The 54874-nt window shown below is 64.3% G+C and carries 57 protein-coding genes, 2 tRNA genes and 1 CRISPR repeat array (1 of these 60 only partly in view); of the genes, 25 read left to right on the plus strand and 34 right to left on the minus strand.

What is annotated here, in order from left to right; all coding sequences use genetic code 11:
* Positions 1 to 387: 387 nt before the first annotated feature.
* From CHB97_RS09255 to CHB97_RS09265, 3 genes are all read left to right on the plus strand, one after another.
* Entirely contained in the window at positions 388 to 1008 is a 621-nt protein-coding gene (locus CHB97_RS09255) for a response regulator transcription factor (RefSeq protein ID WP_160105718.1), read from the plus strand.
* Positions 998 to 1519, plus strand: coding sequence for a hypothetical protein (locus CHB97_RS09260; RefSeq protein WP_089287669.1), 522 nt, complete (start codon positions 998 to 1000; stop codon positions 1517 to 1519). The genes CHB97_RS09255 and CHB97_RS09260 overlap by 11 nt, the downstream gene beginning before the upstream one ends.
* Before the next feature lie 168 nt (positions 1520 to 1687).
* Positions 1688 to 2032: a hypothetical protein gene (locus CHB97_RS09265; RefSeq protein WP_089287670.1), complete on the plus strand. Its 345-nt coding sequence runs from the start codon at positions 1688 to 1690 to the stop codon at positions 2030 to 2032.
* 61 nt (positions 2033 to 2093) lie between these two features.
* Here CHB97_RS09265 and CHB97_RS09270 read toward each other — a convergent pair whose 3' ends face one another.
* Positions 2094 to 2396, minus strand: coding sequence for a DUF1244 domain-containing protein (locus CHB97_RS09270; RefSeq protein ID WP_089287671.1), 303 nt, complete (start codon positions 2394 to 2396; stop codon positions 2094 to 2096).
* Positions 2397 to 2584: 188 nt separating this feature from the next.
* On the opposite strand from CHB97_RS09270, the gene CHB97_RS26345 reads away from it, so the two are divergent.
* Complete coding sequence (locus CHB97_RS26345) at positions 2585 to 2761, plus strand: hypothetical protein (RefSeq protein ID WP_160105720.1); 177 nt, start codon at positions 2585 to 2587, stop codon at positions 2759 to 2761.
* Here CHB97_RS26345 and CHB97_RS09275 read toward each other — a convergent pair.
* Positions 2724 to 3545, minus strand: a complete 822-nt coding sequence (locus CHB97_RS09275; RefSeq protein WP_089287672.1) for an N-formylglutamate amidohydrolase — start codon at positions 3543 to 3545, stop codon at positions 2724 to 2726. The genes CHB97_RS26345 and CHB97_RS09275 overlap by 38 nt on opposite strands.
* Positions 3546 to 3680: 135 nt before the next feature.
* Here CHB97_RS09275 and CHB97_RS09280 point away from each other — a divergent pair, with 135 nt between their 5' ends.
* The gene (locus CHB97_RS09280) at positions 3681 to 4253 is read left to right on the plus strand and encodes an MOFRL family protein (RefSeq protein ID WP_200819873.1); all 573 of its coding nucleotides are present in this window, start codon (positions 3681 to 3683) and stop codon (positions 4251 to 4253) included.
* Here the strand turns inward: CHB97_RS09280 and CHB97_RS09285 are convergent, their stop codons facing one another.
* A complete protein-coding gene (locus tag CHB97_RS09285; RefSeq protein WP_089287673.1) occupies positions 4254 to 5375 on the minus strand; it encodes an alkaline phosphatase D family protein in 1122 nt (373 codons plus the stop codon).
* A gap of 69 nt (positions 5376 to 5444) precedes the next feature.
* Positions 5445 to 7709, minus strand: a complete 2265-nt coding sequence (locus CHB97_RS09290) for a TonB-dependent receptor (protein ID WP_089287674.1) — start codon at positions 7707 to 7709, stop codon at positions 5445 to 5447.
* A 254-nt stretch (positions 7710 to 7963) separates the two neighbouring features.
* Between CHB97_RS09290 and CHB97_RS09295 the strand changes: the two genes are divergently transcribed.
* Complete coding sequence (locus CHB97_RS09295) at positions 7964 to 8833, plus strand: 50S ribosomal protein L11 methyltransferase (protein WP_089287675.1); 870 nt, start codon at positions 7964 to 7966, stop codon at positions 8831 to 8833.
* 162 nt (positions 8834 to 8995) lie between these two features.
* Here CHB97_RS09295 and CHB97_RS09300 read toward each other — a convergent pair whose 3' ends face one another.
* Entirely contained in the window at positions 8996 to 9619 is a 624-nt protein-coding gene (locus CHB97_RS09300; RefSeq protein WP_089287676.1) for a LysE/ArgO family amino acid transporter, read from the minus strand.
* 92 nt (positions 9620 to 9711) lie between these two features.
* Between CHB97_RS09300 and CHB97_RS09305 the strand changes: the two genes are divergently transcribed.
* Both CHB97_RS09305 and CHB97_RS09310 read left to right on the plus strand, forming a co-directional pair.
* On the plus strand, positions 9712 to 10185 hold the full coding sequence (locus CHB97_RS09305; RefSeq protein WP_089287677.1) for an Lrp/AsnC family transcriptional regulator: 474 nt from the start codon (positions 9712 to 9714) through the stop codon (positions 10183 to 10185).
* Positions 10182 to 11075, plus strand: coding sequence for a DMT family transporter (locus tag CHB97_RS09310; protein ID WP_089287678.1), 894 nt, complete (start codon positions 10182 to 10184; stop codon positions 11073 to 11075). The genes CHB97_RS09305 and CHB97_RS09310 overlap by 4 nt, the downstream gene beginning before the upstream one ends.
* Positions 11076 to 11231: 156 nt before the next feature.
* Here the strand turns inward: CHB97_RS09310 and CHB97_RS09315 are convergent, their stop codons facing one another.
* The 3 genes from CHB97_RS09315 to fsa all read right to left on the minus strand — a co-directional run bounded on the left by CHB97_RS09315 (position 11232) and on the right by fsa (position 13681).
* Complete coding sequence (locus CHB97_RS09315; RefSeq protein WP_089287679.1) at positions 11232 to 12194, minus strand: tyrosine recombinase XerC; 963 nt, start codon at positions 12192 to 12194, stop codon at positions 11232 to 11234.
* Positions 12195 to 12198: 4 nt separating this feature from the next.
* Positions 12199 to 12930 carry a DUF484 family protein gene (locus tag CHB97_RS09320; RefSeq protein WP_244559472.1) on the minus strand — a complete coding sequence of 244 codons (732 nt, stop codon included), beginning with the start codon at positions 12928 to 12930 and terminating at the stop codon, positions 12199 to 12201.
* Positions 12931 to 13000: 70 nt separating this feature from the next.
* A complete protein-coding gene (gene fsa / locus CHB97_RS09325) occupies positions 13001 to 13681 on the minus strand; it encodes a fructose-6-phosphate aldolase (protein WP_089287766.1) in 681 nt (226 codons plus the stop codon).
* A 264-nt stretch (positions 13682 to 13945) separates the two neighbouring features.
* On the opposite strand from fsa, the gene CHB97_RS09330 reads away from it, so the two are divergent.
* Together CHB97_RS09330 and CHB97_RS09335 are read left to right on the plus strand one after the other, a co-directional pair.
* On the plus strand, positions 13946 to 15190 hold the full coding sequence (locus CHB97_RS09330) for a Bcr/CflA family multidrug efflux MFS transporter (protein WP_244559473.1): 1245 nt from the start codon (positions 13946 to 13948) through the stop codon (positions 15188 to 15190).
* 49 nt (positions 15191 to 15239) lie between these two features.
* Positions 15240 to 17483 carry a primosomal protein N' gene (locus tag CHB97_RS09335; RefSeq protein WP_089287680.1) on the plus strand — a complete coding sequence of 748 codons (2244 nt, stop codon included), beginning with the start codon at positions 15240 to 15242 and terminating at the stop codon, positions 17481 to 17483.
* 20 nt (positions 17484 to 17503) lie between these two features.
* Here the strand turns inward: CHB97_RS09335 and CHB97_RS09340 are convergent, their stop codons facing one another.
* From CHB97_RS09340 to CHB97_RS26350, 7 genes are all read right to left on the minus strand, one after another.
* Entirely contained in the window at positions 17504 to 17986 is a 483-nt protein-coding gene (locus CHB97_RS09340; RefSeq protein WP_244559477.1) for a GNAT family N-acetyltransferase, read from the minus strand.
* Between the two features lie 29 nt (positions 17987 to 18015).
* Entirely contained in the window at positions 18016 to 18306 is a 291-nt protein-coding gene (locus CHB97_RS09345) for a DUF1778 domain-containing protein (RefSeq protein WP_089287682.1), read from the minus strand.
* 90 nt (positions 18307 to 18396) lie between these two features.
* The gene (locus CHB97_RS25870) at positions 18397 to 19104 is read right to left on the minus strand and encodes a hypothetical protein (protein WP_143270808.1); all 708 of its coding nucleotides are present in this window, start codon (positions 19102 to 19104) and stop codon (positions 18397 to 18399) included.
* Positions 19105 to 19170: 66 nt separating this feature from the next.
* Positions 19171 to 20595, minus strand: a complete 1425-nt coding sequence (locus CHB97_RS09350) for a homospermidine synthase (protein WP_089287683.1) — start codon at positions 20593 to 20595, stop codon at positions 19171 to 19173.
* Between the two features lie 151 nt (positions 20596 to 20746).
* Positions 20747 to 21997: a type III PLP-dependent enzyme gene (locus tag CHB97_RS09355; protein ID WP_089287684.1), complete on the minus strand. Its 1251-nt coding sequence runs from the start codon at positions 21995 to 21997 to the stop codon at positions 20747 to 20749.
* 497 nt (positions 21998 to 22494) lie between these two features.
* Entirely contained in the window at positions 22495 to 22656 is a 162-nt protein-coding gene (locus CHB97_RS09360) for a YqaE/Pmp3 family membrane protein (RefSeq protein ID WP_089287685.1), read from the minus strand.
* Positions 22657 to 22723: 67 nt separating this feature from the next.
* Positions 22724 to 23068 (minus strand): ChaB family protein, encoded by a 345-nt coding sequence (locus CHB97_RS26350; protein ID WP_160105722.1) that lies wholly within the window; start codon positions 23066 to 23068, stop codon positions 22724 to 22726.
* Between CHB97_RS26350 and CHB97_RS26355 the strand changes: the two genes are divergently transcribed.
* From CHB97_RS26355 to CHB97_RS09390, 6 genes are all read left to right on the plus strand, one after another.
* Positions 23067 to 23528 (plus strand): hypothetical protein, encoded by a 462-nt coding sequence (locus CHB97_RS26355; protein ID WP_160105724.1) that lies wholly within the window; start codon positions 23067 to 23069, stop codon positions 23526 to 23528. The two genes, CHB97_RS26350 and CHB97_RS26355, sit on opposite strands and share 2 nt — an antisense overlap.
* 267 nt (positions 23529 to 23795) lie before the next feature.
* Positions 23796 to 23969, plus strand: a complete 174-nt coding sequence (locus tag CHB97_RS09370) for a hypothetical protein (RefSeq protein ID WP_200819875.1) — start codon at positions 23796 to 23798, stop codon at positions 23967 to 23969.
* 557 nt (positions 23970 to 24526) lie between these two features.
* Positions 24527 to 24946 (plus strand): alternative ribosome rescue aminoacyl-tRNA hydrolase ArfB, encoded by a 420-nt coding sequence (gene arfB / locus CHB97_RS09375; protein WP_089287687.1) that lies wholly within the window; start codon positions 24527 to 24529, stop codon positions 24944 to 24946.
* 4 nt (positions 24947 to 24950) lie between these two features.
* A complete protein-coding gene (locus CHB97_RS09380) occupies positions 24951 to 26150 on the plus strand; it encodes an NAD(P)/FAD-dependent oxidoreductase (protein WP_089287768.1) in 1200 nt (399 codons plus the stop codon).
* Between the two features lie 251 nt (positions 26151 to 26401).
* The gene (locus CHB97_RS09385; RefSeq protein ID WP_089287688.1) at positions 26402 to 26608 is read left to right on the plus strand and encodes a type II toxin-antitoxin system VapB family antitoxin; all 207 of its coding nucleotides are present in this window, start codon (positions 26402 to 26404) and stop codon (positions 26606 to 26608) included.
* Positions 26605 to 26985, plus strand: coding sequence for a type II toxin-antitoxin system VapC family toxin (locus CHB97_RS09390; protein WP_089287689.1), 381 nt, complete (start codon positions 26605 to 26607; stop codon positions 26983 to 26985). The genes CHB97_RS09385 and CHB97_RS09390 overlap by 4 nt, the downstream gene beginning before the upstream one ends.
* Before the next feature lie 331 nt (positions 26986 to 27316).
* Here the strand turns inward: CHB97_RS09390 and CHB97_RS09395 are convergent, their stop codons facing one another.
* The 5 genes from CHB97_RS09395 to CHB97_RS09415 all read right to left on the minus strand — a co-directional run bounded on the left by CHB97_RS09395 (position 27317) and on the right by CHB97_RS09415 (position 31367).
* Entirely contained in the window at positions 27317 to 27841 is a 525-nt protein-coding gene (locus tag CHB97_RS09395; protein WP_089287690.1) for a hypothetical protein, read from the minus strand.
* Positions 27842 to 27855: 14 nt separating this feature from the next.
* The gene (locus CHB97_RS09400) at positions 27856 to 28392 is read right to left on the minus strand and encodes a hypothetical protein (RefSeq protein WP_089287691.1); all 537 of its coding nucleotides are present in this window, start codon (positions 28390 to 28392) and stop codon (positions 27856 to 27858) included.
* Between the two features lie 101 nt (positions 28393 to 28493).
* Positions 28494 to 29357, minus strand: a complete 864-nt coding sequence (locus CHB97_RS09405; protein WP_089287692.1) for a ChbG/HpnK family deacetylase — start codon at positions 29355 to 29357, stop codon at positions 28494 to 28496.
* Positions 29354 to 30382, minus strand: coding sequence for an alpha/beta fold hydrolase (locus CHB97_RS09410; protein WP_089287693.1), 1029 nt, complete (start codon positions 30380 to 30382; stop codon positions 29354 to 29356). The genes CHB97_RS09405 and CHB97_RS09410 overlap by 4 nt, the downstream gene beginning before the upstream one ends.
* Positions 30366 to 31367, minus strand: coding sequence for an ABC transporter ATP-binding protein (locus CHB97_RS09415; protein ID WP_089287769.1), 1002 nt, complete (start codon positions 31365 to 31367; stop codon positions 30366 to 30368). The genes CHB97_RS09410 and CHB97_RS09415 overlap by 17 nt, the downstream gene beginning before the upstream one ends.
* A 213-nt stretch (positions 31368 to 31580) precedes the next feature.
* Between CHB97_RS09415 and CHB97_RS09420 the strand changes: the two genes are divergently transcribed.
* The 4 genes from CHB97_RS09420 to CHB97_RS09435 all read left to right on the plus strand — a co-directional run bounded on the left by CHB97_RS09420 (position 31581) and on the right by CHB97_RS09435 (position 37138).
* On the plus strand, positions 31581 to 31766 hold the full coding sequence (locus CHB97_RS09420) for a zinc-finger domain-containing protein (RefSeq protein ID WP_089287694.1): 186 nt from the start codon (positions 31581 to 31583) through the stop codon (positions 31764 to 31766).
* A 456-nt stretch (positions 31767 to 32222) separates the two neighbouring features.
* Entirely contained in the window at positions 32223 to 32522 is a 300-nt protein-coding gene (locus tag CHB97_RS09425) for a hypothetical protein (RefSeq protein ID WP_143270812.1), read from the plus strand.
* A gap of 294 nt (positions 32523 to 32816) precedes the next feature.
* Positions 32817 to 33908, plus strand: coding sequence for an efflux RND transporter periplasmic adaptor subunit (locus tag CHB97_RS09430; RefSeq protein WP_089287696.1), 1092 nt, complete (start codon positions 32817 to 32819; stop codon positions 33906 to 33908).
* Positions 33909 to 33991: 83 nt separating this feature from the next.
* Positions 33992 to 37138, plus strand: coding sequence for an efflux RND transporter permease subunit (locus CHB97_RS09435; RefSeq protein WP_089287697.1), 3147 nt, complete (start codon positions 33992 to 33994; stop codon positions 37136 to 37138).
* Positions 37139 to 37214: 76 nt separating this feature from the next.
* Here CHB97_RS09435 and CHB97_RS09440 read toward each other — a convergent pair whose 3' ends face one another.
* The 5 genes from CHB97_RS09440 to leuD form a co-directional block, all read right to left on the minus strand.
* Positions 37215 to 37454: a hypothetical protein gene (locus CHB97_RS09440; protein WP_089287698.1), complete on the minus strand. Its 240-nt coding sequence runs from the start codon at positions 37452 to 37454 to the stop codon at positions 37215 to 37217.
* 176 nt (positions 37455 to 37630) lie between these two features.
* Positions 37631 to 37873, minus strand: coding sequence for a hypothetical protein (locus tag CHB97_RS09445; RefSeq protein WP_089287699.1), 243 nt, complete (start codon positions 37871 to 37873; stop codon positions 37631 to 37633).
* Positions 37874 to 37933: 60 nt separating this feature from the next.
* Positions 37934 to 38413, minus strand: coding sequence for a GNAT family N-acetyltransferase (locus CHB97_RS09450; RefSeq protein WP_089287700.1), 480 nt, complete (start codon positions 38411 to 38413; stop codon positions 37934 to 37936).
* A 20-nt stretch (positions 38414 to 38433) separates the two neighbouring features.
* Entirely contained in the window at positions 38434 to 39546 is a 1113-nt protein-coding gene (gene leuB / locus CHB97_RS09455; RefSeq protein WP_089287701.1) for a 3-isopropylmalate dehydrogenase, read from the minus strand.
* 130 nt (positions 39547 to 39676) lie between these two features.
* Positions 39677 to 40294: a 3-isopropylmalate dehydratase small subunit gene (gene leuD, locus CHB97_RS09460; RefSeq protein ID WP_089287702.1), complete on the minus strand. Its 618-nt coding sequence runs from the start codon at positions 40292 to 40294 to the stop codon at positions 39677 to 39679.
* A gap of 232 nt (positions 40295 to 40526) precedes the next feature.
* On the opposite strand from leuD, the gene CHB97_RS09465 reads away from it, so the two are divergent.
* On the plus strand, positions 40527 to 40883 hold the full coding sequence (locus CHB97_RS09465) for a VOC family protein (RefSeq protein WP_089287703.1): 357 nt from the start codon (positions 40527 to 40529) through the stop codon (positions 40881 to 40883).
* A gap of 6 nt (positions 40884 to 40889) precedes the next feature.
* Here the strand turns inward: CHB97_RS09465 and CHB97_RS09470 are convergent, their stop codons facing one another.
* Positions 40890 to 41744 (minus strand): class I SAM-dependent methyltransferase, encoded by an 855-nt coding sequence (locus CHB97_RS09470; RefSeq protein WP_089287704.1) that lies wholly within the window; start codon positions 41742 to 41744, stop codon positions 40890 to 40892.
* Positions 41745 to 41826: 82 nt separating this feature from the next.
* On the opposite strand from CHB97_RS09470, the gene CHB97_RS09475 reads away from it, so the two are divergent.
* The 4 genes from CHB97_RS09475 (at position 41827) to CHB97_RS09490 (ending at position 45592) form a co-directional block, all read left to right on the plus strand.
* A complete protein-coding gene (locus tag CHB97_RS09475; RefSeq protein ID WP_089287705.1) occupies positions 41827 to 42252 on the plus strand; it encodes a helix-turn-helix domain-containing protein in 426 nt (141 codons plus the stop codon).
* A 196-nt stretch (positions 42253 to 42448) separates the two neighbouring features.
* Entirely contained in the window at positions 42449 to 42895 is a 447-nt protein-coding gene (locus tag CHB97_RS09480) for a tripartite tricarboxylate transporter TctB family protein (protein ID WP_160105726.1), read from the plus strand.
* 4 nt (positions 42896 to 42899) lie between these two features.
* Entirely contained in the window at positions 42900 to 44408 is a 1509-nt protein-coding gene (locus CHB97_RS09485; protein ID WP_089287707.1) for a tripartite tricarboxylate transporter permease, read from the plus strand.
* Between the two features lie 209 nt (positions 44409 to 44617).
* Positions 44618 to 45592: a tripartite tricarboxylate transporter substrate binding protein BugD gene (locus CHB97_RS09490; RefSeq protein ID WP_089287708.1), complete on the plus strand. Its 975-nt coding sequence runs from the start codon at positions 44618 to 44620 to the stop codon at positions 45590 to 45592.
* Between the two features lie 59 nt (positions 45593 to 45651).
* Here CHB97_RS09490 and CHB97_RS09495 read toward each other — a convergent pair.
* The 8 genes from CHB97_RS09495 to nusA form a co-directional block, all read right to left on the minus strand.
* A tRNA-Ala gene (locus tag CHB97_RS09495) sits at positions 45652 to 45727 on the minus strand.
* A 154-nt stretch (positions 45728 to 45881) separates the two neighbouring features.
* Positions 45882 to 45957 (minus strand) — tRNA-Ala (locus CHB97_RS09500).
* Positions 45958 to 46083: 126 nt separating this feature from the next.
* Entirely contained in the window at positions 46084 to 46488 is a 405-nt protein-coding gene (locus CHB97_RS09505; protein WP_089287709.1) for a TIGR02300 family protein, read from the minus strand.
* Positions 46489 to 46955: 467 nt separating this feature from the next.
* A CRISPR array of direct repeats spans positions 46956 to 47593; the repeat unit is 34 nt; unit sequence TTCCCCGGCCGAAAGGCCGGGGCCTCATTGAAGC.
* A gap of 39 nt (positions 47594 to 47632) precedes the next feature.
* Positions 47633 to 48349 (minus strand): monofunctional biosynthetic peptidoglycan transglycosylase, encoded by a 717-nt coding sequence (gene mtgA, locus CHB97_RS09510; protein ID WP_089287710.1) that lies wholly within the window; start codon positions 48347 to 48349, stop codon positions 47633 to 47635.
* A gap of 84 nt (positions 48350 to 48433) precedes the next feature.
* A complete protein-coding gene (locus CHB97_RS09515; RefSeq protein ID WP_089287711.1) occupies positions 48434 to 49705 on the minus strand; it encodes an SEL1-like repeat protein in 1272 nt (423 codons plus the stop codon).
* 204 nt (positions 49706 to 49909) lie between these two features.
* Positions 49910 to 52705 (minus strand): translation initiation factor IF-2, encoded by a 2796-nt coding sequence (infB, locus tag CHB97_RS09520; RefSeq protein ID WP_089287712.1) that lies wholly within the window; start codon positions 52703 to 52705, stop codon positions 49910 to 49912.
* 47 nt (positions 52706 to 52752) lie between these two features.
* Positions 52753 to 53496 (minus strand): RNA-binding protein, encoded by a 744-nt coding sequence (locus tag CHB97_RS09525; protein WP_244559474.1) that lies wholly within the window; start codon positions 53494 to 53496, stop codon positions 52753 to 52755.
* A 41-nt stretch (positions 53497 to 53537) separates the two neighbouring features.
* Positions 53538 to 54874: the 3' portion of a transcription termination factor NusA gene (gene nusA / locus CHB97_RS09530; protein ID WP_089287713.1), read on the minus strand. The gene runs 160 nt beyond the window's last position; 1337 of the gene's 1497 nt are visible here — the last part of the coding sequence; the start codon falls outside the window, past its right edge; its stop codon occupies positions 53538 to 53540.

Below are 54874 nucleotides of genomic sequence, written 5' to 3' on the forward strand. Positions count from 1 at the left end.
ACGTCCCAGCCGAGGGTCAATCGGCCGAAGGGCAAACCGGTCGGATCAGAACAGGCGACCACCACATTCCCTGGCGGGAATGTCTCCCCTTGCACGGCACGACAGCGATGAAACCATCGCCAGACATGACGGCAGGCGGGTACGAAGATAAAACCCGCAGGGAACGGCTGCGCCAGCAGCTTTCTGAACAGATGGTTAGCCCAGCGTGCGGTTCAAGTCAAAGCAAAAGCGCCCGGTTGTGGCAAAAGGTGCCAATCCGTTGCCCAGCGGACTCACCGTCAGGACGAAAGCTGTATAAAAATGCGCAACCGGCAAATGCGGGCTATGCTTAAACGGTTGTTCCTGTAATATATGCACAAGGATAGGTCAGGGCTGGACGGTATGTCGATGCGTCTATTAATTGCCGATGATCATGAGCTGGTCCGTGATGCCTTACGCTCGCATTTCGAGCGGGAAGCACCGGGCACCATTGTCAGGGGTGTGGGCACCGTCAGTGAGGCGCTGAAGGCGCTGGATGATGGTATCGCCTTCGATATCCTGCTGCTGGATCTGCGGATGCCCGGGATGAACGGGCTGAATGGCTTGGTCCGCCTGCGGGAACGCTACCCCTCCCTGAAGATCGCCCTGATGTCGGGCGAAGCCAAGAATGAAGATGTGCGCCTGGCGCTGGCCCATGGTGCTGTCGGCTTCCTGCCCAAGACCCTGCCCGGCACAATGCTGCTGCAGGCCTTGCAGCGGATGCTGGCCGGTGAAGTCTTCGTGCCGGACAATATGGCGGAGACGGCCACCCAGGCCGACGGCAACGCGCTGAACGGCACCTTCACCCGCCGGGAGCGGGAGGTGCTGGATTTCCTGCTGAAGGGTCAGTCCAACAAGGAGATCGCCCGCGCGCTGGAGCTGGAGGAGGTGACGGTGAAGCTGCATATCCGGGGCCTCTGCCGCAAGCTGGGGGCGAAGAACCGCACCCAGGCGGCCATGCGCGCGGTGGAGCTGGGTCTTGCCCGCTGAAACGGGGAAGGCCGCCGTACCGGCCGATCTGCCCCGCGACCCCAACGGGTTGCCGCGCGGCTTCCGCCACGATCTGATCAACGCACTGAACGCCATCCAGGGCTTCGCCACCTTGCTGGAAGCGGATTTGCCGGAAGGCGACAGCCGCTCCTTTGCCAGCCGCATTCGGCAGGCCGGGGCGGAAGCGATGCGGCTGGCCGACATGATCCCGTCCAGCCCGAAGGAGACGGTGCGGGTGCTGATGGTGTCCAGCGCCAGTGATGCCGACATGCTGGTACTGGCGCTGGATGGTTTTGGTTGCGACATCACCCTGGTGGACAGCGTCAGCCGGGCCAATCAGGCCCTGGCGCGGGCGCCCAAGGCCTGGGATCTGGTGCTGGTGGAACCGGTTCTGGCCGTGCATGTGGAAGAGGCTGCCACAACAGCCGGGCTGCCACTGCTGACCCGTGATCCCGCCATGCCCGCCGCCTCCCTGGCCATCCTGCTGCGGGAGTCGGTCCAGCGGGGTTAACGTTCCGGATGGATGACGGCGTGCACAGATTGTGCTCCGCTGTCATCCCCCGGACACGGCGCTGCAATGCGCCAGCCCGTTACCGCGCCGCAATAAGTCGCTGTCCCCCGCCCCTGGATCGTGCCACAGTTGCCCTTGCTACCTTCGGGTTGACAAGAGAGGTGTCGCATGAAGACACACATCAAGGCACTGGGCGCCGGGATTTTCGCCGCTTCCATGATTCTGCTGGGCAGCATGGCGGCTGCGGCCGCCCCTTCCACCTGCACCATGCCGCAACTGAATGGCGGCACCGGCACGGATGCCGTCGCCGCCATCGACCGCGACCGCCAGGCACTCCTGCGATATGAAGCCTGCCTGGAGGAGGAGGAGCTTTATCAATCCTTGAGCGCCGGCTCGACGGAAACCACTGCCCGCCAGCGCCAAGCTGCCGCCAATCTCCGCCGCACGCTGGAGGCCTGGCAACAGACCCGCCGCGCTGCGGAAGAAGCCCGGTTGCAGCGCAAAGGGTCTTAAAAGACCCTTATCGACAGGGGGGAAGAGGTAGCACCAACCTCCCCCTTCCCCGATATGATGATCAATGCCCCCCGCCCTGCTGGCTGCTGTCAAAGGCACGCCGCTGTTCAGCCGTCGCCTCGCGCTGGTGCAGGCGCTTCCAGTCTTCATAGGGCATCCCATAGACGACTTCGCGCGCCTCATCATAGCTGAGGCTGTGCCCGTGTTCCTCCGCCGCTGACCGATACCATTTGGCCAGACAGTTGCGGCAGAACCCGGCGAGGTTCATCAGGTCGATATTCTGCACATCCGTGCGTTGCTGGAGATGCGCCACCAGCCGGCGAAAAGCGGCAGCCTCCAGTTCCGTCTGTGTCTGCTTGTCCATATTGCCTCCTGTATTGTCAAACTGGTCAAGATTTCATCACCTTTTCAAAACAAGGCGACGCGTCATCACAAAGTTTGGAATTTTCTTCCATTAACCACTTAATTTTGTTGTCGTCGGACACATCTTGGGGAAGTATCGATATTATATATGGTTTCGCTATGTCGAGTTCACCCGCCAGCGGAGGCCCCATGATCATCGATATGCGTACCCGCTTGCCCCAGGGGCATCTGGCCAATCACCTGGCCAATATCAACTTCCATGCTGAACAGTTGCGCCGTTCCAGCAATGAATTTTCAAACCTGGTGCAACAGCTCCAGGCGCTGGACTTTAATGGCCTGCTGCGGGCATTTGAGGCGGCGCGCTGACGGTCGAGGCCGCCAGCAGCGGCCCCAGCAGCCGGGCCAGACGTTCCCCCCAGGCCGCCGCCCCTGCCGCATCGGCAATCAGATCCTGACGGATTTCCAGCATCACGCTGGGAATGCCGGTCGGTTCTGGATGTTGGATGATGGTGTAATCGGTGCCGGTGCGGGCGCTGTAGGGTTCGTTGTCGCCCACGACAATGTCCCCTTCGGCCCGCAGCGCTGCCAGCAGGGGCAGGGCGATCCGGCCATCCTGGTTCCACAGCACCCCGACATGCCAGGGGCGCGCCACGCCGCGCATGGTCGGCGTGAAGCTGTGGATGGAAACCAGCACCGGCTGACGTCCGCCATGCCGGATCGCCGTCAGCCGGGCACTGATCGCCTGATGATAGGGATGGAACAGGGCATCCAGCCGCGCCTGCCGGGCAGCCGGGGAAATATCCACATTGGCCGGGATCGGTGTACCGTCACTGATGGTGGGCATACTGGTCGGGTCATCCGGGCGGCGGTTGCAATCCACCACCAGACGGGAATAGACGGTGAGGAGGGCGGCTGCATCCAGCCGCCGGCTCAGTTCCGCCGTCACCGCCGCCGCACCGATATCCCAACCGATATGCCGGTCCAGTTCTGCCGCCGGCACCCCGCCCAGGTCGCCCAGCGCCTGCGGCACCGAATTGCCGGCATGGTCGCAGACAAGCAGGATCGGGCTGGCCGATTGCGGGTTCAGCAGGCGGACGGGGGCCGGATCGGCCGCGGTCAGCAGGGGGGTGTCGAGAGGGGCTTCCAGCATGGTTCCCCAGCTTTAACGCATCATTGGGCGGCCGCAAAGGGGCGGCATCACACCTGCCTTGCGGAGCCAACTGCCCGTCACCGGTGTTTCATGAATGGTTCAGGGGAACCCGTCCCGCCATGGAGGAATAACGCCATGACCCAGACGCCACCCGATCTGCTGCGTCAGCTTTATCAGACGGCACTGGCCGCCAGTGCCGACCGGCAGCCCCACCCCTCCCGTGATCGGTCTGCCGCCGCCCTGTCAGCGGCCACAGCGATGGCCAGCGATCTGGGCCTGGAAACCATCCAGTTGGAGACCGTGCCGGATGCCGGCATCCCGGCCCTGGTGCGGCCCCATGCCGATCTGGCGCGGGCCACGCCGCCGGGCACAGTAATTTTCTCCAGCGCCAACCCGCACGGGTTGCGCGGCCAGGATAATCTTTCCCGCAACCTGTCCTATTTGCTGGGCCTGGGGCTGGCACTGGATGGCGCCCGCGACATCTGGGCGCTGGCTGCCGATACGGATGGTCTGGACAGTGGGGGCACGGCTGCCGGCGCCCTGCTGCACCCGGACAGCCTGTCGCGCGCCCTGGCGCTGGGGCTGGAACCGGGTGGCCTGCTGGAACAGGGGCAGGCGCCGCTCTTCTTCGCCAGCCTGGGCGATCTGCTGCCCCCCGCCCCGGCAGAGGCGCGGATACGGGATTTCCGCGCCATCCTGGTGCTGTAATCACCCGACCCGCAGATCGGCCAGCCGCAGGCCCTGGGCCAGTTGCCGCTGGCCGGCCACATCATGAATGCCGATCTGCACGGCACCCGCCGCCCAATCCACCTCGATCAGGCCGAAATTCTGTGACCGGTACGCCTCCCCCACCCGCCGGGCGTTGGGCGGCAGCACCGGCCACACCTCCGTCAGGCCAGAGGAGGTGAAGTCCCACAGCGGATAGGGGACATTCAGGTCCAGCCGGGAAAATTCGGCATAATGCGTATCGCCGGAAATGCAGAACAGGCCGTTGGCCCGCTTCTGGCGAATCACCTCGATCAGGCGCTGGTGATCATGGGTGAAGTTGATCCAGGCCTCCCAGCCGGGAAAATCGGAAACGACCTGGAGCGAGGAGGCCAGAATACGCAGGTCGGCCGGCTGGGCCAGCCGTTCTTCCAGCCAGCGCCACTGGGTCTCCCCCATCTGGCTGGCCCCATCTTCCGGCTGGCGTTCATAGGGACCGGGCACGGATTTGCCCGCCGCGTGGCGGGCCTTGGCCCAGGTCTCATAATCCTGCCCGCCCATATCGATGGTCTTCAACGGTGCCCGGTTCCAGCGCAGGTCCGGCAGGATGATCTGCAGGCGCTGGCCGGCGGGCCCGAACAGGTAATCGGTATAGATGCCATCGGCCCGGCTGCGGCGGATGCTGTCGGCCGGTTCGCCGAAGAAATCACAGAACAGGCGGCGGCTTTCCGCCTTCATCGGGTAATCGGCGCCGGCATCATTCTCGCCGAAATCATGATCGTCCCAGGTGGCGACGATGGGCACGGCGTCGCGCAGCTTGCGAAAGCCCGGCTTGGCCGCCAGCAGGGCATATTTGGCCTTCATGTCGTCGACATTGCGGGTGTCGAGATAGACATTATCCCCCAGCAGAATCATCAGGTCCGGCTTGGCCGCCAGAATGGCGTCCCAAATCGGCTGATCCTTGCTCTGATGCGCGCAGGAACCGAAGGCGATGCGGGTCGGCGTGACCGTCGGTGCCAGCCGTTTCACCGACTGGGCACCCACCTGGGGGGCCACGGTGGCAGCGGCGGAAAGGGCGGCCATGCCGGTCAGCAGGGTGCGGCGATCAAGCGGGGAACGGGACATCGGTTGCATCCTGACATGGGAAAGGCGCCGGGGAACGCATCCCCCGGCGCCTCTCGTAATAACCTGATTTTAGAACTGCTTCTTCAGGGAGATGAAGAACTGGCGCGGCGCGCCGGCCAGCATTGTCTGCGCCTGACCCGTCGGATCGCTGTTCACGAAACCGTTCGACCCAATGGTGGAGACATATTCCTTGTCGAACAGGTTGGTGACATTGGCCTGGATTTCCATGCCTTCCAGCCACGCCCCGCCTTCGAAACGATAGCCGACGGTGGCATCAACCAGCGCGTAGCTGTCCACCGAGCCATCATTCAGATAGGTGTAATAGCGCTTGGAGGTGTAGGACGCACCCAGCTTGCCGAACAGGTTGCCATCATCATAGGAAACCTCGCCCTTCAGCAGATGCTTGGGCGAGTTGACGACGGTCTTGTCCTTGGTGCGGATGGTGGTCGTCCCATCCAGCACATCGTCATCATAGGCGCTGTCATTGTAGGTGTAGGAGGCGAACAGCGACACTTCATCGGTCAGGTTATAGGTACCGGCCGCTTCCAGGCCACGCGTCGTCACGCTGCCGACATTCTGCAGGGAGGGCGGCAGACCCTGGATGCCGGAACCGACAGTGACGGTCAGCAGACGGTTGTCAAACTTCACATCATAGGCGGCAAGCACGCCCTGGAACCGCTCAACCCGGAAGCGCCAGCCCAGTTCAAAGGTCCGGCTGGATTCCGGTTCCAGCGTGCCACGGATCTTGTTGAAGGCTTCCGCCGTGGTGCTGAACGGCCCGCCAGTGCCCGACGATTCGAAGGCACGCATATTTTCGGCATAGGAACCGAAAATCTGATGCTGGTCGGTGATGTCGAACAGGAAGCCGGCCTGGGGCAGGAAATTATCCTCGGCCTTGATGGTGCCGGTCTTCACCGGGCCCGTCAGCGTATTGGCCTTGTTTTCCACATTGACCGACTTGAAGCCGGCATTGACGGTCAGCTGATCGGTGACCTTCCAGGCATCGGACAGGTGGAACTGCGTGGTCTTGGTGTTGAAGCTATATTCCCACTGGGTGAAGAACGGCCCGGTCTGGAACTGGGTGGAGGAACGGCCCGGCGAGGTGCGGTTCAGCCCATAGAAACGGCGGGCATGGTTGAAGTCATTATCTTCAAACCAGACGCCGCCATTGATCTTATGGTCGCCCAGCTCCACCGTCAGGCCGCCAATGCCGCCGAACCGCTCAATATCATATTCGGTGGTGCGGATGGAGATCGGGCCGCCGCCCGGCGTCTGGGTATAGGGGGTGAACCAGATGCCCTGGCCTTCATTCTTGTGGCCATAGCCGGTCAGGTCCAGCGTCACCACATCATTGATCGGGTAATTCAGGGTCAGGCCGCCGACCGTATCCTTGCGCAGACCGGCGGCATCATAATAGGCATCGTCCACCGTCTGCACCGGGGCCGGATAGGCGCCCTTGACATTGCCGTTATAGATATCGGCCACCTGAACGGCCAGACCCCAGTTCTTGGCGAAATTGTCCCAGTCATAGCCCAGGCGGTTGATCATCGACAGGGACAGATCCTGGTAATCATTCTCGCGCCGGTCGGACCAGTTGACCCAGCCCGTCAGCGTGCCTTCGCCAATCGGCTGCACCGCCTTGAAATTCAACTGGTCCTGGCGCTGGATGCCATCGCCCTTCCACTTTTCCGCATTCTGGCGGGTATAGCTGAGATAGGCGCGGGTGCCGGTGGACAGCTCCCCGGTTTCAAGGCGCACGAAGCCACGGCCGGTATTTTCCGACCCGAACATGCCGGCGACGGTGGCGCCGGCATCCTTGGACGGATCGCGGGAGGTGAACTGCACCGTGCCGCCCAGATTGCTGGTCGAGGCCGTAGCCAGCGAGCCCGCCCCCTGCGCCACCGTCACCGCCCCGACATTTTCAGAGCTGATGGCGCGGGAGATGTGCAGGCCGTTATGGTTGCCATAGGACATGTCGCCCAGCGGCACCCCATCCAGCGTGAAGCCCAGCTGGGTCTGGTTGAAGCCACGGATGCTGATGCGGGCCGACCATTCATAGGCGCCGAACGGATCGGCGGACTGGAAGCTGACGCCCGGCAGCTTGTCGATCGCCTTCAGCGGGCTGGTGCCCGGCGCTTCCAGCGCGATGGCGGCGGCGGTCACACCCTGGACCTGCCGGGCCTCACCACGGCCGAAAACGATAATCTCGTCGATCATTTCGGCCGCATCGGCCACCTGGGTCGCATCGGTAGCCGTGGTGGTCTGGGCCAAAGCCGGCGTGGCGGCGAACAGCAGGGCCAGCGCGGTGCCGGCCAGAAGGCGCTTGTCAGTCATGATGAGGCTTCCCTTACAACACCGCTGTTTGGCTTATATTGCGGCGCAGCATGGCGATAGCAGGGGAGCGTTTCAGGATTTTGACAGTCAAGTTCCTGAATTATTAACCTTATTCTCTCAACCCATGACCTGATCCGCCACCAAGGCGCGGCACGCCTGCGGCAAAGCTGCATTGAAGGCACCGCCCGCCCAAGCTAGAACAGGCATCTCGCAACCATTCACCAGACAATCCCGGACCAGGGGCGGAGAGTTTCATGCAGCCGATGTGGCGTGTCGCGTTCGAAGTGCCGGAGGCGCTGGTCCCCGTTTTCGCCGATATGGTGGAACCGCATGTTGATGCCGTTTCCACCTTCGAGCTGCAGGAAGGCGGCCAGTGGCTGATCGAATGCACCTCCTATAACGAGCCCGACACCAGCCGCATCGGCATGAAGCTGGCCGTGCTGGCCGCCGCCCATGGCATCGCCGAGCCGGAACTGACCAAGGAGCCGCTGGCCCCCATCGACTGGGTGACCCAGACCTATCTCAGCTTCCCGCCGATTACGGCCGGCCGCTTCTTCATCCATGGCAGCCACCATAAGAAGCCCGTACCCAAGGGCAAGATGGGGCTGCAGATCGAAGCCGCCATGGCGTTCGGCTCGGGCGAGCACGCCACCACCCAGGGCTGCCTGCGCGCCATTTCCGAACTGGCCGCCAAGGGGCGCATCAAGGATGCGCTGGATATGGGCTGTGGTTCCGGGATTCTGGCCTTTGCGCTGGCCAAGCTGGCCCATGTGCCGGTGATCGGCGTGGATATTGACGAACTGTCGATTGAGATCGCGCAGGAAAATGCCAAGCTGAACCGGGTGCATAAGCTGGTGAAGCTTTATGCCGCCAATGGCTATGCGGCGGAAGCCGTGCGCCGGCATGGCAAGTTCGACCTGATCGTCGCCAACATCCTGGCCCGCCCGCTGGCCAAAATGTCGCCCAGCCTGCGCCGCCACCTGCAACCGGGTGGTACGGTCATCCTGTCCGGTCTGCTGCACCGGCAGGAACCGCTGGTGATCAACGCCCACCGCGCCCAGGGCCTGCGGCTGGTCAAGCGCTTCCGCCTGGGTGACTGGTCCACCCTGGTGCTGAAGGGCTGATGCCCGGATGACCGCACCAGGGACAGGCGGTGACGTCGTCTCTTGCTCCCTCCCTGCCTCCCCCGCGAAAGCGGGGAAGGCACCTTGTTCCAGGGGACTATGTTGGCGCCTATGAGCGCCGACCGGGGCGCCCCGTGGAAGGGCGCTCCCTCCGCCTGCCCCTCAAATCAACGTCCGCACCGCACCCGCCAGCGCATAGAGCCCCAGGGCGGCCAGCAGGATGCCGGTGCCGATATTGATCCAATGCACACTGTTGCCCGTCACCCGGCGGCGCAGCAGGGTGACGCCGCCGCACAGGATGGCCCACCAGAGCAGCGATCCCAGAAAAATGCCCGCTACCAACGTGGCATCCTGTGCCGGCCCCTTGGTATGGCCGAAACTGACCACGATGGTGCCGATGCCCAGGATGGTCACCGGGTTGGTGATGGTGAACAACAGGCCCGTCGCCACCGACGCCGGCAGGTTGCCCGCCACCGGCACCGCCGTCAGCGGTTTGGGATCGCGCAGGAAACTATGGACAGCCACACCCAGCAGGAACAGGCCGCCCACGATCTGCAACACCAATATATTGCCGGTGATGATATCCAGCACGGCGGTGATGCCAAAGGCGGCAATGGCGCTGAAGCCGGCATCGGCGATGGCGGCCCCGATGCCGGTGGCGAATCCAGTCGCCAACCCGCGTTCCAGGCTGCGACGGATGCATAACAGGCCGGTGGGGCCAACCGGGGCGGCAATGATCAGGCCCAGCACCATTCCCCGCCACAGGATGCCCATTTCTTCCAGCAATCGACGCACTCCTGCAACAGGGTCAAGGCACTGTCACATCACCTTCACGCTGACGCATGACAGGCGGTTTTGGTTAAGGCAGGATAACGATCATGTCTGACCGTCATCCCCCCGCACACGACCCGCTGGACGAGATCAACCTGCACCTGCTGCGGGAGCTGCAGCGCGATGCAAGGCAATCTTTCGCCGATCTGGCCCGCCAGGTGGGGCTGACCGCCCCGGCCGTGGCGGAGCGGGTGCGCCGGATGGAAGCCTCGGGCCTGATACAGGGCTACCGGGCAGAGGTCAACCATGCCGCCCTGGGGCTGCGGCTGAACGGCTTTGTGCGCCTGCGCATCCTGCCCGGCCGGGATCAGGCGCTGGTGCGATTCGCCGCCAACCGGCCAGAAGTGCTGGAATGCCATCAGGTGACGGGGGATGAAAGCTATCTGCTGCGCATCGGTGCGCGCGATGTGCATCATCTGGACAGGTTGCTGACCCAATTGGCCGATTATGGTGCCACCCACTGTGTGATGCTGCTGTCCACCCAGGTGGAACACCGGGTACTGGAACCCTTGCCGGCATGAGCACGATCACCGCCGGGGCCAAGGGCCCCACCCTGCGCCGCGCCACCCTGGTGGGGGCCAGCGCCATCCTGATCTGGTCCACCCTGGCGCTGTTGACAGCACTGGCCGGGCCGGTGCCGCCCTTTCTGCTGGTGTCGCTGTCCTTCGGCGTCGGCGGGCTGGTCAGCCTCTGCCTGCTGCTGGTGCTGGGACGGCCGCTGACGCCGCTGCTGCGCCAGCCCTGGCCGGTCTGGGCGCTGGGGATCGGCGGGCTGTTCGGCTATCATTTCCTCTATTTCCTGGCCCTGCAATCCGCACCGGCGGCAGAGGCCAACCTGATCAATTATCTCTGGCCGCTGCTGATCGTCGTCTTCGCCGGGCTGCTGCCCGGTGAAAGGCTGGGCCGGGCGCAGGTGCTGGGGGCCTGCTGCGGGTTGGCCGGCACCTTGCTGCTGGTCACCGGCGGCGCGGGGCTGGCGGTGAAGGCAGAATATCTGCCCGGATATCTCTCCGCCGTTGCCTGTGCGGTCACCTGGGCAGGCTATTCGGTGCTGTCACGCCGGTTTGGCGCGGTGCCGACGGAGATCGTCAGCTTCTTCTGTCTGGCCACGGCCGCCCTTTCCGGCCTCTGCCACCTGCTGTTTGAAGTGACGGTCTGGCCGCAGGGCTGGGGCTGGGCCGTGGTGGCGGCCATGGGCATCGGGCCGGTGGGGCTGGCCTTTTTCGTCTGGGACCATGGGGTGAAGCGCGGCGATATCCAGACGCTGGGGGCACTTTCCTATGCCACGCCGCTGCTTTCCACCGCCCTGCTGATCCTGGCCGGCCGCGCAGCACCCAGCTGGGTGGTGGGTGCCGCCTGCCTGCTGATCGTCGGCGGCGCCGTGGTGGCGGGCCGGCGGCTGAGGGGCTGAGGCCACTTATACCAATCTCCCTTGATCGTGACCGATCCAGGGAGATTTCGTCTTCCCTCATGCGCCGGGCGCTGCCTCCGGCAGCTTGGCTTACGGCACCACGTGGTGCCGGGCCGGCGGTCGCCGGCCTCCAACCCGCCTAAAGGCGGGTTGGTATTACCCGTCCTTCCACACGGCCCTGGGATGGGCATTTTCATAGACGGACAGCAGCGTTTCCGCATCCACATCGGTATAGCGCTGGGTGGTGGACAGGCTGGTATGGCCCAGCAAATCCTGAATGGCGCGCAGATCGGCCCCGCTGCTCAGCAGATGGGTGGCAAAGCTGTGGCGCAGCGCATGGGGGGTGGCGCTGTCCGGCAGGCCCAGCAACCCACGCAGCGCCTGCATCGCCTTGCGCGCCACCGACGCATTCAGGCGGTCGCCCCGCGCCCCCAAAAACAGGGGCGCACTGCCCGGCAAGCGGAAGGGGCAGGCCTCCAGATAAGCCGCCACGGCCTGATGCACGGCCGGCAGCAGCGGCACCTGCCGTTCCTTGGCCCCCTTGCCCAGTACCCGCACCGTCTCCGCCCCCGGCGGCAGATCATGGCGGTTCAGGGCCAGCCCTTCGGAAATGCGCAGGCCGCAGCCATAGAGCAGGGTGAGCAAGGCCCGGTCGCGCAGCCCGATCCAGGGCGCTTCCGGCAACTCTGCCGCCGCATCCAGCAATTGCGCCGCATCAGGGGCGGTCAGCGGCCGGGGCGCTGGACGCTTGACCTTCGGGCTGGTCAGAATCTGGATGGCGGGATTATGCATGATCCCCTGCCGATCCAACCAGCGGAACAGGTTACGCACGCCGGCCAAACCACGGGCACGCGTCCCCGTCCCAGCCCCCTGCATGGCACGATCAGACAGCCAGGCGCGGAAATCCATCAGATCAAGCGCCGCCAGATCATTCAGCCCCGGTGCCCGCTCTCGGTAATGCGCGATGAAGGCCAGGAAACCCGCCAGATCGGTGCTGTAGGATTTCAGCGTTGCCGGGGCACAGCCCTTTTCATTGACCAGCCAGCGCTGCCAGCGGTCAATGGCGTCTGCCAGATCGGCCTGCGCGGCGAAACCCAGAAAGGGGGCCGGGCCCGCCATGCGCTCAATCCAGCCGCAGGGTAATGGCGCGTTCCACCACGCCGGCCAGGAAGACCAGCAGGTCGGTGGCCTGACCGGGATGGAACATGTCCGGTTCCATGGAACCGAAGGCCAGCAACCCCTCCGTGCCCTCGCCCATCTCCGTCGCGCCAAAGCGCAGGCGGACCAAAGCTTCCGACCGCACGGGGAATTCGCAATGGCCCCACAGGTCGGCCGCCCCAAAAATATCCCCGCGCAGCGCCACATCGGCCCGGCCCATCAGGCGGTTCACCGCCCCTGGCGGGGTCATTACCAGCCCGGCCGGGCCGGTCAGCGGGGCCAGCATGGCAATCTTGTCATCGGGATTTTCCATCACCAGCACGGCGGCATCCAGGTCCAGCAGCACCGCCAGATCGCCGGTCACGGCGCGCACCAGATCTTCCAGCCCTTGCGCCGCCAGCAGGTGCAGCACGGCGGCATGGACCCGTTGCTGGTTCAGGAAATTGGCACGGGTGGTCTCCAGCAATTCCCGTCGCTGGTCGGACAGGCGACCCAGCTCACCGCGCAGCTTTTCCAGCAGATAGTGCCGCATATCCACTACACCATCGCCATGCGAACCGGCGGGGGGGATCAGGTGCGGGATGACATCCGGCCGGCGGGCCAGGAAGTCCGGATGTTCTTTCAGGAATTCCGCCACATCATCGGCCGTCAACTCATCCATCGCGGCATTGGCGCTTGGATCGGGGCCGATGGTCATGAGCGCGAACCTTCCATGGCAGCAGAAAACAGGCCCCCTCCCCCGATTCCGGCGGAGGGGGCTGTATCACTTACTTACGAACCGGGATTTCCTGATCCAGGATCGACTGACCGGTCTTGGCCCAGTCGGAGACGAACTGAGCCAGACCCTTGTCGGTCAGCACATGGCCGGCCAGCTGGCGGATCACGTTCGGCGGCATGGTGGCAACATGCGCACCCATGCGGGCCGATTCCACCACATGGATCGGGTTGCGCACCGACGCCACCAGCACCTCGGTCGTGAAGGCCGGGTAGTTGGAGTAAATCTCGACGATTTCCTGGATCAGGGTCAGGCCGTTCTGGCCGATATCATCCAGGCGGCCGACGAAGGGGGAGATGAAGGCGGCACCGGCCTTGGCGGCCAGGATGGCCTGGGCGGCGGAGAAGCACAGGGTCACATTGACCATGGTGCCTTCATTGGCCAGCGTGCGGCAGACCTTCAGGCCGGCCGGCGTCAGCGGCACCTTGACCGCCACGTTCGGGGCGATCTTGGCCAGATGGCGGCCTTCCTTCAGCATGGTGTCGAAATCGGTGGCCGCCACCTCGGCAGAGACCGGGCCGCTGACCACGTCGCAGATTTCCGCAACCAGTTCGATGAAGTTGCGGCCGGCCTTGGCCACCAGCGACGGGTTGGTGGTCACGCCATCCAGCAGGCCGGTGGCGGCCAGATCGCGGATTTCGGCCAGATCGGCGGTATCGACAAAGAACTTCATGGCAAGGGCGTCCTGCACGAAAATGGGTGGGCACGCCCCAACCAGGGCCGCCACGATGGCGCGGACAATACCCAAAGCAGCATCCGCCCGCCAGCACTGCCCGCGCATGGCCCGGCGGCACCCGGTTCATGTTGCTATGCAGCATAAGGGCGGCTGCCATGGGGCCAGGGGGCATTCAAGCGACCGTGCCGGAATGTTATCTTTAATAATGGCCGATGCGCTTTCCGGCCTGCTATTCTCTCGTCGATATATGGGTTTTCAACGATGCGCGGCCGCGAACAAGTGGATGCGATTAGCCTTGCCGGTGCCGGCGGACAGATGGAACAGGATGGATCGCCGGGCCTGCCGCCCGGCACCAGCTTCCGGCTGTTCGTGATGATTCTGGGCCTGCTCTGCATGTTCGGCCCGCTGTCGATTGATATGTATCTGCCGGGCCTGCCGCAGATCGCCCGTGATCTGGGCACGGACCCGGCCCTGGTTCAGCTGACCCTGTCCGCCTTTCTGGGCAGCTTGGGCATCAGCCAGCTGATCTGGGGTCCGCTGGGGGACCGCTATGGCCGGCGGCTGCCAGCGGCGGCCGGCATCATCATGTTCGTCATCGCCTCTATCGGCTGTGCGCTTTCCACCAATATCTGGTCGCTGATGGCCTGGCGCGTAGTGCAGGGGGCCGGCGCCTGTGCGCCGCCCGTGCTGGCCCGCGCCATGATCCGCGACCTGTTCGAACGCAACCGTGCGGCCTCGGTAATGTCGCTGATGATGCTGGTGACGGCGGCAGCCCCCATGGTGGCCCCGATTCTGGGCGGGCAGGTGCTGGTCTATCTGGGCTGGCGCGGCGTGTTTTGGATTCTCTGTGGCTTCGGCGTGCTGTCGCTGCTGGGCCTGCTGTACCTGCCGGAAACAAGATCGCCCGGACAGCACCAGAATGCCGGCATGTTGCGCAATTATCTGACGCTGCTGAGCAACCGCCGCTACCTGGGCTATTCCCTGTCCGGTGGCTTCGTGTTTGCCGGCATGTTCGCCTATATCTCCGGCACGCCCTTTGTTTATATTGAGTATTTCAAGGTCTCGCCGGAGCATTTCGGTTTCTATTTCGGGGCCAATGTCATCGCCATGATGGCGATGAGCGCGGTTAACAGCCGGCTGGTCATGCGTCATGGCCTGGATCGGCTGATGAAGCTGGGGCTTTATGTGACGGCTGCCATCGGGCTGGTGCTGCCGCTGATCGCACTCACCGGCTTTGGTGGGCTGTTCGGGCTGATGGTGCCGCTGTTCTTCTATCTGGGCTGCATGGGGCTGGTGGGGGCCAATGGCATGGCCGGCTCGCTCTCTGTCTTCCCGCATCTGGCCGGGTCGGCCTCGGCCCTGTCCGGGGCCTTGCAGCTTTGCACCGGGGCGGCGGCCGGTGCGCTGGTCGGGCTGTTGTCCGACGGCACGCCGCTGCCCATGTGCCTGGTGCTGGGCGGCTGCGCCATCACCGGGGTGATCCTGCACCGGGTGCTGGTGAAGTAAGCCGGTTCAGTGTTAACACCCGGTGATCGATAGCGGGAACCGGCGGGTTATGGCGACAGGCGGACAGGGTGATCTTCTGGGCGGCGGGCCCGTGGTGCCGGCGGTGCGCCGGGTGCGCGTGCTGCTGCCCCTGCCGCTGGCCGAACCCTATGATTACCGCGTGCCCGAGGGGGTAGAGGCGCCGCCCGGCACCTATGTGGAGGTGCCGCTGGGCCCCCGCCGCCTGTTTGGCGTTGTCTGGCAGGATGATGCCGACCATAACGGCGACCGGGTGGCGGAAACCAAGCTGCGCCCGCTGATCCGCGTCTTCGACCTGCCACCCATGCCGGCGGTGACCCGCCGTTTCATCGCCTGGGTGGCGAGCTACACCATGTCACCGCTGGGCGCGGTGATGCGCATGGCCGTGTCAGTTTCCGCCGCACTGGAGGAACCACGCGCGCTCACCGCCTATATGCGCAGCGAAGGCGAGTTGCCGGACGGACTGCGCCTGACCCCCGCCCGCAAGCGGATTCTGGAATTGCTGCTGGACGGGCCGCCACGGCTGGCCGCCGATCTGGCCAATGATGCCGGTTGCGGCCCCGCCGTGGTGCGGGCACTGGCCGATGCCGGGGCCTTGACGCCGGTGCCCATGCGGGCCCTGCCCCGCTTTCCGGTGCCGGACCCGGATGCCGCCGCAAAGGAACTGTCGGAGATTCAGCGCGCCGCCGCCGATGATCTGACCGCCAAAGTGTCCGCTGGCGGCTATAGCGCCACGCTGCTGGATGGCGTCACCGGTTCCGGCAAGACGGAAGTGTATTTCGAAGCGGTGGCGGCCGCCCTGCGTGCCGGCAAACAGGTGCTGGTGCTGCTGCCGGAAATCGCACTTTCCAGCCAGTGGCTGGACCGGTTCGCCGGGCGGTTCGGTGTGCGCCCCGCCGAATGGCATTCCGAACTGGCCCCGCCCCTGCGCCGCCATACCTGGCGCGCCGTGGCCAATGGCGAGGCGCGGGTGGTGGTGGGCGCACGCTCGGCCCTGTTCCTGCCCTATCCCGATCTGGGCCTGATCGTGGTGGATGAGGAGCATGAGGCCGCCTTCAAGCAGGAGGAAGGCGTCGTCTATCACGCGCGTGACATGGCGGTGGTGCGGGCGCATCTGGGGCAGATTCCCATCCTGCTGGCCAGCGCCACGCCCTCGCTGGAAACGCTGGCCAATGCGGAGACCGGCCGCTATGCCCGCATTGATCTGCCGGCCCGCCATGGTGGGGCCCAGATGCCCGATGTCACCCTGATCGACCTGCGCCGCAAGGATGCCGCCCCGCCGGCCCGGCAATGGCTGTCCCCCATTCTGCGCAACGCGCTGGCAGAAACCATGGCGGCCGGCGAACAGGGGATGCTGTTCCTGAACCGCCGGGGCTATGCGCCGCTGACCCTGTGCCGGGGCTGCGGCCACCGGCTGCAATGCCCCCATTGCACCGCCTGGCTGGTGGAACACCGGCTGACCCGGCGCCTGCAATGCCACCATTGCGGCTATACCGCCCCCAGCCCCGACCATTGCCCGCATTGCGAGGCGGAAGGCAGCTTCGTTGCCTGCGGTCCGGGCGTGGAGCGGGTGGCGGAGGAAGTGGCCAATCTGTTCCCAGAGGCGCGGGTGGCGCTGATGACGTCGGACACGCTGGCAGGCCCCCGCGCCATGCTGAACGTGATCGAACAGGTACGCGACGGGGCAGTGGATCTGCTGATCGGCACCCAGGTGATGGCCAAGGGCCACCATTTCCCCCTGCTGACCCTGGTGGGGGTGGTGGATGCCGATCTGGGGCTGGGCGGTGGCGACCTGCGGGCGGGGGAACGCACCTTTCAGCTTCTGCATCAGGTGGCCGGACGCGCGGGGCGTGAAAGCCGACCGGGCCGGGTGATGCTGCAAACCCATATGCCCGAACATCCGGTGATGCAGGCCCTGCTGGCCCATGACCGCGACGGTTTCCTGGCGATTGAGGCTGAACAGCGCCGCGCCCTGGACATGCCGCCCTATGGAAGACTGGCCGCCCTGATCGTGTCGGGGGAGGATGAGGCGCTGGTGGACCAGATTTCCAGCCGCCTGGGCCGCACCGCCCCGCGCACGCGGGAGGAATTGACCATCCTGGGCCCCGCCCCGGCCCCGCTGGCCGTGCTGCGCGGCCGGCACCGGCGGCGCCTGTTGCTGAAAGGGCCGAAGAACCTGGCCCTGCAGCCGGTGCTGGCCGACTGGCTGGCCCAGGTAGACATCCCCGCCGCCGTGCGGGTGCAGGTGGATATCGATCCGTATAGTTTTTTGTGAGCGCCAGCGGGCGGAAAGGCTCAGGCGAACAGGGAACGGATGGTTGCCATCGGCAGGAACAGTTTCAGCGGCCGGTCCGTGAAAGGCTGGAACCCTTCCCGGCGATAGAACCCGGCCGCCGCGTCATCCTTGGCATCCACTATGACCGCAAAAGCCGCAATGTCGCTGCGACAGGCGCGGTGAAGCGCATCGGCCAACAGAAAGCGCCCCAGCCCCTTGCCCTGTTGCCCTTGATCAACCGCCAGCCGTCCCAGCAGGATGGCCGGGATCAAGGGATAGCGGGGCAGTCGCTTGGTGATGGTATCCGGTAGTTCGGTCAACAGAATGGAACTGGCGGACAGGGTGTAATAGCCCAGCACCTGATCCGTACCATCCACCAGCACAAAACTGGCCGCCAGATGTTTGCGGGCATCCTGGCCAGCCTGCGCGCGGAAATATCGGTCCAGTGCCGGCACACCGCTGGTGAAACGGTCACGCGGATGGTGGGCGGCCAGCGGCTCCACCCGCAAGGGTCGATCCCCTGCCACGGTGATCAGACGCCCATCGCCTGCCGATAACGGCCCACCGTTTCCCGCAACCGGTCATTCGGGGCCGGCGGATTCAGCAGGGCCTCGACGAAGGCTTCGCTGTCGCGCAGGGACAATTCCAGCCGCTGATGTTCCTCAATGGTCCGCTTGGCCGCGTCCTGCACGCTGGACAGCACAAAATCCGTCAGGCTGCGGCCCTGCAAGGCAGCAGCCTGTTCGATCAGTCGCTTCTGCTCGGCGGTGACGCGGGCTTCCAGCCGCTCGGCACGGGTGCGGGGTGTGGTGACGTTGGGCATGAGGCTAGCTCCCATAGAGAGGATATCGTACGGCCAATTGCCGGCAAAATGAAAGCTATTTTTCAAATTTTTTGATTGCAATACATTACTTTATACATCGATACGCAGGAAATCGCATGATTTTACTGTAAAATCAGCTACAGAATTCAGATATAATTCAGCCTTTGCACTTCTTGCGCGCACTCTGTTGACCCATTCATTTCTAACTTCTCTGTATCTAAAATCCAACAGTCGCACCATATTCTTGTCAATTTCGTTATCAGAAAGCACATCCGTTATGAACAATCTATCTATTGATATATCTTGAAATTTTCTGTGATGGTGTGTAAGATTTCTTTCTTTGAGCTCGCACTCAAATTCCTTTTTAAATCTAGAAATGAATTTTCCAAAATTTGCTTTAGTTTCGGGATTGTATTTTTTTATTTTTTCGAAGTGCTTTTTTGTTCTTTCGGAAAATTCATAGAATTTATTGAAATACATCTCACATACATTAGTGATATGGCTGTACCTCGATATCGGAAGGCCTCTGAAGGGATATCGCCTAAAATAAAATTCCACATTCTTCATATCTAAAATTGAATCTTCTAAATAGAAATATGACATAACAATTTCATGTTGTTTTTCTATTTTATCAGGAAAAATAAATTCATCAATTTCACAAACAGGAACAACACCATCAAAAAACATAGTGGCGTGCATTTTTTTCTTGTTCCATTCCCGCCACCCAGGCACAGAATCAAGACTCGCCATCCACAGACGAATTGCATTATGTATTTCTTGTCTATGCTGTATCGTCATCTTAAATATTACGTCTTAGATTTTCTAGATAGAACCGGGAGCTTTGTGCTCCCGGCCTCAACAAGATCACACCACCCGGATATTCTTGAACTGCCACGGGTCAGACATATCCACATCCTCCGGGAACAGCTTGTTCCGGCCCTCCAGCGGCGTCCAGTCGGTATAGGCACCAACCACCGGCCCCAGATAGGGCATACAGATATCCAGGCAGCGCTGGAAATCCATATCGTCGGCTTCCACGATGCCGCGATCCGGGTTCTCAATGGCCCAGATCATGCCGGACAGGGCCGCCACCGTCACCTGCAGGCTGGTGGCGCTGTTGAACTCCACCAATTCGCGCGCCTCGGCACAGGAAAGCTGGGAACCGTACCAATAGGCTCCCTTCTCGTGCCCGGCCAGCAGCACGCCCAGTTCGTCCACGCCCTCGATGATTTCCTTCATCAACAGGCGCTGGGTTTCCTGCTGCACATAATTCTTGCCGGCGAATTCGTGGATCGATTTCACCGCATCGTCGCAGGGGTGATAGGCATAATGGCAGGTCGGGCGATAGATGGCGTTGCCGGCCTCATCCCGCACCGTCAGGTAATCGGGGATGGACAGGGCCTCGCTATGGGTGATCAGGAAGCCATGGAAGGGGCCTTCCATCGGCGTCCAGGTGCGCACCCGCTGGGTCACGCCCGGCCGGTTCAGGATGATGCCGGCCTGACAGCCATAATCATGCCGGATGCCATCGGGCGGGAACGTCGCCTCATGCGTGCCCCAACCCAGTTCCGCCGGCTGGCAGCCCTCGGAAATGAAGCCGTCGATCGACCAGGTATTGACGAACTCCCCCCGGCGCTTGGGCACGCTGGAAATCTGGGTGTCGCGTTCGGCGACATGGATCACCTTCACGCCCAGTTCCTGCGCCAGCTTGGCCCAGCCGGCGCGGTCCGTCGGCACCGCGACATCGCGGCCGGTATCTTCCGCGATGTTCAGCATGGCCTGCTTGACGAAATGCGACACCAAGCCCGGATTGGCGCCATGGGTCAGCACCGCCGTCGGGGCACTGGTCCCCAACTTTTCCCGCATCGCCAGCGCCGTTTCGCGCAGGGCATAGTTCGACCGCTGGCTCGGCGTCAGGCTGGGATCGGTATAGCCGCCGGGCCAGGGCTCGATACAGGTGTCCAGATAAAGCGCGCCCTTCTCGGCGCACAGTTCGACCAGCGAGACGGAGGAGACGTCAACCGACAGGTTGAGCAGGAAATCCCCCTTGTTCAGCAATGGTTCCAGGATGGAACGATAATTCTCGCGGGTCAGCGGGTTCTTGACGAACTTGATGCCGAAATAGTCAGCCTCACCGTGTCCACGCTCGTCCGCCGTGACGATGGTGATGTTCTGAGGTTTGATTTCGATATGCCTCAGAATCAGGGGCAGCACGCCTTGGCCTATGCTGCCGAAACCGACCATCACAAGACGCCCAGGAAGGGCACAATGCTTCTGATATTGGGTCATTTTCGCTTTTGCTCCGGGGCTATTACCCGCCTATGGGTGCCTCTTGGCTTGTGGTAGTTGACGGTTCAGGGTGAACGCAGACAACAGGAATGCACGGCCCCGACCGTGTGGTCGGAGCCGTGCTGTGGTTAACTTGTGACCATAGAGTGACCTAAGCGGCCATTTCTGGCAACTGTGGCGCGATGGCATGGCCCGGCGTGGCCAGCAGCGGGCTGTCCACCACCTCCACCAGACGGGCCTGATCGAAGCCGTTGAACTCCGTCCGCAGGGTGGCGCCATAGGCACCCAGCTGGCCGATTTCGATCCAGTCGCCTTCCTGAATATCGGCCGGCAGCAGGAAGGGGCCCTTCATGCGGTCGGCACTGTCACAGGTGGGGCCCCAGAAGCTGAAAGCCACCAGATCGGCATCGCTGCGGCGAATCAGCCGGCAGGGAAAGCGGAAGGCCGGCACCCCGGCATCCGACAGGCTGCCATAGACGCCATCATTGATGAACAGCTCATCCCCGCGCCGGCGTTCCACCTGCACCACCACCGAACCGCCGCCGGCCACCAGGGCACGGCCCGGTTCGCACCAGATGCGGGTGCCGGCGGGCAGGTCCAGCGCCTGCACGCCACGGGCGATGGCATCCATGTAAAGCCGCAGGTCGGGCGGGTCCATATCCGGATAGCTGACCGGGAAGCCGCCACCCACATCCACCACATCAATGGCGACCCCAGCCGCCTGGATGACGCGGCCGGCAATGGCCAGCCCCACCTCGTAAGCGGCCGGGTCCATCATCTGGCTGCCGACATGGAAGCAGATGCCCAGCCGTGCCGCCCGCGGGCGGGCGCGGCGCAGCAATTCGACCGCCTGTTCCAGCGTGGCCCCGAACTTGCCGGACAGATCATAGGCCGCCGCCGACTTGGGCATGGCCAGCCGGATGAACAGGCCCAGATCGGCCGGCGCCTTGCCGGTGACGGCCAGGATCTTGTCCAACTCCTCCTGGCTATCCAGGGAGAAGTCGCGCACGGCGAATTCATTCCACGCCTTGGCGATGGCAGCACGGTTCTTCACCGGATGCATGTAATGGATCTGCGCATCGCTGAACATCTGGCGCACGACGCGGATTTCCGCCGGCGAGGCGCAATCGAAATGACGCACACCACCGCGATAAAGCGCGCGCAGGAAGGCCGGATCTGGGTTGCACTTCACCGCATACAGCACATCGCCGCCCGTGGCCGCCCCGAACAGATCGATGAAACGGCGGGCGGTGCTGACCAGCACCTGCGGGCGGATGCAATGCATCGGCTCCGCCGGCTGCAAATCCGCCACCATCCGGTCGACGGTGGGCAGAGTGGCCGGACGGGTGAACAGGTTGCGACGCAGCGGTGCAACGGCGGAACGGAAGCGGATATGCGCCATGACAAAATCCCCGCTGCCGCCCGGCCCGTTCAGGGCTGCCGGACGGCATGAAAAACTGGATCAGGCCCGCGAATGGCGCAAAGCCAAGCGGTGCCGGGTGCGGTGGGGAAAGGGTCTGGCGTCGCGTCGTGATTGCCGGGTCGATCCTGCGGCCCCGATGGGGATGGCAGTGAACCTCAAAGCGTCAACAGACGAGAGAAACCAGAGAAGGCCTCAGCCTAACATGGCCCCTTTGGGCATAACGGCGTTCATATCGACTTCCCTCTCGGGACCGGCCCACGGTTGACCGGTTCTGCCAAAAAGGACGCCTGACGTCGTTGCATAAACACCAGGGGCAGCGCCAGGATGGCGGATGCCGCAAGGGCCAGGGGCACGTGCGGGTGCGTCTGATGCTGTTATTTATGCAAATGGCTGCGGGACGCAAGCATCTTTAAGGTCAGGACAGAAAATTTCACAATTCCCCGGCGCATGGGCCCCATGCGCCGGGACTGCCCTGATCATTTCACTTTCACAATGACCCAGATGGCGTGGATGATGCCGGGGATATAGCCCAATATCGTCAACAGGATATTCAGCCAGAAATGCATCCCGAACCCCACCTGTAAAAACACGCCCAGCGGCGGCAGCAGGATGGCAAGGATGATGCGGAGGAGGTCCATGGCATAGCCCTTTCGCGTTGAAGCCTTTGTTTGCTAACGGATGAGCGTCGCACCGGTTCCCGCAGGCTCAAGCCGCCGGCTTGGGCTGCCAGATATCCGCCGCGTCCCGTTCATACCGTTCCCGCACGGCGGCCCAGGCGGCCAGTTGAGCGGCATCATCACGGCCGGAATGAACGATGTCCGGGTCTTCCGGCTCCTGCCAATCATCCCAGGCGGCGTTATAGGCCTGACGGAAAATCGCCTGGGCCGGCGCCGGCAACTGGTTGCGCACGCTGTCGGGCAGGTCAGTCTCGCTCTCATAGCGCATGGGGATCTCCATCGACAAAGCTATGGTGACAAAACCCGGCATCGCTGCGGTGGTTCCCACCGCCCCCCTGTGCGCTGCCCCGGCCCGCACCCATATCTGGATCATGACAAACCGCATCCACCTCCTTGGCCTGATGCTGGCCCTTGGCCTGCTGGCGGCCCCCGCCCTGGCGGACAACCCGCTGCTGAGCCCGGCCCCCGGCACCACGCCCATTCGGGGCCCGTCGGCCCTGTCGGTGGAGCGCGACCGCGCCCAGGCGGACAGCCTGCGCACCCGGTCGGAGGACCGGTCGCTGGGTGTCTTGCCACCGGACCCGATGCAGCAGCGGGAGGCCACCAGCAACCGTCTGCAGGCCGACCAGATCACCCGTTCGCTGCAAGGGCCGGGTGCGGTGCCGATGACACCGGGCGATGAAGCCTTGCGCAACAGCCTGGGCCAGGGCCAGCCCCTGCCGGGGGCAGATATGCCGGCCCCGCGCATCAGCCACGGCCGGGCGCCGGGCAAACCGTCGCCGGTGCAATCCTCCCCGGTGCCGGATCGCAAGCCGGTGCCACCGGGGGAGTGACGTTCACTTGCCAGGGTGAGCCGACGAATCCTTGTTCCTAGTAAGGAATTCCCTTACCTTTTCAGCCAAGGGCTATCCTTACCAGGGGTGATCATGATCACCAGCAAACTGGCCAGCAAGGAGCAGACCGACGATCCCTTTGCCACCTTTGGCGAATGGGACAGTGATGCCGATCGGCGGGCCTATGCTGGACTTTGAAGCCTGGGATATCATCAAGGTTCCCTTTCCCTATACGGATCGTCCGGTCCGGGAACGCCGTCCGGCGATGTGGCGATATCCGATCTGGGACAAGCCGGCCTGCCGGCGGAATCCGTGGTACGCACGGCCAAGATTGCGACCATAGAAGCCAAGAAAGCCGAACGCATCGGCAGCTTGCTGATACAGGATCGCGTCGGCGTGGCGCAGCATCTGGCGCTGGAACTGGCGCACGCAACGCACTGATGCGTCCCCATTGCTGCAAGTGGGGGCACATGATCCCACGCCGCACCGGCCCCATTCCCCATCACCCCTCTATCGCCATCGCGGAGGACGGAGATGCAGGCGAGCTTCCTGCGCGCTCGAAGTCCTGGGCCTGCTTGCGTGGCGAGGCCATTCGCCTTATATTCTAAGGGTCGCCGGGGTGGTGCCACCCGCCCCGGCGACCCTTAGAACTGGATCGTGATCCGCAGCTTCACGCCGAGGAACGAGATTTCCAGTTCAAAGGAGCTGGGCTGTTTTAGTCCGAAAATCCCGGTTGCTCCTTCGTGTGACGGGGGGTGGCCTATCCGCCCCCTACAACGCCACGAGGAGATAATAGGCAAGACGCCACTCTCCCCAGAAGGGAAAAGCTGGCGTCTTGCCTATTCTTTTATATGCGGAAGTGCGACACGGTTCGCCGATTAGCTGTTATACACCCCGCCTTCGCCGGCGGGGACGCAGGGCAGCCCGCCCCTTCCCAACCCCACCCCATTGCTGTAGGCAGGGAGCAGAATCCCCGCCCAGCCCCGGACGTCTGCCCCATGATCCCCATCACCCCCTATATTTCCATCGCGGAGGAGGAGCTGCAGGAGAGCTTCCTGCGCGCCGGGGGGCCGGGGGGGCAGAATGTCAATAAGGTGGAAACGGCGGTGCAATTGCGCTTCGACGTGGCCAATTCCCCGTCCCTGCCGGACTGGCTGAAACAGCGGGTGCGCGGGGTGGCCGGGCGGAAGCTGACGGCGGAGGGCGTGCTGGTGCTGGTGGCCCAGGCCCACCGCAGCCAGGAGCGGAACCGGGAAGAGGCCAAGGAACGGCTGGTGGAGATTTTGGCCAAGGCGGCGGAACGCCAGGCGCCGCGCCGGGCCACCCGCCCCACCAAGGCGTCCAAGGTCCGCCGGCTGGATGAAAAGGGCAACCGCGCTGGCATCAAGAAGATGCGCGGCAAGGTCGGGCTGGATTGAGATGATGCCGCATTATGATGTCGTGATTGCCGGCGGTGGGGCCGCCGGCCTGTTCGCCGCCATTTTCGCCGGACGACGCGGTCGCCGCGTATTGGTGCTGGACCATGCCGAGAAGGTGGGATCGAAGATCCTGATCTCCGGCGGCGGGCGCTGCAATTTCACCAATCTGGACGCCAAACCTGACCGGTTCCTGTCGCAGAACCCGCATTTCTGCATCTCCGCGCTGAAACGCTACAGCCAGCATGATTTCATCGCCCTGGTGGATCGCCACGGGGTGAAATGGCACGAGAAGAAGCTGGGCCAGCTGTTCTGTGATGATGGCGCCAAACAGATTGTTGATCTGCTGCTGGCTGAATGCGCCGATGCCGGGGTGGATATCGCCACCCAATGCCGCATCGACAAGGTTTCCCCACAGCCCGGCGGCGGCTTTGCGCTCGCCACCAGCCGGGGGGAGATCACGGGCGACAGTTTCATCCTGGCCACCGGCGGTCCTTCCATCCCCAAGATGGGGGCGACGGATTTCGCCTTCCGGCTGGCGCGGCAATGGGGGCTGGCGCTGGTGGAGCCGCGCCCGGCCCTGGTGCCGCTGACCTTTGCCGACCGCGACCTGGAAAAGCTGCGCGACCTGTCGGGCGTGCCGCTGGAAGCCACCGTCACCTGTGGCAAGGGCCGTTTCCGCGAGGCGCTGCTGATCACCCATCGCGGCCTGTCCGGCCCCTCCATCCTGCAAATTTCCTCCTATTGGCGGGAGGGGTTGGATGTGACCATCGACCTGTCACCCGATCTGCCGCTGGCCGAGCATCTGAAGGGGCTGAAGCGGACAAGGCACAAGGCAGAGCTGCGCACCATCCTGGGCGAATTGCTGCCCCGCCGCTTTGGGGAGCGGCTGTTTGAAACCGACCTGATCGGCCCGCAGCCGCTGACCAGCCGCCCGATGGCCGATCTGCGCGATGCCGACCTGACGGCCCTGGCCCAGGCGCTGCACCAATGGCGCGTCAGCCCCAATGGCACCGAGGGCTATCGCACAGCCGAGGTGACGCTGGGCGGCGTGGATACGGCCGAGCTTTCCTCCAAAACCATGGAGGCGAAAAAGATCCCCGGCCTTTATGTGGTGGGGGAAGCGGTGGACGTTACCGGCTGGCTGGGCGGCTATAATTTCCAGTGGGCCTGGTCCAGCGGCCACGCGGCCGGCATGGCTGCCTGAGTTACGTTCCAACCTGTACAGCCGGGGGACGATCTCCACCTGGCCGGCTCCTGCGTGGTCATAGCCACACCTAAAACAAGCCGCCCGCTCAAGGACTCTCAGCGGAAAGGCCATATGACGCGCAAATGCTGACGCGTTGCTCCGTCAGTTTCTGGGCGATGCGCTGTATTGCCATCTGTGTGCCCCCTGTGGACGCTTGCTTGGGCGCTGGCATTGATGTATTTTTTCATCAAAATTGATGCGAGGCATCCATGCGAACCACGATTTCGGTTGATGATGCGCTCTATGAGCAGGCGCTGGAATTCGCCGATCCAGATGTGTCCAGTGCGTCGGACCTCGTGCGCGAGGCGATCAAGGTCTATGTGCGGGTGCAGGCTGCGAAACGCTTGGCTGCCCTGGGTGGTACGGTTCCGGCCATGCAGGACATTCCCCGGCACAGGGATCCTGTGACCCAATGAACGTGCTGATCGACACCTCGGTTTGGGTTGACCATTTTAGAAATGGAAATCCCGCCTTGGTCGATCTGATTGAGGCGGACTTGGCTCTGGTTCATCCCATGGTGACGGCCGAACTGGCCTGTGGAACGCCGCCACAACCACGCGCGGGTACCTTGCGCAGCATCGCCATGCTTCGACCCTGCAAGCAGGCCACCCTTCGTGAGGTCATCGATTTCATCGAACGGGAGCGTCTCTATGGCAGGGGCTGCGGCTTGGTCGATATGTGCCTGTTGGCCTCAACATTGATCACCCCCGACGCCAAACTATGGACACTCGACAAACGCCTCGCAGAAATCGCCAGCCAGTTCGATGCAGGTTTTCAACCGGTAAAGCATTAGGATGATGAAGCGGCTGCGAAAGCTGCTGATCTGGTCCTAAAGTGAGGTAATTCATACCATAGAGTCTGTCCGGAAAGTTTCACATTATCTCAACGTCTTACACGTCTTATCTTCAAATGCTACCGTCACCCATGCTGCGGCCGGGGCCCAGAATCACAGGCGCTTTGCTCTACGAAACTGGACCCCGGCCTTCGCAGGGGTGACGGGATTAAACCATTAACATGTTGAGAGAGAAGGAAAAGTTTTCAGACGAACTCATAGAGAACATGATGGCATACCAACCCGCCTGAAGGTTGATCTTTGGGCGGGTTGCAGACCAGCAACCGCCGGCTCAAGCCCGGCGGAACCGTTCGATCTTGGCGATGCGATAACCCTGGCCGGAGGGGAAGCGTGGTTCCGCCCGGTAGCGCGCATCGCGGTCGGTGGCACCGGCGATCAGATAGGTGCGGCCGGCCGCCCATTCCATGCTGGTGGCCACCGGAACACCCGGTCCATTGCCAGCGCCCCCATTGAGGATCGTCACTTCCCATAATTTCGCCTGGGTCAGCGTGGCGCGGTCAACCAGGAACAGGCGTTGCTTGGGTGCCTCCTCCAGGGCGGCCAGGGCCGCTTCCTGCTGCGCCTTCTCATCACTCAGGCGCATCACCTCTGCCTGGGCGCTGGCCAGTTCATCGCCCACCTGCGACAGCAATTCGCCCAATGTGTTGCACGCCACCTCCAGCTGGTGATGCTCCTCCTCCAGCGTGCGCATGTCACGCTGATGCTGCACCACATCCCCTTCGATCTTGCGCAGCACGGCGGCGGCATAGGTGATGGAGACCAGAATCAGCAGGATCAAGCCGACATGGATGAACATGCGCGCCCCCGCCCCTATTCCGCCGCCATGATACCCGCCGGGGGCGGGATGGGACGCGACGGGCTGAACCCGGCATCGGCCGAGAAGGTGGCGCGCAACATCTTGCCCGCCTCATCGGCATTGTCCGCCCAGATTTCCACCAGATGGCGGACATTGCGCAGCTTGCAATCCTTCACCAGCGTCTGGCCGATAGTGAAACTGCTGGCCAGGGTCATGGTGGATTGGAAGAGCTGGCGGCCACCCGCCGGCTCCCCCAGCTCATGCACGATGACGTAATTATCCTGTTCGGCCTGCTGCACCCGGCGCTTGGCCTCCGCCAGCTGGTTAGCCATGGCCTTGCGGTCCACCTCCGCCTGGCGCACCCTTTCCTGGGCCTGGCGGTAATTTTCCTTCAATTCTTCCTGCTTGCGGTGAAGCTCCCGGTTGCGCTCCTTCTGGCGCAGTAATTGCGCACGCCTGGAATAGAACAGCACCTGCCGGACGAGCGCGATGCTGACCGCGCCGATGGCGGCCAGCAGGGCGACGACGAACAGGGTGAGATTGACTTCCAACGGGGCAACCTTCGCGCAGCAGAAATGGGCGAATACGCGGCCGACAAACGGCCAACGCCGTCAGGATATCATCAATAATTACCACGGTCGCGCGGTAGTGCCTAACCCAAAGGGATAGTTTGGCCGCGCGCCACAACCAAATCTGCCCGGGCCAGATCATCAGCAAAGGCCGGGCTGGCCAGATAATGCAGTTCGGCCAATCGTGGTTCCGTCAACGGGTCCAGGGCGGCCAGAATTTCATCAGGATATCCCGGATGCACCATCACCAGCAGGCCCGGCCGGGCCCTGGTCAGGAATCGCCGCATCCGGGCCGGGAAATCCCCGTCAAATCCATAGACCCCGGCGAAGCCCCGGTTGGTGGGAATGCCGCGACGCTGCGCCGCCGCCGCCAGCCCCAGGGCCAGGGCGGCGATCAGCCCCGCCTTGGCCGGGGCGACACCGCGGGCCAGAATGGCACCCGGCCCCGCCGCACAATTGCGCAGCCAGACGCGGCCAGCGGGATAGCGCCGCGCCATTTCATCCAGCAGCGGCCCGCGGATGCCGGGCAGCAGATGCACATGCTGGTGCCCGTCGATGAAATCCGGCGCGCGGCCCAGCGCATCCTCAAACCGGTCCAACTGGCGGGCAATCTCCGCCGCGATCAGGCGGCGGGGGGCCGGATCACGCAGCCGGCCGCTGAGCGACCAGCCCATCCAACGGTCGATCCCTGGCAACTGCCCACCGGGTGCCAATGCCCCCAGATCGCCCAGCGGCGACAGGCCGCCGGTCAGGGTCAGGTGCAGTCCGGCCTGGAACCCGGCCGGGGCAGTGGCCAGCCGGCGGGCATGGTCGGGCCAGAGCGGACTTGGCACCATGGCCCCCGTACCGGACAGGCGCCCGGCTGCCGCCAGTTCCAGCACCGCCTCGCTGATGCCGGGGGCGAGCGCGTAATCATCGGCAATCAGGGTGACGGGAATCTGGCTCATGATCCGGGCTTCTCCGCTGGCGCCCCTTCCAGCCCGCTGGGCAGCGGGGCGGCGGGGTTGCCGACAAAGGCCGCCACATCGCGCCAGACAATTTCCGCCTGCAAATCCCGCAACAGCATGTGCCAGCCCTGCGGATAGCGCACGCGGCGGATATCGGGGCGCGGGGGCAGGCTGGCCAGGGCCTGGGCCACCGGGACCGGCGGGATCACCTGTTCATGCTGCCCATACATCACCAGGGTGGGGCCCGGCAGATGACCCATGGCCGCCATGGCCTGATCCATCAGATCGGTCAGCCCGCGCACCGCATCCACCCGCGTGGCGCGGATCATCAGCGGGTCGCGGCCCAGCGCCACCAGCATGGGGATATTGTCGGACGCCTGGATTTTCAGCCCGCGCGGCGGCGTCAGTTCCATCCAGGGCACGGTCCAGCCGGCCAGCGCCAGGGCCCAGCGCTGGTAAAAGGGCATGGTCGACCGTGACCAGACGGCGGGTGCGGACAGAATCAACCCGGCCACCCCTTCCGGCAAAGGCTGGCCAGCAAAGCGGCTGGCCACCACCGCCCCGCCCATGCTTTCCCCCAGCACATAAAACGGCAGATCGGGATAGGCCGCGCGCACGGCAGCAATGGCGGCCGAAAGATCGGCCCCCAGTGTGGGGATGCCGGGCCAGATGCCGCGGTTGGGCGTATCGCCGAATCCGCGCTGGTCATAGGCCAGGGTGACAATCCCCTGCCCGGCCCAGTACCGGCCCGGCAGGGCAAAGGCATTGCCATAATCATTGAAGCCATGCAGGGCCAGGATGACGGCACGCGGCCGCACCCCCGCCGCCGGTTCCCAGCGCCGCAGCGGCACAGACAGCCCGTCGGCCAGGGTCAGCCGTTCCGCCGCCAGGGCGGGCATGGTGTGTGCCGGCCCCATCGGTTGATAGGTGCCGGCACAGCCGCTGACCAGAAAACAGCCCAGCAGCGCCAGCAGCCGGATCAACAGGCCCGGCCGCAGCCGGCCGTTTTCAGCGATAATCGGCATCCGTGGCAGGCGCGCGGGTAAGCTGCAGGAACACATCCTCCAGATCGCTTTCAACGATGGAGAGATCCTTCACCGACAGGCCGGCCGTCGCCATAGCGCCCAGCAGATCGGCCACCCGCGTCTGGCTGGGACGGTAGCGCACCACCAGCCGCTGCGGGGTCGGCAGGCTGACATCATAGCCCGCCAGTTCGCTAGGCACCGCCGCCAGCGGTGCTTCCAGCGTCACCACCATTTCCTTAGCATCGATGCGGCCCAGCAGGGCCTCCTTCGATTCGCAGGCCACCACCTGACCATGATTGACGATGGCGATGGTGTCACACAGCTCTTGGGCTTCTTCCAGATAATGCGTGGTCAGCACCACCGTGGTGCCGGCCTGATTCAGTTCGCGCACATAGGCCCACAGGCTTTGCCGCAGTTCGACGTCCACGCCAGCCGTCGGCTCATCCAGCACCAGCACGGGCGGGGCATGGACCATGGCCTTGGCAACCATCAGCCGGCGGCGCATCCCGCCCGACAGGGTGCGGGCATAGGCATTGGCCTTGTCCTTCAGCCCCACCGCCTCCAGCAGCCGGTCGGTCTGGCGCTCGGCCTTGGGCACACCATAGAGCCCGGCCTGCAGGTCCAGAATTTCACGCGGGGTGAAGAACGGGTCCAGGTTCAGTTCCTGCGGCACGATGCCGATGGCGGCCCGGGCCGAGCGCGGATGCCGGTCGATATCGATGCCCCAAATGGCCGCCGTGCCGCCGGTTTTGTTCACCAGCCCGGCCAGGATATTGATCGTCGTGCTTTTGCCCGCGCCATTCGGCCCCAGCAGACCATAGATGGACCCGCGCGGCACCGACAGGTTGATGCCCTTCAGCGCTTCCTTCGGCGGGGCCTTGCCATTGCCGCGATAGGTCTTGCGCAGATCGCGGATATCAATGGCGGCTTCGGGCAGGCTGCCGGACGGATCGGCGGCAAGGGTCCGGCTTACACTGTCGGGCATGTCGATCATATCCTGGATCAAGGCAAAGGGACCGGGCGGGCGTGCCCTTGGGTTACACCCGCCCGCAGGCAGGGTCAATTTATGCGCAAGGGGCAGGGGCAGCTTCCATGCATTCATCCCGCCCGCTTCCTGCCCATTGCGCAAATGGCAAGCGGTAGTATGATGCGGCCGCGAAATCGCATCTGTGATCACCATCATCCAAAGGAACGTCCCATGCAGCCGCTGGAAACCATCTACATCGACGATGATACCGTCGGCTGCGATGGCGGTGGCGGGGCGCTGGGCCACCCGCTGGTCTATCTGCCGCTCACCCCCACGGGTCAGGTCACCTGCCCCTATTGCAGCCGCCTTTATATCCAGACGGAGGAAAGCAAGGCCGCCGGCGGCCACGGCCACTGATCCGGCGGCCACGCTCGCCGTCTTGATCCCCCCGGCCCGGCTGACCCGATGTCACCCCGGCCGGGGGACGATCCATCCGGCCTGTGGCCGCGCGACAGCGGCTGACCGCTGGCTTGGAAAATTCTCTTTCATGTTGCGGTTCCACGCTGAGCCGCTGGGCGACCAGAAGCCCGCTCCCACCCCCCGGATAAAATAGGGCTGCCCTGCGTGACCCCGGCCGCACCGTGTTGCGCCACCCTGCGCCCGCCAACCCGGTCGACATGACCTTTCGCACAGTTTATCGATCACGATGCATGAAGACGATTGCAGACTGTGCATCACCGTCTATAGTGTTATGATGCAACTTCAGCACGATTACCTGTAAACCATAAGTTAATAACATCCATCCGTTTCCATTTTGTCACCTATTTTTCCATTCCATCCTCTTCCCCGTCCCGGATCGATCTGCCCCGCATCATGACACCCCCCCGGCTTCGTCTTTCTGTCACGCGGTTGCCCTTTGTCGGGGAAAGCGCGGATGGGCGCTTCGGCTATTGGGTTCTGCCGGCGCTGGCGGAGGATGCTGACCCGCGCATCCAGGGACGGACCTATGCCGCCTGGTTCCTGCTTTATGAGGAAGCCAACGGCAAACCCGCCGCGCGGGAACTGATGGACAAGATCGAGCGGGAGATGCCGTCGCGCTACCCGGCGGTGGACCGGGCTTTCCTATGGGAAATCACCCGCTCGCACACCAGCAAGTCATCCAGCGCCGCCTGACCGTGTGCGGGCAATTCCGGCTTAATTGTAAAAGAGTGTCGCGCAAGCGGCATTAGTTACAATGCCGTAACAATTCCACGGTAGATGAGCCGGGGGGGAGACACTAACTCCTAATCCGCAAACCAGTTCACGGAAGTGGCGGCCGGCCGCGCCATTGCCACGCCGGTCGCCCGCGCCATGTCATTTTAGCCGGTTCTTCCGCCCGCCAGCGGGTTAGAATGTCCCTTTGATTGTCCTATTGACGCTGGGTCGCCCTTCCTGACCGGCCGTCCTGCGAAAGAACGGAAAAGGATTATGCGTCTTCCCCTTCAGATCGCCACCGCCATTGCCCTGGCCGCCATTGGGGGCGGCATCTGGTATGCAGCCGGTTCCAGGGATACCGGGGGGCCTCGCCAGGTTGCTGCCCGCCCGGTGGATGTCGTGGCCAGCCGCGCTGGCCGGGGGGAGATCAAGGTCGTGTTCGATGCCGTGGGCACCCTGCGCGCCAATGAGGCGGTGACGGTGACCGCCAAGACCGCCGGCTTGGTGCGCACCATCCGTTTCCAGGAAGGACAGAAGGTCTCCGCCGGCGACGTGCTGCTGGAACTGGATGATACAGAGGTGCGGGCCAATCTGGCCGTGGCGGAGGCGACGCGCCGCAACGCCGCTCAGCTGCTGGAACGCTCCAAGGCGCTGCTGCCACGGCAGGCCATTGCCCAGGCCAAGGTGGATGAGCTGAACCTGCAGCTGCAGGGGGCGGAGGCATCGGTGCGCGCCGCCCAGGCCCGCCTGCAGGATCTGACCATCCGCGCGCCCTTTGGCGGGGCCACCGGCCTGCGCCAGGTCAGCCCCGGCGCCCTGGTGCAGCCGGGCACGCCGGTGACCACGCTGGATGATACCGGTGTGATGAAGCTGGAATTCACCGTGCCGGAAGCCGCATTGCCGCAGTTGCGCGAGGGCATGGAGATTGCGGCCAGCAGCAATGTCTATCCGGGTCAGGCCTTCCAGGGCACGCTGTCGGCGGTGGATACCCGCATCGACAGCGTTACCCGCACCCTGGCGGCCCTGGCCCGCCTGCCCAACCCGGATGGCCGCCTGCGGCCCGGCATGTTCATGACCGTGCGGCTGACGCTGGAAAACCGCGCCAATGTGGTGCTGGTGCCGGAAGAAGCGCTGGTGCCGGTTGGTGACCGCCAGTTTGTTTATCTGGTGGTGGAGGGCAAGGTGCAGCGCCGGGAAATCACCATCGGCGCGCGTTCCGGCGGCAATGTGGAGGCGGCCCAGGGCCTGCAGGGCGGTGAGCTGATCATCACCCGTGGCACCCAGAAGGTGCGCGAAGGCCTGCCGGTCAATGCCAAGATCAGTGGCGGCAGCGATGTGCCACAGGCGGCAGCCCGGCCCAGCTGAGGCCGCCGCCCAACCGGTAAGTTTTTCGTCGGCGCCAGCGGCGCCCTGTCCTACCTGATGTCAATCCAGGGGCTACGCCTGCCATGGTGCTCTCCGACCTCTCGATCCAGCGCCCGGTGCTTGCCTTCGTGATCAGCGCCATGCTGGTTGTGTTCGGCGTGCTGGGCTATGAGAAGCTGCCGGTGCGCGAGCTGCCGAAGATCGATTATCCCGTCGTTTCCATCTCCACCAACTATCCCGGCGCCAGCGCGGAGGTGGTGGATAATGAAATCACCGAACGGATCGAGGGGGTGATCAACGGGATCGAGGGGATCAAAACCATCCGCTCCCGGTCGCGCGAAGGTGCTTCCTCCGTCTCGGTGGAATTCGACATCGACCGCGATATTGACAGCGCCAGCAATGATGTGCGCGACCGTGTGGGCCGCATCGCCGAGAATCTGCCGCAGGAGGCGGATACGCCGGAAATCAGCAAGGTCGATGCCGACAGCAACCCGATCATGTGGATTTCCCTGCGCGCCCAGGGCATGGACCAGCTGGAGCTGACGGATTTCGTCCGCCGCTATTATCAGGATGCGCTGGCCACGGTGCCGGGCGTGGCCTCCATCCGCATCAGCGGGTCGCGGGAATTCGCCATGCGCGTCTGGCTGGACCGCAACGCCATGGCGGCGCGCGGGGTGACGGTGCAGGATATTGAAGATGCCATCCGCCGGGAAAATGCCGAGCTGCCGGCCGGTCGCATCGAAAGCCAGCAGCGCGAATTCACCGTGCGCACCGATACGCGGCTGAACCGCCCCGAACAGTTCGCCCGCATCCTGATCCGCCAGGATGGCATGAATCAGGTACGCGTCGGCGATGTGGCGCGGGTGGAGGTGGCGGCCCGCGACGACCGTTCCGATTTCCGCATCAACGGATCGGCTGCCGTCGGCATGGGCATTGTGCGCCAATCCACCGCCAATACGATGGAAGTGTCACAAGGCGTGCGGGCGCTGCTGGCCCAGTTCCAGGCCAACCTGCCGGCCGGCATGATCCTGGAGGTGCGGCATGATGATGCCGCCTTCATCGGCCAATCCATCTATGAGGTGTTCCACGCCATCGCCGTGGCCGTGGGGCTGGTGGTGCTGGTGGTGTGGATGTTCCTGCGCACCCTGCGTGCCACCATCATTCCCGTGGTCGCCATCCCGGTTTCCATGGTGGCCGCCTTTGGCGTGATGGCGGCCATGGGCTTTTCCATCAATGTGCTGACCCTGCTGGCCTTTGTGCTGGCGGTGGGTCTGGTGGTGGATGATGCCATCATCGTGGTGGAAAATATCTCCCGCCGGATTGAGGAGGGGGAGCCGCCGCTGCTGGCCTCCTATCGTGGGGCCCGGCAGATCGGCTTCGCGGTGATTGCCACCACGCTGGTGCTGCTGGCGGTGATTGCACCCTTGTCCATGCTGGCCGGCGATCAAGGCCGCCTGTTCCGCGAATTCGCCGTCGCCCTGATGGCCGCCATCGGTTTTTCCTGCGTGGTGGCGCTGACCCTATCGCCCATGCTCTGTTCCAAGCTGCTGAAGGGCCATGCGGAACCGCGCGGCCTGTTCCGCTATACGGAGCGGGTGCTGGATCGGGTGACCGAAGGTTATCGCGCCCTGCTGCGCAGTGCCCTGGCCGCGCGGGTGCTGGTGCTGGCCCTGCTGGGTGGTTCCCTGGTGCTGACCGGGCTGATCGCCCTGGCTTTGCCGTCAGAACTGGCCCCGACGGAGGATCGCGGCCAGTTCCGCATCAGCATCACCGCGCCGGAAGGCGCCAGCGTGGAGTTCACCAACCAGGAGGTGGCAGAGGTGGAGGCGGTGCTGCGCCCCTATCTGCAATCGGGGGAACTGGATAACACGCTGACCATCGTCAATCCCGGCTGGGGCGGCAATTCCGGCGTCAACCGGGCCATGGTGGTTGCCCGCTCCCCCACCTGGGACAAGCGCCCCGCCAACGGCCGTTCCGTGCAGGATCTGGTGGCGGAAATCACGCCCAAGCTGGATGCCATTCCCGGTGCCCGCATCAATGTTGTGCTGCCGTCGGGCCTGGGTGGTGGTGGCGGCAATGCCAACCAGCTGCAGGTCGTTATCGGCGGCAACACGTTCGAAGAACTGGCCGACTGGCGCGACATGCTGATTGAACGGCTGCGGGAATATCCCGGCCTGACTGGCTTTCAGGCCAATTATGATGAGACGAAGCCCCAGTTGCGGGTGACGGTGGACCGCGACCGGGCGGCCGATCTGGGGGTGCCCGTCACCGTGATCGGCCGCACCCTGGAAACCATGCTGGGCGAGCGCGAGGTGACGCGCTATCTGGACCGGGGCGAGGAATATGATGTGGTGCTGCGCGCCAACAGCGGTGACCGCGCCAACCCGCGCGACCTGAACAATATTTTCGTGCGCGGCGGCAATGCCGGTGGCAGCAGCCAGCTGGTGCCGCTGGCCAACCTGATCCAGATCCATGACATTGCCGCCCCGACGGAGCTGAACCGTTACAACCGGCTGCGGTCGATCACCATTACGGCCAACCTGACCAACGGCACCCCCATGGGTGACGCCATCAAGGTGGTGCAGCAGGCCGCGGCTGAGGCCCTGCCACCGGAAGCGCGGATCAGCTTTGAAGGGGCCGCCCGGCTGCAGCTGGAAGCCTCCAGCGCCATTTACTTTGCCCTGGGCATGGCCATGCTGGTGGCCTTCCTGGTGCTGGCGGCACAGTTTGAGAATTTCCGCCTGCCGGCGATGATTCTGGTCTCCGTGTTGCCCGCCGGGTTTGGCGGGGTGCTGGCCATCCAACTGACCGGCATGTCGCTGAACACCTATACGCAGATCGGCCTGATCATGCTGATCGGCCTGATCGCCAAGAACGCCATCATGATTGTGGAGTTCGCCAACCAGCTGCGCGAAGAGGGTAAGGCCCTGCTGGATGCCGTGGTGGAGGCATCGGCCCTGCGGCTGCGCCCCATCCTGATGACCTCTATTGCCACCGTGTTCGGTGCCCTGCCCCTGGCGCTGGCCCATGGGGCGGGGGCGGAAAGCCGCATGGCCATCGGCTGGGTGATCGTCGGCGGGGTCAGTGTCGGCACGCTGATCTCCCTGTTCGTCACGCCGGTGCTTTACAGCCTGTTCGCCCAGGGGGTGCAGCCGATCGGCGCGGTGCGACGCTTGATCGAGGAACAGGAAAGGCGCTTCCACGAAGCCCCCCAGGTTCCCGCTGAATGATGAAAGGGCGCCCCGTGAGGCGCCCTTTTCATATCAGCGTGTAAATCCGGACCGCCAGCCAAAGGGCCGACCGCCATCAATCCCCGCCGGTATGCCGGTCGGTGATCCAGAAGAACAGGGCCAGCAGCGGCAGCAGAAAGGCCAACGGCCCGAAGAAACGCCAGGGGCCCGGTGGGAAAGGGACATAATGGGAAATCAGCGCCACCCCGCCCAAGGCGACCACCACCAGCCCCCCCACCAGCGCCCAGCCCTCCCAAGTGGCGGGCGTGATGCCAGGCCCGGACCGCTTGGAACGGAACCAATATCTGCGCGCCATCCTCCTCCCCTATAAGTAGATCAGCCAACGCACTAGTTCTACATTAGAGCATAGGGCAACACAACTACAACCAGAGCGGCAGCAGCTTTATCCAATTTTTGTTACAATTGGGAGGACAGAATGGGGGGAGCGCGACATTTCATTCTGCCCGCCCCCATTCTTATGGGTCAGAGGTATCAGCCCTCTCCATCACCCGTATGGCGATCCGCGACCCAGCAGAACAGCGCCAGCAGCGGAATCAGATAAAGCAGGGGGCCAAAAATCCGCCAGGGTCCGGCCGGCAAGGGGACGAACTGCTTGATCAGGGCGATTCCTGCAACCGCCAGCAACACGAAAAGCGCCGTCACCCCCCACCCTTCCCAGGTGGCGGGTGCCGTGCCATAGCCCAGACGTTTGGGACGAAACCAGGGACGCTGCATGGGGAAAGCCTCGACGCTTGGTGAAACCGCTTCCATGGCAATATAGCGATGGAAAACAGTTCAATCGCAAGCAGCAAGTCGACGCAGCCCGTCGCCACTGATCCCCATCAGCGTCACGGTCTCGGCATCGGCCCCCAAGCTGCGATAGAACAGGGCGGCGCGCAGATTGGCCGGGCGCATGTGCCAGGACAGCCAGCCCAGCCCGCGATCCAGCACCAGCCGGGCACAGGCACCCACCAGGGCGCGGCCCACCCCGGCCCGGCGGGCCAGCGGTTCAACATAGAGATTTTCCAGCACCAGCCCAGCCCTGGCCGATTGGCTGTCATACCCACGGGTCAGCAGGGCCACCCCCGCTATATGGCCCCGGCGGGTGGCCAGCAGGCAGGTGAACAGCGGGTCGGCACCAAACCCCTGTTGCCGGAACAAAGCCGGTGTCAGGGCTGGTGGCTCCATCCCCTCTTCCGCCGACAGGGCGGCCAGCAGGGCACAAACGACATCGGCATCCGCACGGGTCGCCGCACGGATGCCGATTTCTTCCATCACAAACGATCCCGGCCCGGTCAGGCGGCGATCAGCTTGTCCATTTCGCGCAGGATGCTGTCCGACATGACGGAGGTGGACACCTTGGCCATGCCAGCCTGCATGATGTCACCAGTGCGCAGGCCGGTGCCCAGCACGTTCTGCACGGCATTTTCCAGAATGTCGGCATCTTCCTGCAGGTCGAAGGACCAGCGCAGCGCCATGGCAAAGGACAGGAACATGGCGATCGGGTTGGCCAGATCGCGGCCGGCAATATCCGGGGCCGAACCATGCACCGGCTCATACAAGGCCTTGCGCTTGCCCTGGGCATCCACGGCACCCAGAGAGGCCGACGGCAGCATCCCGATGGAACCGGTCAGCATGGACGCCTCGTCCGACAGGATGTCGCCGAAAAGATTGTCGGTGACGATCACATCGAACTGCTTGGGGTTGCGCACCAGCTGCATGGCGGCAGCGTCGGCCAGCATGTGGGACAGTTCCACATCCTGATATTCGGCCTTGTGCAGGGCGGTCACTTCCTGACGCCACAGCAGGCCCGACTCCATCACATTGCCCTTGTCGGAGGAGCAGACCTTGTTGCCGCGCTTGCGCGCCAGCTCAAAGGCCACGCGGGCGACGCGGTGGATTTCGTGCGTGTCATAGACCTGGGTGTTGACGCCGCGGCGTTCGCCGTTCGGCAGATCGGTGATGCCGCGCGGCTCCCCGAAATAAACGCCGCCGGTCAGTTCGCGGATGATCATGATATCCAGACCGCGCACGATTTCCGGCTTCAGCGTGCTGGCATCCACCAGCGCGTCGAACACCTTGGCCGGGCGCAGGTTGGCGAACAGGCCCATTTCCTTGCGCAGGCGCAGCAGGCCCGCTTCCGGGCGCTTGTCAAAGCCCAGATTATCCCATTTCGGGCCACCCACGGCGGCCAGGATCACGGCATCCACCGCCAGGGCGCGGGCCATGGTCTCATCCGTCAGGGGCGTACCATGCGCGTCGTAGGAGCAGCCGCCAACCAGACCTTCCTCAAGCTGGAACTCCACCCCGCGCTTGCGGCTGTACCAGTCGATCACGCGCCGCAGCTGGCGCATGACTTCAGGACCGATACCATCGCCCGGCAGCAGCAGCAGCGAATGCTTCGACATGACGGAAAACCCCTCGAATGGATAGGCGTGATGAAAGGACAGCCCCGATGGACTGGCCCCGAGTTCTAAACCGATTGGCGGCTGCCGCCAAGTGTGACGGCAGCCGCCCTTTGAACCGATAGCCGGAAGATCAGGAGGCCGAGGCCCAGAGCCAGGGCTGCGACTGCTTGTTGGACGCCTCGAACGCATCGATCGACGGCGCGTTGCGCAGCGTCAGACCGATATCGTCCCAGCCATTCAGCAGGCATTCGCGGCGGAACGGCTCCACATCAAAGCCGATCTTCTCCCCGTCCGGCAGGGTGATCTGCTGGGTTTCCAGATCGACAGTGAAGGTGGCATTGGCGCCATTATCGGCGGCGGCCATCAGCTTTTCGACAATTTCCACCGGCATCGGGATCGGCAGGATGCCGTTCTTGAAGCTGTTATTGAAGAAGATGTCGGCGAAGCTGGGGGCGATGATGCAGCGGATGCCGAAATCAGCCAGCGCCCAGGGCGCATGTTCGCGCGAGGAGCCGCAGCCGAAATTATCGCCGGCGATCAGGATGGAGGCATTGCGATAGGCCGGCTTGTTCAGCACGAAATCGGCCACTTCCTGCCCGTCCTTGAAGCGCATGGAGGCGAACAGGCCGGCACCCAGCCCGGTGCGCTGGATCGTCTTCAGATATTCGGCGGCGATGATCATGTCGGTATCGACATTCATCAGCCGCAGCGGGGCGGCGACACCGGTGAGCTGGGTGAATTTTTGCATCTGACTGTACCCGGACGATTGGCAATGGAACCTGTATCCCTTCTGCCATGCCGCCGTGCGGCCGCGCAACACATGATCGTTGTAAGGCTGGTCTGCGACAGATGCTTGCGTGGGACATCCTGATGCCCCCGCCTTCCCCCTCGAAATTTCACGGGTGCGACCATGGTGCCGTGGCAATCGCGTGCCTATCTCCTATCATAGGGTCGGGGGGCCCTTGTCCGATGGAGGCATCATGCGTCTGTTCAGGGTGACTTTGCCGGTGGCGGCGGTGGAAAGTGCTGCCCGTTTCTATGGCGCCGTGCTGGGCCAGCCCGGCACCCGCGCGGCCCCCGACCGGCATTCGTTCGAGGTGGGGCAGGTACGGCTGGACTGCCGGCAGGTGGCCGACGGGATGCCGATTCCCATCTCTGAGCCGGTCTGTTTTGCCGTGCATGATCTGGAAGGGTTCCGCCAGCGGGTTCTGGATACGGGGGGCGAGCCCCCCGGCGAGATCATTGTCGAGCCATCGGGCGAACGCAGCTTCCACTGCGCCGATCCCTCGGGCAACGCCCTCTGCTTTGTGGAGGCAGGCACGGAGCGGCAGGACTGATCCCGGTCAGGCCTTGGCCGTCACCTGCCAGCAGGCGGCGGTAAACCGCACCTCCCCCGCCTGGATGAAGGGGGCGAAGGCATCCAGCAGGCGCGCCAGCACATCCTGCTGCCAGGCCGGCTCCAGCCGCTCCATCACCCGACCCAGCGGGCCGAAGCGGGTGAGATAGGTTGGCAGTTGGTCCGCCGGCAGACGGCATTCCGCCGCCGCCGGTGCAATGTCGATCCGGTCCCATCCCGACTGGCGCAGGATTTCCTGCACATAGTCATGATCGGCAAAGGCAAACTGGCCGGGGGCACCGGGTTGCCGGGGCGGCAGCGCCGGCAACAGCGGTCCTGCCACCCGTTCGGCCAGGGTCATGAAGCTGTTTTCCGTCCCCCCGCGCCAGGAGAAGAAATGCAGCGCGCCCCCCGGCCGTGTGGCCCGGCGCAGATTGGCGAAGGCCGCCACGGGCTGGCCGAAGAACATCACGCCAAAGCGTGACACCAGCATGTCGAACCCGGCCGGCGGGAAATCATGGTTTTCCGCATCGGCCAGCAGGAAGCGCGCCGCCAAGCCGGCCGCATTTCGGCGCGCCTCTGCCGCGGCCAGCATGGGGGCGGAGATATCAATACCCGTCACCGCCCCGCCCGGCCGCTGCTGTCTGGCGATGGCCAGGGTGACGGCACCGGTGCCGCACCCGACATCCAGCACCCGTTCCCCCTGCTGTGCCGCCACGGCGGCGACCAGCCGTTCCTGAAACGGGTGCAGCATCTGATCCATCATCACCTGCCCCTCCACCCAGGCCCGGCCCGCCGGGCCATTCCACAGCTGCGCCTGATCCTCTCCGGAACCAGGGGATGGGGCTGCTTTCTCGGTCATTCTGATCTCCCTTCACTTGCCAAACCGGGTGGAATGGCAACATGCTGCCACTTCAAGTTCACTTGAGGTCAAGGGCGATTTCATGCTGCTGGATATTGGCGAGGTGGCGCGGACATCCGGCCTGAGCCCGGCCACCCTGCGCTTTTACGAAGAAAAGGGCTTGATCGCCCCCGTGGGACGCCGGGGGCTGCGCCGGCTTTATGAACCCGTGGTGCTGGAACGGCTGGCGCTGGTGGCGCTGGGCCGTGCTGCCGGTTTCACCCTGGCGGAAATCGGCCCCATGCTGGGGGACGATGGCGCCCCCGCCCTGAACCGGCAGATGCTGGTGGAGAAGGCCGAGGCGCTGGACCGCGCCATTGCCCGACTGACAGCCATGCGCGACGGGTTGCGCCATGCCGCCGCCTGCCCCGCCCCCCGCCATATGGAATGCCCCACCTTCCGGCGCATCCTGGATGCAGCGGCCCATGGATTCTTCAGCCGCGACAAGGCGGAGACGGCCCCCTTCTAATCCCGCCCACGACGTTGGTCGGGGGCGGCAATGGTTTGTTGACCAGCGCGATTGCCGGGTGCCCCCACCCGCGCTACCATCATCCCAATATATCGATCGGCATGAACCGGCCCTGGCCGGCATAAAATGACCGACAACAGGGAGGGCGGCTGGATGCATCAATCCGACGGCAATGAAACATGCCTGCGGGGGCGCCATGCGTGTGCGTAGCCCGCAGGATCTGGTGGGCGGCATCGCGCTGATCGCGCTGGCCGCCCTGGCTTTTTCACAAATCGGCGATCTGCGCATCGGCACCGCCTCGCGCATGGGCCCCGGTTATTTCCCCACCGTGCTGGCAGGCCTGACCGGGCTGGTCGGGCTGGTGCTGGCCGTCCGCTCGCTGGTGCTGGACGGGCATGGGCTGGAAAGCCTGAACCTGCGGCACGGGCTGCCGCTGTTGGGGGCCATCCTGGTTTTCGGGCTGACCATCCGGCCGCTGGGTCTGGTGCTGGCCTCGGCCCTGCTGTTCCTGGTCAGCGCCTTTGCCTCACCGGAACTGAAATGGCGGGAAACGCTGGTGGCTTCGGTCGTGCTGATCGGCTTGGCCGTGCTGCTGTTCGTGGTCCTGCTGGACCTGCCCTTCCCCGTCTGGCCGCGGATGTGAACCCATGGACAGCGTTTTTTCCAACCTGGCGCTGGGGTTCAGCGCGGCAGGCACGCCCACCAATCTGGCGCTTTGCTTCATCGGGGCCCTGGTTGGCACGCTGATCGGCGTGCTGCCGGGGCTGGGGCCCATTGCCACCATCGCCATCCTGCTGCCCATCACCTTCAGCCTGGACCCGCTGGGCGCGCTGATCATGCTGGCCGGCATTTATTACGGCGCCCAATATGGCGGCAGCACCACGGCCATTCTGGTCAATATGCCGGGGGAAACCAGTTCCGTCGTCACCACGCTGGACGGGCACCAGATGGCCCGCCAGGGCCGCGCCGGCCCGGCGCTGGCCATTGCCGCCCTGGGTTCCTTCTTCGCCGGCTCCGTCGCCACGTTTCTGGTGGCCCTGTTCGGGCCGATTCTGGCCAGCTTCGCGCAGAATTTCGGGCCCCCGGAATATTTCGCCCTGATGCTGACCGGACTGATCGGCGCCATCGTACTGGCCAGCGGATCGGTGCTGAAGGCGGTGGCCATGGTGATTGTCGGGCTGCTGCTGGGCTGTGTGGGATCGGATATTGAAACCGGTGAACAACGCCTGACCTTCGGCATCGCCCAGATTGCGGAAGGGATCAATTTCACCACGCTGGCTGTGGGGCTGTTCGGCGTGGCGGAAATCCTGCGCAATCTGGAGAAAACGCAGGACCGCAGCATTCTGGGCGCCAAGATCACCGGGCTGATGCCCACCTGGGCCGATATCAAACAGAGCATCATGCCGGTGCTGCGCGGCACCGGCATCGGTTCCGTGCTGGGTATCCTGCCCGGCAATGGCGCGGTGCTGGCGCCCTATGCCAGCTATACGCTGGAAAAGAAAATCTCCCGCACACCGCAGCGTTTCGGCAAGGGCGCTATTGAGGGGGTGGCCGGCCCGGAAAGCGCCAATAATGCCGGGGCGCAGACCAGCTTCATCCCGCTGCTGACCCTGGGCATCCCGCCCAATGCGGTGATGGCAATGATGGTGGGCGCCATGACCATTCAGGGCATCGTGCCCGGCCCCACGGTGATGAATGAAAACCCCACCTTGTTCTGGGGCATGATCGCCAGCATGTGGATCGGCAATCTGATGCTGGTCATCATCAACCTGCCGCTGGTCGGGGTCTGGGTACGGTTGCTGAAGGTGCCTTACCGCATCCTGTTTCCGGCCATCCTGATGTTCTGCTGCATCGGGGTTTATTCCATCAACTCCTCCGGCATTGAGGTGATGCTGGTCGCCCTGTTCGGGGCTGTCGGTTATTTCCTGGTCAAACATGGGTTTGAGCCGGCCCCCCTGCTGCTGGCCTTCGTGCTGGGCCCCTTGATGGAAGAGAATCTGCGCCGGTCCTTCCTGATCGCGCGCGGCGACCCGATGATTTTCGTCAACCGGCCGCTGTCGGCCTTCCTGCTGCTGGTGGCGGTGGGGCTGCTGATTCTGGTGCTGCTGCCCGCCATCCGCAAACGCCGGGAGGAGGTGTTCCACGAGGAAGAGTGAAGCGTAACGCCAATCTCCCTTGATCGTGACCGATCAAGGGAGATTTTGCGTTCCCTCAGTCGCCGGGCGGGCGCATCCGCGCCCTTGGCTTGCGGCACCACGCGGTGCCGGGCCGGCGGTCGCCGGCCTCCAACCCGCCTGAAGGTCAACCTTCAGGCGGGTTGGTATAAAACCATAACCACAGAACCAATCCCTGGGAGGAATAAACCATGCGTTTCAGCACCCTTGCCGTCACCGCCTTCGCCCTGGCTCTGGGCTCTGCCCCCGCCCTGGCGCAGAATTACCCCAGCCGCCCCGTCACCATGGTGGTGCCCTTTGCCGCCGGCGGGCCGACGGACACGGTGGCCCGGCTGGTCGCCCAGTCGATGAGCCAGACACTGGGCCAGCAGGTGATTGTGGAGAATGTCGGCGGTGCGGGCGGCACCATCGGGGCCGGTCGCGTGGCCAAGGCTGACCCGGATGGCTATACGATTCTGCTGCACCATATCGGGCAGGCGACATCCGCCACGCTCTATCGCAAACTGGCCTATGATCCGAAAACGGATTTCGCGCCCATCGGGCTGGTCACCGATGTGCCGATGACCATCGTGGCCAAGAAGGATTTTCCGGCCAAGGATCTGAAGGAGCTGGTGGCCTATGTGAAGGCCAACCCGGACAAGGTGACGCTGGCCAATGCCGGGGTGGGGGCCGCCTCCCACCTGTGCGGCATGTTGTTCATGCAGGCCCTGCAAACCCCGCTGACCACCGTTCCGTATAAGGGCACCGGCCCGGCCATGAATGATCTGGTCGGCGGTCAGGTGGATTTGATGTGCGACCAGACCACCAACACCACCGGCCAGATCAAGGGCGGGGCGGTGAAGGCCTATGCCGTCACCACCCCCACCCGTGTCGCCTCCCTGCCCGACCTGCCCACCACGCGGGAGGCCGGTTTGCCGGGGGTGGAGGTGGCCGTATGGCACGGGCTCTATGCGCCCAAGGGCACGCCGGAGGTGGTGGTGACCAGGCTGAACGCGGCGCTGAAAGTGGCGCTGAAGGATGCCACGGTGAAGCAGCGCTTCGCCGAGCTGGGCACCGAGCCGGTAACGGAGGCCCGCGCCACGCCCAAGGCGCTGGGCGATTTCGTGGTGGCGGAGATTGACCGCTGGCGTCCGCTGATCCAGGCGGCCGGTGTTTACGCGGATTGAAGACCCACTGAAAACGCTGCAACAAAAAACCCCGCCGGTGACGGCGGGGTTTTTCATGATGGTGGAGCCAAGCGGGATCGAACCGCTGACCTCTACAATGCCATTGTAGCGCTCTCCCAGCTGAGCTATGGCCCCGAAACTCTTGCGCGCTGCCTGGGCTGCCAGCGCCGTGGGCGGGTTTATGGAGAAACTCCGCCACGGATGCAAGCGGAAAAATCACGGCCCCCGGCTTTTGCCCAAGGGCGGAAAACATAAAGGCCCGGTCGCTGCCGACCGGGCCTTTTGTATTTGGTGGAGCCAAGCGGGATCGAACCGCTGACCTCTACAATGCCATTGTAGCGCTCTCCCAGCTGAGCTATGGCCCCGAAACTCTTACGCGCTGTCTGGGTCGCCAGCGCCGTGGGCGGGTTTATGGAGAAACCCGCCCCTGGATGCAAGGGAAAAATTCAGCCGATTGTCATTTTTATGCAATCGGCTGTTCCCCCGCCGGATCAGCGATCCTCGTCGCCTTCAACATCGACGACTTCACCCATGTCGTCGCCGTCATCCAGCTCGTCGGCATCTTCCAGCAGGACGTCTTCGTCCTCCACCACATCGTCGGCAACATCGTCGGTGGCGAGATCGTCGGCGACATCGGCTTCATCCACGCCGATCTCCACCGTCTCCTCGTCCAGCTCCTCCGTCTCGACATCCAGCGTCTCCTCGTCCCCGACGCTCTTGACCGGCTTCTTCACATCATCGGTCGGCATCGGACGGGCCCGGCGGGAACGCAGCAGCGCCTCCGGGTCGAAGGTGGTGCCGCAGGACGGGCACACCGGCGGATCTTTCCGCATATCGTAATAGCGCGCGCCACAGCTCGGGCAAATGCGCTTAACCCCCCATTCGGGCTTCGCCACCTAAATCCTCCATCAATTCCAAAGCGCCCAGAACGCAGCACTGCGGCTCTGGCGGCATCTGCCATGATACCTGCGGCCTGTCAACGAACTTGGCCGCCCACCACCGATTTCCCGATATGCGAAGCGGCCCTGCCGGGCCCAACCCATCCCCCCATGCTATGCGCTTCGCCCGCCCCTGTCGCCTGAAACCTGTCAGGCAAGGCGGGAGCGTGGCCGCAGGGGACGGACCCGCGATGGGCCTTGGCAAGCGGGCCGGCAGCGCCTATCCTTGCCCTTGCGAGCGGCTTTGTACCCCGCCAAAAGCCGGGCCCCGCGCGCAGGGGCTCAAGCCTTTGTTTTTGCGTCGGTTCTTGGACAAGGTGAAAGATTTTCCCCCACGTGGCCCCGCGCAAGGCGACCGGGTTCCCGACCCGCTCGCAAACAGCCTGATTTTCCCTTATCCTGGAACAGGTTCTCCAGGGGGGACCTTCCCCGGCCGAAAGGCCGGGGCCTCATTGAAGCCCGCCAGCGAACATCTGGGTGTTCCGCGACCGCATCACGCCTTCCCCGGCCGAAAGGCCGGGGCCTCATTGAAGCGACGACGCAGGCTGGACCGACCCAGCCATTAGCGACACGGCCTTCCCCGGCCGAAAGGCCGGGGCCTCATTGAAGCGGCTTGGGCGGGCTGGGTGCAGGCGCCGTCTGCCGCCGGCCCTTCCCCGGCCGAAAGGCCGGGGCCTCATTGAAGCCTGAAACGTAAGGTTGAGAGCCTCACCAAGGTCAGTCCCTTCCCCGGCCGAAAGGCCGGGGCCTCATTGAAGCGTGTCGAAGTCGTTATCCTGCTCAAACGGCTGGATATCGCCTTTCCCCGGCCGAAAGGCCGGGGCCTCATTGAAGCACGTTGTAGCCATTGCTCTTGGCCTCCTTGAAGACCTCAGCCTTCCCCGGCCGAAAGGCCGGGGCCTCATTGAAGCGTGTCGAAGTCGTTATCCTGCTCAAACGGCTGGATATCGCCTTTCCCCGGCTGAAAAGCCGGGGCCTCATTGAAGCATCTGGTTCATGTCGATGATGTAGGCGAACTTCGCCCGGCCTTTCCCCGGCTGAAAAGCCGGGGGCCTCTTTGAAGCCTGAAAACGGCACAGACCTCACCCCATCACCCCCCCCCTCACCGCCCCACGCAATCATCCAGCCCGTCACGGCGGACAATCTCCATGCGGCGTTGCAGGATGCCGGCGCGGGCAGCGACATAGCGGCCGGGCGGGTTGGCTTTCCATTGGCGCGGGCTGGGCAGGATGGCGGCCAGCAGGGCGGCCTCGCGGGGGGAAAGCTCGGCGGCACCCTTGCCGAACCAGTGGCGGGTCGCCGCTTCGGCGCCATAGACGCCCGGCGCCCATTCCACAATGTTCAGATACACTTCCATGATGCGGCGCTTGGACCAGAAGGTTTCCACCAGCCCGGTGAACCACAGCTCCACCCCCTTGCGCAGCCAGGACCGGTCGGGCCAGAGGAAGGCGTTTTTTGCCACCTGCTGGCTGATGGTGCTGCCGCCGCGCATGGCACGGCCGCCCTGTTCATTGCGTTCCAGCGCCTGTTCCACCGCGTCCCAATCCACCCCGCCATGCTGGCAGAACCGGCTATCCTCCGCCGCGATGACGGCGCGGGCCAGATGCGGCGACAGGCGGGACAGCGGCTGCCATTGTTTCTGCCAGCCGCTGCCGCTTTCCACCGCGCGGATCAGCATCAGCGGCGTGCCCGGCACCGGCAGCACGGCATAGGCCAGCACCCAGAGAAGGGAGGCCGCGACAAACCCCACCACGCCATAGGCGGCAAGGCGCAGCCAGCGCCCCGCCTTGCCCTTGCCCGCCCCACGCCAAACCGCCATGCCTACACCGCTCCATCCTGAAGGCCCCATCGCCGGCCCCCCGGCAACGGCGGGGGCCGGGATTGGTTGCATGGCGGCGCGGGATCAACCCCGGCGCAGCCGTTCCAGCAGGGCCTGGCTGGCCTTGCCATCCACCTTCATCCCCACCTTCTGCTGATAGGTGCGAATGGCCGCCACTGTGCGCTTGCCCAGAAAACCATCGGGCTTGCCCTTGTGATAGCCCAGTTTGACCAGACGGGTCTGAATTTCCTTCACCCCGGCCTGATCCACCGCCACCGGGCGGGCGCCTGTGGCGGCCCCAGCGGCGATCTGGCCCCCCGCCGCCCCGGCATGGCTGACGGCCACCGGGCGGGCGGCGGCACCGCCGGGCGGGCCGCCCATCATGCCAGGCGGCGGGCCATCGGCCAGGGCCACATTATCCTGCCCGGCCGCCAGCCGGGCCAGGGCGGCGCGGGCATTGACATCACCGGTTTCTGCCGCGCGGGCATACCAGCCGGCCGCCGCCTCCCGGTCGGGCGCGCCATCCACCCCCTGTTCGAACAAGGCCCCCAGCATGTAATGCGCCCGTGCAATGCCGGCATCGGCCGCCTGTTCAAACCAGCGGGCCGCCTGGGCCGGGTCGCGTTCCAGCCCATAGCCATCCATATAGAGCAGGCCCAGATCGAACGCGGCCTCCGCATGGCCCATCTCGGCGGCCTTGCGATACCAGTTGGCAGCCTGTTCCAGATCGGGAGCCAAGCCCAGATCACCCCGGAACAGTTCCGCCAGGGTCCAGCAGGCATCGGTATCGCCCTTGGCCGCCGCCTGCCCGTACCAATAGACGGCGCGGCGCATATCCGCCGCATCGGGCGGCGTGCCGGAGGCAAAATGCTCGGCCAGCGCCATCTGCGCTTCCACATTGCCCTGTTTGGCGTCGGCTTCCAGGTTGCGCAGGGCCGGATCGGCCTTGGACGGCAGCGCCGGCGCGGGGGCCGTGCCCAGGGCCAGGGCGGTGACACCGGCCGCCGTCACGCCCGCCACCACTGGCTTGGCAACCCGGTGACGGCGCGTCTGCTCCTTGGCGGTAGCTGCCTTCACGGGTTGCGGTTTGGCGACATTGTGCGCCCTGCCAGCGGGCGCCTTGCCGCTATGGGCCGGCGCTGCGGGCTTGGCGGTAACGGGTTTTTTCGCCGGGGCCGGCTTGGTGACAGCCGGTTTCTTCACCGTGGGCTTGGTCACCTCTGCCAGCGCCTGCGGCCCCGGTAGCAACAGTCCCAGCGTCAACAGCACAGGCAAGGCCGGGCGGATCAAACGAACAGGGGCACGGAACAGCGGCACACAGGCCGCAACAAGGGACAAATTTCGCTGCCGGCGCATCGCCGGGGCCTCCAACCAAACCTTCGGGGTAGTCCCTCAGACTAGCATGAAAGCCAGGGTAAACCAGCAGGGAAGCCAGGGGTGGTTAGCAGAGGATGGGGATTGAAATCCTTGGCCCCAAAACGAAACCGGCCGGCCTTACGGTTTCCCGCAAGGCCGGCCGGCTCCACTTCCAGATACCTGGGGGATGATCCCCCACGCCCCTTACAGGACGCGGGCGATTTCCTCCATCTCGAAGGCTTCGATGATGTCGCCTTCGCGGATATCGTCGTAATTCTCGAAGGCCATACCGCATTCGAACCCTTCGCGCACTTCGCGGACTTCGTCCTTCATGCGCTTCAGGGTCTTCAGCGTGCCTTCGTGGATCACCACATTGTCGCGCAGCAGGCGGACCTTGGCACCGCGCTTGACGGTACCTTCGGACACGCGGCAACCAGCGACCTTGCCGACCTTGGTGATGTTGAACACCTGCAGGATCTGCGCGTTGCCGAGGAAACGTTCCTTCAGCGTCGGCGCCAACATGCCGGTCAGCATCTGACGGACATCATCAATGATGTCATAGATGATGGAGTAGTAGCGGATTTCCACGCCATCGCGCTTGGCCATGTCGCGTGCCTGCGGATTGGCGCGGACATTGAAGCCCACAACCAGACCCTTGGACGCATTGGCCAGCGTGATGTCGCTTTCGGTGATGGCGCCCACACCGGACGACAGCACCCGCACCTTGACCTCGGTATTCTCGGCGGTGAGCTTCTCCAGGGCACCGGAGATGGCTTCCACCGAACCCTGCACGTCGCCCTTGATGACGATGGGCAGTTCCTTGGCCTCGCCGGCCTGGATCTGCTTGAACATCTGCTCAAGGCTGCCGCGACCGGACTTGGCCGACTCGGCTTCGCGCTTCTTGCGGGCACGGTATTCGGTGATTTCGCGGGCACGGGCCTCGCTATCCACCACCGCCATTTCCTCACCCGCCAGCGGCACGCCGCCCAGACCCAGCACCTCCACCGGGGTGGCAGGATCGGCTTCCGGCACGTTGCTGCCACGGTCGTTGACCAGGGCGCGCACGCGGCCCCATTCGCTGCCGGCGACGACAATGTCGCCCACCTTCAGCGTACCGCGCTTCACCAGCACGGTGGCCACCGGGCCACGGCCCTTGTCCAGCTTGGCTTCCACCACCACGCCTTCGGCGGTGCGGTTCGGGTTGGCCTTCAGCTCCAGGATTTCGGCCTGCAGCAGAATGGCTTCTTCCAGCTTGTCCAGGTTCAGGCCGGCCTTGGCCGACACTTCCACATCCAGGATGTCGCCGCCCATGCCTTCCACCACCAGCTCATGCTGGAGCAGTTCCTGGCGGACGCGATCCGGCTTGGCGGACGGCAGGTCGCACTTGTTGATGGCGACGATGATCGGCACACCGGCGGCCTTGGCGTGGTTGATCGCCTCGATCGTCTGCGGCATCACACCGTCATCGGCCGCCACCACCAGCACCACCACGTCGGTGACATTGGCGCCACGGGCACGCATTTCCGTAAAGGCGGCGTGACCCGGCGTATCGATGAAGGTGATCTTCGCACCCGACTTCAGCACCACCTGATAGGCGCCGATATGCTGGGTGATGCCACCGGCCTCGCGGGCGGCCACGTCGGTACGGCGCAGCGCGTCCAGCAGCGAGGTCTTGCCATGGTCGACGTGACCCATGACGGTGACGACCGGCGCACGGGACCGCAGGTCTTCCACCCGGTCCTGTTCGCCCTTCACACCGATTTCCACGTCGCTTTCGGAGACGCGGAACGGGCGGTGACCCAGTTCCTGCACCACCAGCTCGGCAGTATCAGCATCAATGGTCTGGGTGATGGTAGCCATCACGCCCATACGCATCAGGGCCTTCACCACGTCGGCGCCACGTTCGGCCATACGGTTGGCAAGGTCGCCGACCGTGATGACCTCCGGGATCGTCACGTCGCGGGTCACCTTCTGCGTCTCCTGACGGCCGAACAGCCGCATACGTTCGCGTTCACGTGCCCGCTTGGCGGCGGCCATGGAACGACCACGGCGGCTACCATCATCATCCGACAAAGCCTGCGAGATGGTCATCTTGCCACCGCGCCGCTTGTCATCACCCTTGGCCTTGGTGGGGGCTGCCGGCACCTTGGCGGGGGCCGCCTTGCCGGGGCCGGCCACCTTGCGGCGCGGGCTGTCCTCATCCTCAAAATCGGCCGGCGGCGTGGCGACACCCGGACGGGCGGCGACAGCCGGACGGGTCGCATCACCAGACGCCGGACGGGCCGACGCCGGACGGGCACGATCATCATCGCCAGCGGCGGCAGCCGGACGCGGACGGGATTCGGCCTTGCGGGCCTCTTCCGCCTTGCGGGCATCCTCGGCTTCCTTGCGCTTGCGCTCGGCTTCGTCGACGGCGGCCTTCTCGGCCGCCTGGATGGCGCGCAGCTCTTCCAGCTCACGGCGGCGGACGGTTTCCTCGTCCAGCGGCTCGCGAGCGCGGGCCGCTTCCTCTTCCGCAGCGCGGGCAGCGGCTTCGGCGGCAGCCTTCTCGGCGGCAACCTTGGCTTCTGCCTCGGCAATGGCGCGGGCGGCTGCCTCGGCAGCGGCGTTTTCCGCCTCTACTGCTGCGGCGCGCAAGGCGCGCTGACGGGCTTCACGCTCGGCATCGCTGAGAACGCGCGGGCCATTGCTGCGGGCAGCCGGTCCACGGCCACCACCCGCCCCTTCAGCGGCGCGACGGGCGGCAGCACCGCCATCGGCCACGCCGGGAACGGCGCCCTTTTCGAAGGTCTTCTTTCGCTTGACCTCGACCGCCACTTCCTTGCCACGTCCGTGCGAAAAGCTCTGGCGCACGGTGCCTGCAGCACCGCCAGCGGGCTGTTGTGCGGCGGGGGCATTGTTCGCCGCCTTCGGCTTGTTGCCCCCACCCAGCCCAAGCGTGCCGCGACCGGACAGGCTGAGTACTTTCTTGTCGCGGTTCTGGTCGTTGGTATCGCTCATCCCTAATCCGACAGTAAGCCGTTGATCCCTAATCAGGCCCCAAACCTTCAGGAGCCTGCTCCGCCGAGTGCGGAGAGCCGTTCCACCTCACGACGGATCTGCTTTGCCAACGGCCCTACCGCCAGCACAACATGCACCGCCTCGTCCCGGCCCAAGGCCGCCCCCAGTTCCGACCGGTCGAAGACATCGACCAGCGGCACCCCCAGCGCCTGCGCCAAGGCGAACAGCTTGGTCCGACCATCATCGGACCCGTCGCTCGCCTCAAACCACAATCCTACACTCTTTTGGCCCGCACCGCCCGACCGGCCGATACAACCGGAGCGCAATGCAGCCTGTACCTTTTCAAACCCCGCCAGGGCGCCCCCGCCCTTGCGGGCAAGACCGACCAGACCGAGCGCCCGGCGCCGGACCAGCCGGCACAGCAGTGCCGACAGATCGGGAACCGGTTTGACGGCCCGGCGGGCCGCCTTGGCGAACAGGCCCTTGGTCAGGGCCTTTTCAACCAGCTTGGCATCCGCCGTCAACCACAGCCCACGCCCGGGCAGGGTTTCGTCCACGTCGGGGACCAGTACACCATCCGGGGAGACAACAAAACGGATCATGCCCGCCTTGTCCCCCACACGGCCTGTGGCCACGCAACGCCGCAGCGGGCTTTTACGCCCCGCCACATTTTCCGGCTCGTCCGCCTGCGCCTCAGCATCCAGCTCTGGCGGATAGGCGGGCGCTGGTGCCACCGTCACCGGCACAGGGCCGTCACCGGCCTGGTCGGTCATGTTGTCAGCGGCATCCATTACCCGAAACTCCCCTGCCCGTCAGCCTGATCCGCAAGGGATCAGGCCTCCGAGCTTTCCTCATCGGCGAACCAATGGGCGCGGGCAGCCATGATCACCTCATTGGCCTCGTCCAGCGTCATTGCATCCTTGCCGACAATATCGATCAGCTCGTCACCGGCCAGATCGGCCAGATCGTCCAGCGTCTTCACGCCCTTCTCACCCAGCTTGACCAGCATGGACGGGGTCAGCGCCTCAATGGCGGCGACATCATCCTCGACACCCATTTCACGGCGCTTGCCGTCCAGGATCTCGTTCTGCTGAGCCAGATAATTCTGCGCGCGTTCCTGCAGCTCGGCGGCGACATCTTCGTCGAACGCTTCGATGCCGGTCAGCTCGTTCAGGTCGACAAAGGCGATTTCCTCCACGGAGGCAAAGCCTTCATTCACCAGCAGATGGGCGATCATGTCGTCCACGTCCAGCGCTTCCATGAACAGGGCGCTGCGGCTGCTGAATTCGGCCTGACGGCGCTCCCGCTCTTCCGCCTCGGTCATGATGTCGATGGTCCAGCCGGTCAACTGGCTGGCCAGACGCACATTCTGACCCCGGCGGCCGATGGCCAGCGACAGCTGGTCGTCGGGCACCACCACCTCGATCTTGCCATTCTCTTCGTCCAGCACGACCTTGGCGACTTCCGCCGGGGCCAATGCATTGACGACGAAGGTGGCCGGATCGGGCTTCCAGGGAATGATGTCGATCTTCTCGCCCTGCAGCTCACCCACCACGGCCTGAACGCGGGAACCGCGCATACCGACGCAGGCACCCACCGGATCGATGGAGCTGTCCTTGGAGATCACGGCGATCTTGGCGCGGGAACCCGGATCGCGGGCCACGGCCTTGATCTCAATGATGCCATCATAGATTTCCGGCACTTCAGCCTTGAACAGGCCGGCCATGAACATCGGATGGGTACGCGACAGGAAGATCTGCGGGCCGCGCTGTTCCTTGCGCACATCATAGATGTAGGCACGGACGCGGTCGCCGGTCTTGAAATGCTCACGCGGCAGGCATTCATCGCGGCGCAGGATCGCTTCGGCGCGGCCCATATCCACAGTGACATTGCCATATTCGACGCGCTTGACCAGACCGTTCACGATCTCGCCCTTGCGGTCGATATATTCATTATACTGACGATCACGCTCGGCCTCGCGCACCTTCTGCACGATCACCTGCTTGGCGGTCTGTGCGGCGATGCGGCCGAAATCGATGGGCGGCAAGGGATCGACAATGAAATCGCCATAGGCCGCATTCGCCTTCTTGCGGCGGGCCTTGGCCAGATCGATCTGCGTCGCCTCGTTCTCAACCACTTCCACCACTTCCATGTGGCGGGTCAGCTGGA

Origin of the sequence: Azospirillum sp. RU38E (genome assembly GCF_900188385.1) — a bacterium.
GTDB lineage: Bacteria > Pseudomonadota > Alphaproteobacteria > Azospirillales > Azospirillaceae > Niveispirillum.

Coding starts and splice junctions, on each gene's coding strand:
- CHB97_RS09255 (WP_160105718.1), top strand. CDS start 388: ATGCGTCTATTAATTGCCGATGATCATGAGCTGGTCCGTGATGCCTTA.
- CHB97_RS09265 (WP_089287670.1), top strand. CDS start 1,688: ATGAAGACACACATCAAGGCACTGGGCGCCGGGATTTTCGCCGCTTCC.
- CHB97_RS09270 (WP_089287671.1), bottom strand. CDS start 2,396: ATGGACAAGCAGACACAGACGGAACTGGAGGCTGCCGCTTTTCGCCGG.
- CHB97_RS26345 (WP_160105720.1), top strand. CDS start 2,585: ATGATCATCGATATGCGTACCCGCTTGCCCCAGGGGCATCTGGCCAAT.
- CHB97_RS09275 (WP_089287672.1), bottom strand. CDS start 3,545: ATGCTGGAAGCCCCTCTCGACACCCCCCTGCTGACCGCGGCCGATCCG.
- CHB97_RS09280 (WP_200819873.1), top strand. CDS start 3,681: ATGACCCAGACGCCACCCGATCTGCTGCGTCAGCTTTATCAGACGGCA.
- CHB97_RS09285 (WP_089287673.1), bottom strand. CDS start 5,375: ATGTCCCGTTCCCCGCTTGATCGCCGCACCCTGCTGACCGGCATGGCC.
- CHB97_RS09290 (WP_089287674.1), bottom strand. CDS start 7,709: ATGACTGACAAGCGCCTTCTGGCCGGCACCGCGCTGGCCCTGCTGTTC.
- CHB97_RS09295 (WP_089287675.1), top strand. CDS start 7,964: ATGCAGCCGATGTGGCGTGTCGCGTTCGAAGTGCCGGAGGCGCTGGTC.
- CHB97_RS09305 (WP_089287677.1), top strand. CDS start 9,712: ATGTCTGACCGTCATCCCCCCGCACACGACCCGCTGGACGAGATCAAC.
- CHB97_RS09310 (WP_089287678.1), top strand. CDS start 10,182: ATGAGCACGATCACCGCCGGGGCCAAGGGCCCCACCCTGCGCCGCGCC.
- CHB97_RS09315 (WP_089287679.1), bottom strand. CDS start 12,194: ATGGCGGGCCCGGCCCCCTTTCTGGGTTTCGCCGCGCAGGCCGATCTG.
- CHB97_RS09320 (WP_244559472.1), bottom strand. CDS start 12,930: ATGACCATCGGCCCCGATCCAAGCGCCAATGCCGCGATGGATGAGTTG.
- fsa (WP_089287766.1), bottom strand. CDS start 13,681: ATGAAGTTCTTTGTCGATACCGCCGATCTGGCCGAAATCCGCGATCTG.
- CHB97_RS09330 (WP_244559473.1), top strand. CDS start 13,946: ATGCGCGGCCGCGAACAAGTGGATGCGATTAGCCTTGCCGGTGCCGGC.
- CHB97_RS09335 (WP_089287680.1), top strand. CDS start 15,240: ATGGCGACAGGCGGACAGGGTGATCTTCTGGGCGGCGGGCCCGTGGTG.
- CHB97_RS09345 (WP_089287682.1), bottom strand. CDS start 18,306: ATGCCCAACGTCACCACACCCCGCACCCGTGCCGAGCGGCTGGAAGCC.
- CHB97_RS25870 (WP_143270808.1), bottom strand. CDS start 19,104: ATGACGATACAGCATAGACAAGAAATACATAATGCAATTCGTCTGTGG.
- CHB97_RS09350 (WP_089287683.1), bottom strand. CDS start 20,595: ATGACCCAATATCAGAAGCATTGTGCCCTTCCTGGGCGTCTTGTGATG.
- CHB97_RS09355 (WP_089287684.1), bottom strand. CDS start 21,997: ATGGCGCATATCCGCTTCCGTTCCGCCGTTGCACCGCTGCGTCGCAAC.
- CHB97_RS09360 (WP_089287685.1), bottom strand. CDS start 22,656: ATGGACCTCCTCCGCATCATCCTTGCCATCCTGCTGCCGCCGCTGGGC.
- CHB97_RS26355 (WP_160105724.1), top strand. CDS start 23,067: ATGACAAACCGCATCCACCTCCTTGGCCTGATGCTGGCCCTTGGCCTG.
- CHB97_RS26350 (WP_160105722.1), bottom strand. CDS start 23,068: ATGATCCAGATATGGGTGCGGGCCGGGGCAGCGCACAGGGGGGCGGTG.
- arfB (WP_089287687.1), top strand. CDS start 24,527: ATGATCCCCATCACCCCCTATATTTCCATCGCGGAGGAGGAGCTGCAG.
- CHB97_RS09380 (WP_089287768.1), top strand. CDS start 24,951: ATGCCGCATTATGATGTCGTGATTGCCGGCGGTGGGGCCGCCGGCCTG.
- CHB97_RS09385 (WP_089287688.1), top strand. CDS start 26,402: ATGCGAACCACGATTTCGGTTGATGATGCGCTCTATGAGCAGGCGCTG.
- CHB97_RS09390 (WP_089287689.1), top strand. CDS start 26,605: ATGAACGTGCTGATCGACACCTCGGTTTGGGTTGACCATTTTAGAAAT.
- CHB97_RS09395 (WP_089287690.1), bottom strand. CDS start 27,841: ATGTTCATCCATGTCGGCTTGATCCTGCTGATTCTGGTCTCCATCACC.
- CHB97_RS09405 (WP_089287692.1), bottom strand. CDS start 29,357: ATGAGCCAGATTCCCGTCACCCTGATTGCCGATGATTACGCGCTCGCC.
- CHB97_RS09410 (WP_089287693.1), bottom strand. CDS start 30,382: ATGCCGATTATCGCTGAAAACGGCCGGCTGCGGCCGGGCCTGTTGATC.
- CHB97_RS09415 (WP_089287769.1), bottom strand. CDS start 31,367: ATGCCCGACAGTGTAAGCCGGACCCTTGCCGCCGATCCGTCCGGCAGC.
- CHB97_RS09420 (WP_089287694.1), top strand. CDS start 31,581: ATGCAGCCGCTGGAAACCATCTACATCGACGATGATACCGTCGGCTGC.
- CHB97_RS09425 (WP_143270812.1), top strand. CDS start 32,223: ATGACACCCCCCCGGCTTCGTCTTTCTGTCACGCGGTTGCCCTTTGTC.
- CHB97_RS09430 (WP_089287696.1), top strand. CDS start 32,817: ATGCGTCTTCCCCTTCAGATCGCCACCGCCATTGCCCTGGCCGCCATT.
- CHB97_RS09435 (WP_089287697.1), top strand. CDS start 33,992: ATGGTGCTCTCCGACCTCTCGATCCAGCGCCCGGTGCTTGCCTTCGTG.
- CHB97_RS09440 (WP_089287698.1), bottom strand. CDS start 37,454: ATGGCGCGCAGATATTGGTTCCGTTCCAAGCGGTCCGGGCCTGGCATC.
- CHB97_RS09445 (WP_089287699.1), bottom strand. CDS start 37,873: ATGCAGCGTCCCTGGTTTCGTCCCAAACGTCTGGGCTATGGCACGGCA.
- CHB97_RS09450 (WP_089287700.1), bottom strand. CDS start 38,413: ATGGAAGAAATCGGCATCCGTGCGGCGACCCGTGCGGATGCCGATGTC.
- leuB (WP_089287701.1), bottom strand. CDS start 39,546: ATGTCGAAGCATTCGCTGCTGCTGCTGCCGGGCGATGGTATCGGTCCT.
- leuD (WP_089287702.1), bottom strand. CDS start 40,294: ATGCAAAAATTCACCCAGCTCACCGGTGTCGCCGCCCCGCTGCGGCTG.
- CHB97_RS09465 (WP_089287703.1), top strand. CDS start 40,527: ATGCGTCTGTTCAGGGTGACTTTGCCGGTGGCGGCGGTGGAAAGTGCT.
- CHB97_RS09470 (WP_089287704.1), bottom strand. CDS start 41,744: ATGACCGAGAAAGCAGCCCCATCCCCTGGTTCCGGAGAGGATCAGGCG.
- CHB97_RS09475 (WP_089287705.1), top strand. CDS start 41,827: ATGCTGCTGGATATTGGCGAGGTGGCGCGGACATCCGGCCTGAGCCCG.
- CHB97_RS09480 (WP_160105726.1), top strand. CDS start 42,449: ATGCGTGTGCGTAGCCCGCAGGATCTGGTGGGCGGCATCGCGCTGATC.
- CHB97_RS09485 (WP_089287707.1), top strand. CDS start 42,900: ATGGACAGCGTTTTTTCCAACCTGGCGCTGGGGTTCAGCGCGGCAGGC.
- CHB97_RS09490 (WP_089287708.1), top strand. CDS start 44,618: ATGCGTTTCAGCACCCTTGCCGTCACCGCCTTCGCCCTGGCTCTGGGC.
- mtgA (WP_089287710.1), bottom strand. CDS start 48,349: ATGGCGGTTTGGCGTGGGGCGGGCAAGGGCAAGGCGGGGCGCTGGCTG.
- CHB97_RS09515 (WP_089287711.1), bottom strand. CDS start 49,705: ATGCGCCGGCAGCGAAATTTGTCCCTTGTTGCGGCCTGTGTGCCGCTG.
- infB (WP_089287712.1), bottom strand. CDS start 52,705: ATGAGCGATACCAACGACCAGAACCGCGACAAGAAAGTACTCAGCCTG.
- CHB97_RS09525 (WP_244559474.1), bottom strand. CDS start 53,496: ATGGATGCCGCTGACAACATGACCGACCAGGCCGGTGACGGCCCTGTG.